Origin of the sequence: Shewanella psychromarinicola (assembly GCF_003855155.1) — a bacterium.
Lineage (GTDB): Bacteria > Pseudomonadota > Gammaproteobacteria > Enterobacterales > Shewanellaceae > Shewanella > Shewanella psychromarinicola.
Window position 1 is genome coordinate 519,043 of sequence record NZ_CP034073.1, and the last position, 57,671, is coordinate 576,713.

42 protein-coding genes and 5 tRNA genes (2 of these 47 only partly in view) are annotated in these 57,671 nt (G+C 43.0%); 18 read left to right on the plus strand and 29 right to left on the minus strand.

The annotated features are described in order from the left end of the window. From EGC80_RS02150 to EGC80_RS02180, 7 genes are all read left to right on the plus strand, one after another. Positions 1-5,610: the 3' portion of a retention module-containing protein gene (locus tag EGC80_RS02150; protein WP_124693451.1), read on the plus strand. It extends 4,071 nt beyond the left edge of the window; only the last 5,610 of its 9,681 coding nucleotides appear in the window; its start codon lies beyond the left edge, outside the window; the stop codon is at positions 5,608-5,610. 83 nt (positions 5,611-5,693) lie between these two features. Further along, positions 5,694-7,871, plus strand: coding sequence for a type I secretion system permease/ATPase (locus EGC80_RS02155; RefSeq protein ID WP_101033000.1), 2,178 nt, complete (start codon positions 5,694-5,696; stop codon positions 7,869-7,871). Then, complete coding sequence (locus EGC80_RS02160; RefSeq protein ID WP_101033001.1) at positions 7,868-9,250, plus strand: HlyD family type I secretion periplasmic adaptor subunit; 1,383 nt, start codon at positions 7,868-7,870, stop codon at positions 9,248-9,250. Before EGC80_RS02155 ends, EGC80_RS02160 begins: the two co-directional genes overlap by 4 nt. A 21-nt stretch (positions 9,251-9,271) precedes the next feature. Continuing rightward, positions 9,272-10,681, plus strand: a complete 1,410-nt coding sequence (locus EGC80_RS02165) for a TolC family outer membrane protein (RefSeq protein WP_101033002.1) — start codon at positions 9,272-9,274, stop codon at positions 10,679-10,681. Then, positions 10,681-11,289 carry an OmpA family protein gene (locus tag EGC80_RS02170; protein WP_124013239.1) on the plus strand — a complete coding sequence of 203 codons (609 nt, stop codon included), beginning with the start codon at positions 10,681-10,683 and terminating at the stop codon, positions 11,287-11,289. Before EGC80_RS02165 ends, EGC80_RS02170 begins: the two co-directional genes overlap by 1 nt. 82 nt (positions 11,290-11,371) lie before the next feature. Further along, positions 11,372-12,022 (plus strand): transglutaminase-like cysteine peptidase, encoded by a 651-nt coding sequence (locus tag EGC80_RS02175; RefSeq protein ID WP_101033004.1) that lies wholly within the window; start codon positions 11,372-11,374, stop codon positions 12,020-12,022. A 7-nt stretch (positions 12,023-12,029) separates the two neighbouring features. Beyond that, positions 12,030-13,952, plus strand: coding sequence for a bifunctional diguanylate cyclase/phosphodiesterase (locus EGC80_RS02180; protein WP_124013238.1), 1,923 nt, complete (start codon positions 12,030-12,032; stop codon positions 13,950-13,952). A 689-nt stretch (positions 13,953-14,641) separates the two neighbouring features. Here EGC80_RS02180 and EGC80_RS02185 read toward each other — a convergent pair. The 5 genes from EGC80_RS02185 to EGC80_RS02205 all read right to left on the minus strand — a co-directional run bounded on the left by EGC80_RS02185 (position 14,642) and on the right by EGC80_RS02205 (position 15,247). Next, positions 14,642-14,718: transfer RNA gene (locus tag EGC80_RS02185), tRNA-Pro, on the minus strand. Positions 14,719-14,791: 73 nt separating this feature from the next. After that, positions 14,792-14,868 (minus strand) — tRNA-Pro (locus EGC80_RS02190). A 73-nt stretch (positions 14,869-14,941) separates the two neighbouring features. Next, a tRNA-Pro gene (locus EGC80_RS02195) sits at positions 14,942-15,018 on the minus strand. Positions 15,019-15,044: 26 nt separating this feature from the next. Next, positions 15,045-15,120: transfer RNA gene (locus tag EGC80_RS02200), tRNA-His, on the minus strand. A gap of 50 nt (positions 15,121-15,170) precedes the next feature. Then, positions 15,171-15,247: transfer RNA gene (locus tag EGC80_RS02205), tRNA-Arg, on the minus strand. A gap of 238 nt (positions 15,248-15,485) precedes the next feature. On the opposite strand from EGC80_RS02205, the gene EGC80_RS02210 reads away from it, so the two are divergent. Next, positions 15,486-18,113, plus strand: a complete 2,628-nt coding sequence (locus tag EGC80_RS02210; protein ID WP_124013237.1) for a sensor domain-containing phosphodiesterase — start codon at positions 15,486-15,488, stop codon at positions 18,111-18,113. Between the two features lie 18 nt (positions 18,114-18,131). Here EGC80_RS02210 and rep read toward each other — a convergent pair whose 3' ends face one another. Next, positions 18,132-20,150 carry a DNA helicase Rep gene (gene rep, locus EGC80_RS02215; protein ID WP_101033007.1) on the minus strand — a complete coding sequence of 673 codons (2,019 nt, stop codon included), beginning with the start codon at positions 20,148-20,150 and terminating at the stop codon, positions 18,132-18,134. A 142-nt stretch (positions 20,151-20,292) separates the two neighbouring features. Between rep and ubiK the strand changes: the two genes are divergently transcribed. Continuing rightward, entirely contained in the window at positions 20,293-20,541 is a 249-nt protein-coding gene (gene ubiK, locus EGC80_RS02220; RefSeq protein WP_101033008.1) for a ubiquinone biosynthesis accessory factor UbiK, read from the plus strand. Positions 20,542-20,618: 77 nt separating this feature from the next. Here ubiK and EGC80_RS02225 read toward each other — a convergent pair whose 3' ends face one another. The 6 genes from EGC80_RS02225 to ilvC form a co-directional block, all read right to left on the minus strand. Beyond that, positions 20,619-21,755, minus strand: coding sequence for a pyridoxal-phosphate-dependent aminotransferase family protein (locus EGC80_RS02225; RefSeq protein WP_101033009.1), 1,137 nt, complete (start codon positions 21,753-21,755; stop codon positions 20,619-20,621). Between the two features lie 233 nt (positions 21,756-21,988). After that, a complete protein-coding gene (gene ilvA / locus EGC80_RS02230) occupies positions 21,989-23,563 on the minus strand; it encodes a threonine ammonia-lyase, biosynthetic (protein WP_101033010.1) in 1,575 nt (524 codons plus the stop codon). A 1-nt stretch (position 23,564) separates the two neighbouring features. Then, a complete protein-coding gene (gene ilvD, locus EGC80_RS02235; RefSeq protein ID WP_124013236.1) occupies positions 23,565-25,424 on the minus strand; it encodes a dihydroxy-acid dehydratase in 1,860 nt (619 codons plus the stop codon). Between the two features lie 111 nt (positions 25,425-25,535). Next, positions 25,536-25,793, minus strand: coding sequence for an acetolactate synthase 2 small subunit (gene ilvM, locus EGC80_RS02240; RefSeq protein ID WP_101033012.1), 258 nt, complete (start codon positions 25,791-25,793; stop codon positions 25,536-25,538). Beyond that, on the minus strand, positions 25,790-27,475 hold the full coding sequence (gene ilvG, locus EGC80_RS02245; protein WP_101033013.1) for an acetolactate synthase 2 catalytic subunit: 1,686 nt from the start codon (positions 27,473-27,475) through the stop codon (positions 25,790-25,792). Before ilvG ends, ilvM begins: the two co-directional genes overlap by 4 nt. 789 nt (positions 27,476-28,264) lie before the next feature. Continuing rightward, positions 28,265-29,746: a ketol-acid reductoisomerase gene (gene ilvC, locus EGC80_RS02250; RefSeq protein WP_101033014.1), complete on the minus strand. Its 1,482-nt coding sequence runs from the start codon at positions 29,744-29,746 to the stop codon at positions 28,265-28,267. A gap of 197 nt (positions 29,747-29,943) precedes the next feature. Between ilvC and ilvY the strand changes: the two genes are divergently transcribed. Next, on the plus strand, positions 29,944-30,816 hold the full coding sequence (gene ilvY, locus EGC80_RS02255; RefSeq protein ID WP_101033015.1) for an HTH-type transcriptional activator IlvY: 873 nt from the start codon (positions 29,944-29,946) through the stop codon (positions 30,814-30,816). Positions 30,817-30,835: 19 nt separating this feature from the next. Here ilvY and EGC80_RS02260 read toward each other — a convergent pair whose 3' ends face one another. Beyond that, positions 30,836-32,143, minus strand: a complete 1,308-nt coding sequence (locus EGC80_RS02260; RefSeq protein ID WP_101033016.1) for a hemolysin family protein — start codon at positions 32,141-32,143, stop codon at positions 30,836-30,838. A gap of 366 nt (positions 32,144-32,509) precedes the next feature. Between EGC80_RS02260 and EGC80_RS02265 the strand changes: the two genes are divergently transcribed. The 4 genes from EGC80_RS02265 (at position 32,510) to EGC80_RS02280 (ending at position 40,668) form a co-directional block, all read left to right on the plus strand. Further along, positions 32,510-34,033 (plus strand): YifB family Mg chelatase-like AAA ATPase, encoded by a 1,524-nt coding sequence (locus tag EGC80_RS02265; RefSeq protein ID WP_101033017.1) that lies wholly within the window; start codon positions 32,510-32,512, stop codon positions 34,031-34,033. A 79-nt stretch (positions 34,034-34,112) separates the two neighbouring features. Beyond that, positions 34,113-35,009, plus strand: a complete 897-nt coding sequence (locus EGC80_RS02270) for an acyltransferase (RefSeq protein ID WP_101033018.1) — start codon at positions 34,113-34,115, stop codon at positions 35,007-35,009. Positions 35,010-35,015: 6 nt separating this feature from the next. Then, entirely contained in the window at positions 35,016-35,939 is a 924-nt protein-coding gene (locus EGC80_RS02275; RefSeq protein ID WP_101033019.1) for an acyltransferase, read from the plus strand. Between the two features lie 220 nt (positions 35,940-36,159). Beyond that, the gene (locus EGC80_RS02280) at positions 36,160-40,668 is read left to right on the plus strand and encodes an EAL domain-containing protein (protein ID WP_124013245.1); all 4,509 of its coding nucleotides are present in this window, start codon (positions 36,160-36,162) and stop codon (positions 40,666-40,668) included. A 56-nt stretch (positions 40,669-40,724) separates the two neighbouring features. Here EGC80_RS02280 and EGC80_RS02285 read toward each other — a convergent pair whose 3' ends face one another. Next, positions 40,725-41,816, minus strand: coding sequence for a branched-chain amino acid aminotransferase (locus EGC80_RS02285; protein ID WP_124013235.1), 1,092 nt, complete (start codon positions 41,814-41,816; stop codon positions 40,725-40,727). Positions 41,817-42,148: 332 nt separating this feature from the next. On the opposite strand from EGC80_RS02285, the gene EGC80_RS02290 reads away from it, so the two are divergent. Continuing rightward, positions 42,149-42,370 carry a cell division protein ZapB gene (locus tag EGC80_RS02290; RefSeq protein WP_101033022.1) on the plus strand — a complete coding sequence of 74 codons (222 nt, stop codon included), beginning with the start codon at positions 42,149-42,151 and terminating at the stop codon, positions 42,368-42,370. Here EGC80_RS02290 and EGC80_RS02295 read toward each other — a convergent pair. From EGC80_RS02295 to EGC80_RS02325, 8 genes are all read right to left on the minus strand, one after another. Then, positions 42,367-42,579 (minus strand): DUF1107 domain-containing protein, encoded by a 213-nt coding sequence (locus EGC80_RS02295; protein WP_101033023.1) that lies wholly within the window; start codon positions 42,577-42,579, stop codon positions 42,367-42,369. The two genes, EGC80_RS02290 and EGC80_RS02295, sit on opposite strands and share 4 nt — an antisense overlap. Positions 42,580-42,848: 269 nt before the next feature. Next, positions 42,849-42,995: a hypothetical protein gene (locus tag EGC80_RS22345; RefSeq protein ID WP_164839410.1), complete on the minus strand. Its 147-nt coding sequence runs from the start codon at positions 42,993-42,995 to the stop codon at positions 42,849-42,851. Between the two features lie 242 nt (positions 42,996-43,237). After that, on the minus strand, positions 43,238-43,855 hold the full coding sequence (locus tag EGC80_RS02300) for a thiol:disulfide interchange protein DsbA/DsbL (RefSeq protein WP_124013234.1): 618 nt from the start codon (positions 43,853-43,855) through the stop codon (positions 43,238-43,240). Between the two features lie 131 nt (positions 43,856-43,986). Then, positions 43,987-44,988 carry a serine/threonine protein kinase gene (locus EGC80_RS02305; protein ID WP_101033025.1) on the minus strand — a complete coding sequence of 334 codons (1,002 nt, stop codon included), beginning with the start codon at positions 44,986-44,988 and terminating at the stop codon, positions 43,987-43,989. A 10-nt stretch (positions 44,989-44,998) separates the two neighbouring features. Next, complete coding sequence (locus tag EGC80_RS02310; RefSeq protein WP_101033026.1) at positions 44,999-45,301, minus strand: DUF3630 family protein; 303 nt, start codon at positions 45,299-45,301, stop codon at positions 44,999-45,001. A gap of 25 nt (positions 45,302-45,326) precedes the next feature. Next, on the minus strand, positions 45,327-46,835 hold the full coding sequence (locus EGC80_RS02315) for a protein adenylyltransferase SelO (RefSeq protein ID WP_124013244.1): 1,509 nt from the start codon (positions 46,833-46,835) through the stop codon (positions 45,327-45,329). Beyond that, positions 46,825-47,157 carry a hypothetical protein gene (locus EGC80_RS02320; RefSeq protein WP_124013233.1) on the minus strand — a complete coding sequence of 111 codons (333 nt, stop codon included), beginning with the start codon at positions 47,155-47,157 and terminating at the stop codon, positions 46,825-46,827. Before EGC80_RS02320 ends, EGC80_RS02315 begins: the two co-directional genes overlap by 11 nt. A 107-nt stretch (positions 47,158-47,264) precedes the next feature. Continuing rightward, entirely contained in the window at positions 47,265-48,146 is an 882-nt protein-coding gene (locus EGC80_RS02325) for a hypothetical protein (protein WP_124013232.1), read from the minus strand. 354 nt (positions 48,147-48,500) lie between these two features. Between EGC80_RS02325 and EGC80_RS02330 the strand changes: the two genes are divergently transcribed. The 3 genes from EGC80_RS02330 (at position 48,501) to EGC80_RS02340 (ending at position 50,642) form a co-directional block, all read left to right on the plus strand. Beyond that, positions 48,501-48,893, plus strand: coding sequence for a nitrous oxide-stimulated promoter family protein (locus EGC80_RS02330; protein ID WP_101033029.1), 393 nt, complete (start codon positions 48,501-48,503; stop codon positions 48,891-48,893). 64 nt (positions 48,894-48,957) lie between these two features. After that, positions 48,958-49,896, plus strand: a complete 939-nt coding sequence (locus tag EGC80_RS02335) for a hypothetical protein (protein ID WP_206191853.1) — start codon at positions 48,958-48,960, stop codon at positions 49,894-49,896. A 164-nt stretch (positions 49,897-50,060) separates the two neighbouring features. Continuing rightward, positions 50,061-50,642 carry a YSC84-related protein gene (locus EGC80_RS02340; RefSeq protein ID WP_101033030.1) on the plus strand — a complete coding sequence of 194 codons (582 nt, stop codon included), beginning with the start codon at positions 50,061-50,063 and terminating at the stop codon, positions 50,640-50,642. A gap of 738 nt (positions 50,643-51,380) precedes the next feature. On the opposite strand, the gene EGC80_RS02345 is transcribed toward EGC80_RS02340, so the two are convergent. The 7 genes from EGC80_RS02345 to EGC80_RS02375 form a co-directional block, all read right to left on the minus strand. After that, entirely contained in the window at positions 51,381-52,058 is a 678-nt protein-coding gene (locus tag EGC80_RS02345; RefSeq protein ID WP_124013231.1) for a Crp/Fnr family transcriptional regulator, read from the minus strand. Positions 52,059-52,286: 228 nt separating this feature from the next. After that, on the minus strand, positions 52,287-53,369 hold the full coding sequence (locus EGC80_RS02350) for a hydrogenase large subunit (protein WP_124013230.1): 1,083 nt from the start codon (positions 53,367-53,369) through the stop codon (positions 52,287-52,289). Continuing rightward, positions 53,356-53,895 (minus strand): NADH-quinone oxidoreductase subunit C, encoded by a 540-nt coding sequence (locus EGC80_RS02355; RefSeq protein WP_124013229.1) that lies wholly within the window; start codon positions 53,893-53,895, stop codon positions 53,356-53,358. Before EGC80_RS02355 ends, EGC80_RS02350 begins: the two co-directional genes overlap by 14 nt. Beyond that, positions 53,892-54,404: a 4Fe-4S dicluster domain-containing protein gene (locus tag EGC80_RS02360; protein WP_124013228.1), complete on the minus strand. Its 513-nt coding sequence runs from the start codon at positions 54,402-54,404 to the stop codon at positions 53,892-53,894. The genes EGC80_RS02355 and EGC80_RS02360 overlap by 4 nt, the downstream gene beginning before the upstream one ends. 9 nt (positions 54,405-54,413) lie before the next feature. Next, complete coding sequence (locus EGC80_RS02365; protein ID WP_124013227.1) at positions 54,414-54,842, minus strand: NADH-quinone oxidoreductase subunit B family protein; 429 nt, start codon at positions 54,840-54,842, stop codon at positions 54,414-54,416. Between the two features lie 12 nt (positions 54,843-54,854). Next, the gene (locus EGC80_RS02370; RefSeq protein WP_206191852.1) at positions 54,855-55,835 is read right to left on the minus strand and encodes a respiratory chain complex I subunit 1 family protein; all 981 of its coding nucleotides are present in this window, start codon (positions 55,833-55,835) and stop codon (positions 54,855-54,857) included. A gap of 7 nt (positions 55,836-55,842) precedes the next feature. Further along, positions 55,843-57,671, minus strand: the 3' portion of a protein-coding gene (locus EGC80_RS02375) for a proton-conducting transporter transmembrane domain-containing protein (protein WP_124013226.1). It continues 1,951 nt past the right edge of the window; the window shows 1,829 of its 3,780 coding nt (coding positions 1,952-3,780); the start codon falls outside the window, past its right edge — the gene reads right to left on this strand; the stop codon is at positions 55,843-55,845.

Genomic DNA, 57,671 nt, shown 5'->3' on the forward strand with positions numbered 1-57,671 from the left:
TTTACCCCAGTGGCTAATTACAACGGCCCCGTGCCGGTGATCACCTATGTGTTAACCGACGGCTCTGGCCCGACTGACACGTCTACCTTGACCATCACCGTGAGCCCAGTGAACGATAACTTCACTGACGCGAACGAAGTAATTTCAGTGGCAGAAGACAGCGGCGCAACCACCGGCACCGTATTAACGGGCACCAGCTCAGTTGATGGTCCTGTGACCGTACACAGCTTCAGCATCGACGGCGTGACTGGCCCATTGACCTTAGGTCAAGCGGTGATAATTGCCGGTGTCGGTAGCTTTACATTAAGCGCCAATGGCGCATACAGTTTTACTCCAGTGGCTAATTACAACGGTCCCGTGCCGGTGATCACCTATGTGTTAACCGACGGCTCTGGCCCGACCGACACCTCGACCTTGACCATCACCGTGAGCCCAGTGAACGATGATTTCACTGACGCGAACGAAGTGATTTCAGTGGCAGAAGACAGCGGCGCAACCACGGGCACTGTATTAACCGGCACCAGCTCAGTTGATGGTCCGGTGACCGTACACAGCTTCAGCATCGACGGCGTGACTGGCCCATTGACCTTAGGTCAAGCGGTGATAATTGCCGGTGTCGGTAGCTTCACATTAAGCGCCAATGGCGCATACAGCTTTACTCCAGTGGCTAATTACAACGGTCCCGTGCCGGTGATCACCTATGTGTTAACCGACGGCTCTGGCCCGACCGACACCTCGACCTTGACCATCACCGTGAGCCCAGTGAACGATGATTTCACTGACGCGAACGAAGTGATTTCAGTGGCAGAAGACAGCGGCGCAACCACGGGCACTGTATTAACCGGCACCAGCTCAGTTGATGGTCCGGTGACCGTACACAGCTTCAGCATTGACGGCGTGACGGGCCCATTGACCTTAGGTCAAGCGGTGATAATTGCCGGTGTCGGTAGCTTCACATTAAGCGCCAATGGCGCATACAGCTTTACCCCAGTGGCTAATTACAATGGTCCCGTGCCGGTGATCACCTATGTGTTAACCGACGGCTCTGGCCCGACTGACACGTCTACCTTGACCATCACCGTGAGCCCAGTGAACGATAATTTCACTGACGCGAACGAAGTGATTTCAGTGGCAGAAGACAGCGGCGCAACCACCGGCACCGTATTAACGGGCACCAGCTCAGTTGATGGTCCTGTGACCGTACACAGCTTCAGCATCGACGGCGTGACTGGCCCATTGACCTTAGGTCAAGCGGTGATAATTGCCGGTGTCGGTAGCTTTACATTAAGCGCCAATGGCGCATACAGCTTTACTCCAGTGGCTAATTACAACGGTCCCGTGCCGGTGATCACCTATGTGTTAACCGACGGCTCTGGCCCGACCGACACGTCTACCTTGACCATCACCGTGAGCCCAGTGAACGATGATTTCACTGACGCGAACGAAGTGATTTCAGTGGCAGAAGACAGCGGCGCAACCACGGGCACTGTATTAACCGGCACCAGCTCAGTTGATGGTCCGGTGACCGTACACAGCTTCAGCATTGACGGCGTGACTGGCCCATTGACCTTAGGTCAAGCGGTGATAATTGCCGGTGTCGGTAGCTTTACATTAAGCGCCAATGGCGCATACAGCTTTACTCCAGTGGCTAATTACAACGGTCCCGTGCCGGTGATCACCTATGTGTTAACCGACGGCTCTGGCCCGACCGACACCTCGACCTTGACCATCACCGTGAGCCCAGTGAACGATAACTTCACTGACGCGAACGAAGTGATTTCAGTGGCAGAAGACAGCGGCGCAACCACGGGCACTGTATTAACCGGCACCAGCTCAGTTGATGGTCCGGTGACCGTACACAGCTTCAGCATCGACGGCGTTACTGGCCCATTGACCTTAGGTCAAGCGGTGATAATTGCCGGTGTCGGTAGCTTTACATTAAGCGCCAATGGCGCATACAGCTTTACTCCAGTGGCTAATTACAACGGTCCCGTGCCGGTGATCACCTATGTGTTAACCGACGGCTCTGGCCCGACCGACACGTCGACCTTGACCATCACCGTGAGCCCAGTGAACGATAATTTCACTGACGCGAACGAAGTGATTTCAGTGGCAGAAGACAGCCGCGCAACCACGGGCACTGTATTAACCGGCACCAGCTCAGTTGATGGTCCGGTGACCGTACAAAGCTTCAGCATCGACGGCGTTACTGGCCCATTGACCTTAGGTCAAGCGGTGATAATTGCCGGTGTCGGTAGCTTTACATTAAGCGCCAATGGCGCATACAGCTTTACTCCAGTGGCTAATTACAACGGTCCCGTGCCAGTGATCACCTATGTGTTAACCGACGGCACTGGCCCGACTGACACGTCTACCTTGACCATCACCGTGAGCCCAGTGAACGATAATTTCACTGACGCGAACGAAGTGATTTCAGTGGCAGAAGACAGCGGCGCAACCACGGGCACTGTATTAACCGGCACCAGCTCAGTTGATGGTCCTGTGACCGTACAAAGCTTCAGCATCGATGGCGTGACGGGCCCATTGACCTTAGGTCAAGCGGTGATAATTGTCGGTGTCGGTAGCTTTACATTAAGCGCCAATGGCGCATACAGCTTTACTCCAGTGGCTAATTACAATGGTCCCGTGCCAGTGATCACCTATGTGTTAACCGACGGCACTGGCCCGACTGACACCTCGACCTTGACCATCACCGTGAGCCCAGTAAACGATGCACCTGTTATTGATGATTACAGCAGCACAATCAATGACTCTATTGCTAATGGCATTAACGTATATGACGTTAATGATGCCAATACTGGAAATGATACTGATATCGACGGTGACACATTGTCTTATTCTTTTGTGCTTGCTAATGGATCAAATAGTCTAATTAGCGCAGATGGTGCCTTCATCATTAATGCACAGACGGGGGTAATTTCTGTTAATGATACAACGCAAATTAACTACGACAATGGTAGCCAAATTAGCCTAACCGTTAAAACAAGTGATGGCAGCTTAACTGATACTGCAATTGTGACTTTTAATCTTAACAATGTTGATGCTATTGATGATCTTCCAGGATCATCGTATTCAGTAACCACAGGGTCAAGTACCGCTTGGGCAATCCCACAGTCTAACGGCCAAAGCCTAATGAGGATTTCAGCGCGCACAGCGGATTGTTCAATGGGCGCAGTAAACATTGAACCAGGCTCTAACAAGCTCGGTGTGGCGGGTTCGCCACGTACCTCTGATCAGGTAACAGGACAAATCGAGTATGATTCGGCTACAGGTACATCTGAAGCGATTGTTGTTGATTTTAATGGCCTAGTTAATCAGGCGACATTTAACGTCACTAACCTATTTTCAAATGAAAATAATGGTGAGCAAGGTGTTTGGAAGGCTTATTACAATGGACAATTAGTCGCAAGTGAAACGTTTAAGACAACTTCTGGTGATGCTGGTACCTTTAACATTAACATCGGTAATATTGTCTTTGACCAATTAGTGTTTGAAGCAACACAGACAATTAATGAAGCGACTAATGGTAGTGCCTTAACTGACTCATCAGATTACTTCTTAACGGGCATTACAGCGTCTGGACCAGCGATTATGGGCACTTATATGGTCTCTGAAGATGGCGTACTATCCATTACAGACACAAGCCTAGGCCTATTAAACAATGACTCTGATGCCCAAGATAATACATTTACGCTAACTGGGGTAAATGGAGCCGTCGTTACTGATGGCCAGATTGTTTTGTTAGATAGCGGCGCACAGCTAACTATTCACAGTAATGGCACTTATTCATATGACACCAACGATTCATTTGAAGTACTTACCGCTGGGCAACTTGCAACTGATACCTTTACTTATACGGTAACGGATCAATATGGCGCTACCGACACTGCGACAGTGACGATTAACATTGTTGGCGAAGCAGACGCTAGTTCCACTTATGTCAGCTATAACGGTAACCCTGGCAATGACATTATTGAGGGAACGCAAAGTAACGATATTATTATTAGTGATCAACAAGGCTTACAGATTGTTGCTGGTGAGAATTACAATATTGCATTTATTTTCGATACTTCCGGCAGCATGAGAGGGGTAATAGCAGAAGCGATAACTCAGCTGGAATCCGTCTTTGAATCACTCGCGAATAGTGCCACTGGCTCTCATAGTGGTATTGTTAACGTATTACTGACTAATTTTGCCACAGGTACAAATTATTCAGTGTCAGTTAACATGGACGATCCAAAAGCTGTTGAAACTTTAATGGCAAAACTTAACTCAGCTGGTGCATCAGGCTCCACAAATTATGAAGCTGGATTTGAGTCGGCAATAGACTGGTTTACTGGTTCAGCAATCCAACAAAATGTGGGAAATAATATTTCTTATTTCATTACTGATGGTTCACCAAATGTCCAGACCGTTGATAGAGATGTATCTAAAGTATTAATTGGCCATGACGCGACCACAAACAGTTATGTGAACTTGAGTGAACTAATAGGTACAAACTATAGTAAAGGCACAATAATTCGCTTTGATAACGAAATTGTTGTCAATTCTAACGGTGCTGTTTATTCACCTTATACAGGCGCTAAAATTGGCCAAATTAGTTTTGATGGTAATAATAAATTCACTGGCTATACCGATAGTGGAACAAATAGTACTAATCAAGCCGTACACACGTTCAACCTGCTCGCTGCAGTGTCTGAAGTTGAAGCGATAAGCTTAGCCAGTGCAAACGGTGGCACCACCGTTAATGAAGCAAACTTGAAAATATACGATACAGATGGAAGCGTAAGAGCGTCAATTGATGTCTCTGATCTATCTAGTGTTATTACTGGCTCTGAGACACTGCAATCACAAGGTGATGATGACACAAGTGGCAATGAAGGTAATGACATTATCTTTGGTGACTTAGTCAGATTTAGCGGTTCATCAGAGCAAGGATATGTCGCTTTACAAACTTATGTGGCCGACAAAACAGGCCAAAAAGTTGCAGATGTTGATGTTAGAGCAGTACATGATTATATTCGTGGTCATGTAAATGAGTTTAATATCAATAATCAAAATGACGGTAACGACATTCTAAATGGTGGTACTGGTAATGATATATTATTTGGTCAGGGCGGGAACGATGTTCTCAATGGGGGCGAAGGTAATGACTTACTTATCGGTGGCCTAGGTGATGACACGCTCATTGGTGGTCTGGGTAATGACACCTTTGTATGGTCTAAGGGCGATACTGGTACAGATACGATTAAAGACTTCGAAGTTAACAATGACTCTCTTCATATCAGTGATTTATTACAAAATGAACAGAACGGTGACTTAGAGTCCTACCTTGAATTCTCGTTCAGTAATGGCAGCACGACAATTTCTATCGATGCCGACCTTGATGGTAATGTTGACCAATTGATTGTACTTGATGGTGTAGATCTATCGCAGGAATACGCTAGCACCACTGAAGGAGTTATCATTAACGGTTTACTTAATGATGGCGCACTCATTGTTGATACTGCTACAGTCAATCCGGCCCCGTCGCCAGGAACTAACCATGCAGATCTATTTGATCAACATAATGGAAATATTATTCCTTAATAACAACAAATTGACTGCGTCACAGAGTATTATGTGACGCATATTTGCTTATTCTAACAATAAATATTAAGGATAATGATTAGGTGCCTAACCTTGCGTCTAACACAAGTGAGCAGTGGACCATTTCTGCTTCCCAACGGGTAACGGTCGATCCTTTACTCGACTGTTTAGTTTTATTAACTGAGCATTTTGGAAGCCCTTGCTCAATAGATTCCCTTGCGGCAGGTCTTCCGCTATCTGGTGCCGTCATCACACCCGACTTAATCCCTCAAGCAGCGGCTCGAGCTGGACTATCAGCTAAATTATCACGTAAAGATTTGAATCAGATTTCTGAAATATTATTACCTTGTATCTTGTTATTAAAAGATAAAAAGGCCTGTATTCTTCGACAAATCGATCTAGAGCAAGACAAAGTCATTATTCAATTACCCGAAACGGGCGGCGAACAAACCCTGACAATTGAAGGGTTAGAAACCTTATACGTCGGCTATTTATTTCTAGTTAAACAAGATTATCGCGGTGATAAAAGTTTTGATGTTCACCTGCATGACAGCAGTACACATTGGCTAATGCAAAGTATCAAAGACTCTGCCCCCATTTACCGAGATGCCCTTATAGCCTCAGTATTAGTTAATCTGTTTGCATTGGTTTCACCACTATTCATTATGAATGTCTATGACAAAGTAGTACCCAATCTTGCATTTGAATCACTTTGGGTTTTAGCTATAGGGGCAGGCATCGCCTATATATTTGACTTTATCATGCGTCAGTTACGCAGCTATTTAATCGATATTGCAGGCAAAAAAGTCGACATTATTGTTTCTTCAAAATTATTTGCCAAAGCTATTGGTATTCCGTTATCAAAACGTTCACCCAGTGTTGGTGGCATGGCCAGACAATTAGGTGAGTTTGACAGTATTCGAGAGTTTTTAACCTCAGCAACCATCACCACACTCGTTGACCTGCCATTTGCATTGCTATTCGTGTTCATCATTTATATTGTTGCTGGCGATTTAGCCATTATTCCAGTGATTGGCAGCCTAATTATTATTGCAGTAACCTTTTATATACAACCTAAACTAAAACTGGCAATTGAAGAAAGTAATCGCTTTTCAAGTTTAAAACATGGTCATTTGATTGAAAGTTTAACCGCATTAGAATCAATTAAAGCCAACGGTGCCGAAGGATTAGTACAAAAAAGCTGGCAACAAATGATCGGCCATACCGCCAATTGGCAACTAAAAACCAAAAAACTGTCTAATTATGTCAGTCATATTGCTAATTTTATGGTGCAATTAACTGTTGTGCTCGTCGTGGTATTGGGCGTATATCGATTAGCTGAAAACGAAATATCCATGGGTGGGATTATTGCCGCGGTCATGCTATCAAGCCGAGCCATCGCCCCCATGGCTCAATTAGCTGGGTTAATTACCCGTGGCAATCATACAATGAGTTCACTGCGCCAATTAGACGCGATTATGGAACAAGAAGATGAGTTTGAAGACAAAGGGAACCTAGCAAGCAAAGAACGATTTATGGGGAAAATAGAGGCTGATAATATCAGTTTTAGCTTTCCTGGTTCCGAAAAGCCCAGCTTACATCCTTTATCAATAAGTATTAATCCTGGTGAACGTATCGCCATTATTGGCCGTAATGGCTCAGGTAAAAGTACCTTAGCCAAATTACTACTAGGATTATACAAACCGACTCAAGGCAGCCTGCGCTATGACGGCCTAGATGCAGGACAAATTCACCCTAGTGATCTTAGACGTAACTTTGGCTATCTACCTCAAGACGTCACCTTGTTTCACGGTACGATCCGCGACAATATTTTATTCGGCTCTCGTCAAGTGACTGAACATCAATTAATAAGAGCTATCCAGCTTTCTGGTGTGAGTATGTTTACTAACCTAGAATCAGAAGGTTTAGATCAACAAGTTGGCGAGGGAGGCTTGTCATTGAGCCGAGGTCAACGACAAACGGTAGCCTTAGCCAGAGCAACATTAAATGACCCATCCATATTATTAATGGATGAACCTACAGCAAGCCTTGACGCCCGAGCAGAAAAACAGTTTATTCGCTCAATGCAACTTGTTAGTCGCGATAGAACATTATTACTCATTACCCATAAGATGCATTTATTAAATCTAGTCGATCGTATTATTGTGCTCGAACGGGGTCATGTGGTGGAAGATGGTCCTAAAGAAGAAGTTCTGGCTAAACTTAATTCTGGGACAATTTCTGGAGTCCAAAACTCATGAGTAAGAATCTTACTACTGCAGACTTAGAAATGGTTGATGACGTTTACGGTGCCATGATGACCGATGCCCCTTCAGGACATCGTCTTATCATTTGGTCACTGGCTGCAATGATGGTGTGCTTTGTTATTTGGGCTTATTTCTCGGAATTAGATCAGGTAACAACTGGGATCGGTAAAGTTATTCCATCTTCACAAATTCAAATTATTCAAAGTTTAGATGGCGGTATTTTACAAAACATCTACGTCCAAGAAGGAGGCATGGTCACCAAAGGACAGTCTTTAGCCCGTATTGATGACACTCGATTTCGCTCTGATTTCGACCAACAAGAACAAGAAGTCTTCGGATTACAAACCAACATTATTCGGATGCGCACTGAATTAGACAGCATTATTATCTCCGATATGTCTTCAGACTGGCGCGAACAAGTCAAAATCACTAAACAAAACTTGCTCTTTTCGCAGACCATTATTGACGAGGAGCCTGAACTGGTTAAGCGTCAACAAGAAGAATATTCTATTCGGCTTGATAATTTAAGTAACCAATTAGAAATTCTGGTGCGTCAAATCCAACAACGCCAACAGGAAATTGAAGAATTAGCGTCCAGAATTGGTACCCTTACAACAAGTTACCAATTAGTATCACGCGAGCTTGAATTGACTCGGCCGCTGGCCCGTAAAGGAATTGTCCCTGAAGTTGAACTGCTCAAACTTGAGCGCACAGTGAATGATATTCAAGGTGAATTACAATCTGTGAGGCTTTTGCGGCCCAAGGTCAAAGCCTCAATGGATGAAGCCATCTTAAAACGTCGAGAAGCGGTGTTTGTTTATGCCACAGATTTACGTGCACAACTCAATGAAATGCAAACCAAATTATCTCGGATGAATCAGGCACAAAAAGGCGCGTTTGATAAAGTCAGTAAAGCCGTCATTACCTCGCCAGTTATTGGAACAATTAAAAAGATTAATTTTAATACTTTGGGTGGTGTTGTGCAGCCAGGCGAAGAGATTATGGAAATTGTGCCATCAGAAGATAAACTACTGATAGAAACTAAAATCACCCCTAAAGATATTGCTTTTTTACATCCAGGATTGCCAGCCATAGTGAAAGTTACCGCTTATGACTTCACTCGTTATGGTGGACTAAAAGGCACCGTTGAACATATTAGCGCCGATACATCACAAGATGAAGAAGGTAACAGTTTCTATATTGTAAAGGTACGAACAGAAGAATCCCGTTTATTGAAAGACAATGGCACAGAGATGCCAATAATCCCAGGGATGCTGACATCGGTCGATGTCATCACGGGAAAAAAATCCATACTTGAGTACATATTAAATCCAATTTTAAGAGCGAAAGATACCGCTCTTAGAGAGCGCTAAGAAGACCGGGAGGGTTTTTTAATGATAACTATTATAAATCAGCAAAAAAAGCTGAGTATGATTGCATTGGCTTTATCAATATCGATAGCGCCAGCAGTCTCAAGCCAAACACTTGAGCAAGCAGTTGCACATACGCTAGACACAAACCCAGATTTACGTATCGCTTTTAATCGTTTTAAAGCGCGCGAAGAGCAAGTTAATCAGGCTGAAGCTGGCTACATGCCAACCTTAGATATTTCTGCTGGCTATGGCTGGGAGCAAACCGATAGCCCTTCGACTCGGCGTAAAGCAGGTCAAGGAGATGTAGATAATGACGGTATGATTGATTTAGAACGTGGCGAAGCCGGTTTTAGTATCAAACAAATGCTATTTGATGGTTTTTATACCAGTAGCGAAGTCGATCGTTATTCGTTTGAAGCCAGTGCTGATCAGTGGGCATTATTTTCCGCCGCTGAAGATATTGCATTGGATGTTGCAAAAGTCTACTTAAACTACATCCGCAGTGAACAAGTATTACTGCTATCAGAGAAAAACCTCGCCAGTCATAAAGAGATTTATGATCAAATAAAACAGCGCACAGATTCTGGATTAGGATCGATAGCAGATTTATCGCAAATCACTGGTCGCCTTGCCCGCGCAAACGCCAATGTGATTTCAGCTAAAAATAATTTAAAAGATACTCGTGCAACCTTTATCAGAATTGTTGAAGCACAGCCTGACGACTTAATCCTGCCAGTGCCTGATGCCGATATGCTCCCGGAAAGCTTAGAACAAGGGCTCATGTCAGCAAAATCGAAACACCCTGTGTTAAAGTCAGCAGCAAATGACATTAATGCCGCTAAAAAAGAGCGTAGCTCAGCCAAAGCCAACTATTTTCCACAATTAAGTCTAGAGCTTAATGGTAACTGGAATAATGATACTGACGGCGAAGACGGCTACAGCACATTTAATAACCAAAATGTTAACGGCTATAACAATGATTTAGTTGCTATGGTTCGGGTTAAATATAACCTTTTTTCTGGTGGCAAAGATGTCTCTAGAGATAGAGAAACGGCCTATAAAATTAACGAAGCTAAAGAGATCCAACAACGTGCTTATCGTCAAGTGGTTGAAGGTGTTTCTCTCGCTTGGAATGCCTATGAAATGCTCGCCCCACAAAAACAATTTATACGTGAACACGTTGTGGCGGCAAAACAGACTCAAGTGGCTTATGAGCAACAATTTAACTTAGGTCAACGTACCCTTCTGGATTTACTCGATACTGAGAATGAACTATTTGAAGCGCGCAAAGATTACTTGAAAACCGAGTATGACGAAATTGCGGCTCGCTATAGAGTACTCAATTCGACTGGCGATCTACTCGACTCACTTCGAGTAACACGTCCAGGAGAATGGCGTGGTGAGCAAGATTATGAGGGAGGTGTTAAGTAATGAAATATCTAATGATTTTACTCGCATTGATTACAACTGCAGGTTGTTCAGTCAACGATATTGTCGAGCCTACTGCGTCTACACCACAAAAATTTGATCTTGCTGACAATGATCGTGATGGTGTGATAATGGCTCGCGAACGTTGTGCGGATACTATTATTGATGCCGCTGCAGACAACTACGGTTGTGGTAGCATAAAAGACATCAATGAACGCCAAGAGTTAAAGATTCTATTTAGCAATAATTCTGCGGTTATCGATCATCAGTATTATGATCAAATTGAACTCGTCGCTAAAATAATGCAAACCGACCCTACCACTAAGGTGACAATTGAAGGTCATACCAGCAAAATTGGAAGCTATGAGCTTAATTTAGCCTTATCTCAGAAACGTGCTAAAGCTGTCATTGAAGTGTTAGAAAACACATTTGGTATCGATGCAAGTCGTTTAGACGCCATTGGTTATAGTTTTGATCGCCCTATCGATAACAGTGGTACGCCAGAAGCCGAACGACGTAATCGTCGCGTGATCGCTGAAGTCGCAACCGATGATACCATTCCAGCAATGAGATGGAATATCTACACTGTCGACGAGAAAATGGAAGAGTGATAAATAAGGCATTGATTCTTTGAGTCATGAAGACAGCAAAGTAATCACATCGCTGTATAAAAGGGTCTGTCATTTTTCTATTATGGCATCGGCCCTTTTAGTTTCATGTTTATATGCGGCACCGACTCAAGAATTAAACCAGCAAAAAACCGTTTCAGCATTGTCGGAACGTTATGGCGATAGAGCAGGATTACGAGCAAATGCTTGGTTTAAAATCGTTAATGATTCACAGAAACTTGCTGAAATAGAGAAATTAGAAAAAGTTAATCAGTTCTTTAACTTATTTCGATTCATTGATGATCAAACACTATGGGGCGATTCCAATTATTGGGCTTCGCCGATGGAGTTTATTGGGGCTAATGGGGGGGATTGTGAAGATTTTTCAATCGCGAAATACTTTACGCTTCTTCAACTTGGTATTCCTGAAGATAAACTCAGGATCACCATGGTAAAAGCAACATCGTTGAACCAGTATCATATGGTGTTAGCGTATTACGAAAAGCCTAATTCGATCCCGTTAGTGCTCGACAATTTAGATAAAACCATAAAGCTGGCAACGAAACGAAAAGATCTGCTGCCTGTTTATAGTTTTAATGGTCAACAATTATGGTTAAACAAAGAAAAAGGCCGAGGTGTGTTAGCTGGCTCATCATCACGCCTTGAAAAATGGACTGACCTTAAACTTAGATTAGGTGTAGACCGCTTACGCCAACCCAAACTCAACATGGAGTAGTGAATACATGACCCTGTTCAGGCAGATCTATGCGTTACTTTTCGGGCTTTTCTTGTTAACGATTGCAAGCGTAGCCTATGTACAATTTTCAGAGACTCAAAGTTTTTTAACACAACAGATGGAATCTGATCTCAATAATACCAGTAACTCATTAGGATTAATGTTAACGCCTGTTTTAGAAGCTGGTGATGATGCTGGAGCAGAAACATTAGTCAATGTTATTTTTGAGGGCGGCTATTATCAACAAATCAAATTAACTTGGTTAGTTGATGGCAAGCAGCAAGTGTGGAATAACGCTATTCGAGTAAATAATGTTCCTCAATGGTTTATCGATCTTAACTTGTTTAAAACCATTAACAAAAAAACCACTATTACCTCTGGTTGGTTACAACTTGCCACGCTGGAAATTACTGCCCACCCCGGTTTTGGTTATCATGAACTATGGCGGACCATTTCAAATATTCTGATCCTATTTTCAATTTTATTTCTCATTGCCATCATATGTGCAAGGGTGGGACTCAGTTGGATTTTAAAACCATTAAATACCCTTTCTGTACACGCAAAAAAAATTGCCGAGCGCCAATTTGGTCCCGATATGCCAGCGCCAAAAACAAAGGAACTGAAAGAGCTAGTCAATGCATTTAACAGTATGTCTGCTCAATTAAAACAAGTCTTTAACTCCCTTGACGAAGAAGTTTCCGCATTAAGAAAGAAAAATCTCGTCGATCAAGTCTCAGGACTGCCAAATAGGCAGTATATGGTCAGTCGAGTCAATGGCTGGTTAAGCGAGCCCAGTACTGGTGCGCTTTATTTAGTCAAAATGGATTGGCTAGAAGACGTTTATAGCAAATACGGTTTCCAAGTTCGCGATGAGACCATTCGTATTCTGGCTCAGAAATTACAGCATCACCAGGATGAAATATCCTCCTCTGTTATCGCTCGTATTGCTGCGTATGAATTCGCCTTCCTTGTTGAAGATTGTGAACATGATCAACTGACGAAGTATTTACAAAGCCTAATACGTACTGTTAATAAAGAAATATCTAAATCTGGCTGTAAACCAAACGAACAGTTTTATATTGGTGTAGCAGAGCGCCTAGGGCAAATGACAGTATCAGATATGTTGGCACAAGCAGATAACGCACTCCAACAGTCCATTAAAGACGGCAAAGTGTTTCATTGGTTTGAAAATACTCAACAGCAACTGTTTACCCGAGAGGAATGGCGCAGTAATTTAAATCACGCGATAAAGAACAAAAAATTCCAATTCCGTTGGCAGCCTATTCAGCTTTGTGCCAGAGATGAAATTTGTCAGCGTGAGCTTTTTTGCCAACTGCAAATAGGTGACAAGACCCTCCATGCAGGACAATTTGTACCCTACATAGAGTTACTATCATTAGGTACAATGTTTGATCGCTGTTTGATAGAAACCGTCAATGAACATCGTTTACTTGAACGTAATTATGAACGAGTCGCCATCAATCTGACTTATCAAAGTATTAGCGATGCTGATTTTCATCTTTGGCTAAAACAGTTCCTTCGAACCAATAAATACCCTGAGCGTATTTGCTTTGAAATCCCCGAAGCGAGTGTGTATAGCGATTTAGAATCCTGTGAAAGTCTGTGTAAAGTCATTCGAGACTCTGGCGCTCACTTTGGTATAGACCATTTTGGTCGCCAATTTGGTTCAATGGCCTACTTGCAAAGCTTGCGACCAAACTATGTCAAACTTGACCAGTCACTGGCTTATATTGAAGATAATCAACACAGCAGTGAATTATGCCGCGCTTTAGTCAATGTCGCTAAAGGGTTAGATATTCAAGTGATCGTGACAGGAATCCAAGAAGCAACCCAATTGACAAGATTTACTGATCTCAGAGTCGATGCTTATCAAGGCTTTATTGTACCGCCAGTCAATGTGAAGTTATAAGTGGTATAGATTGATTAACTCACTCGTATTAACCACTCTTCGGAGTGGTTTTTTTATGTCGCGGTTATTGACTCACAAGCCATTGACTCAAGGCTATGAACTCAGCCGTTAACTCACTGCGGTTATTGAGCAAAAAATAGTGAATGGCTTGCCCAGTCTCGATAACACGGCGCAACCCCCTCTGTGGAAGATTGGCGCAACTCATGCCATGATTATACGCTGCGGGACAACGACTACAGCGTCATGCCACCTAACGGCCAAGCTTATGCCACAGTATTGAGCCATACCATTATATGAGATCAAACATAGCCTAAATGTTAGGGTAAATAGGCAAGGTCTACTGGTAGACAAAGGCTAACTTAAGTTCGGGATAATAAACGGTTATCAAGCAGTTCTTTGTCCTGCTATCTGCCTTGCATTTACTTGCAATAGACTTGAAAGTAAATGCAATAGACTGGCTATTGGCGCAGTGGTAACGACGTGAGGCGCCTTGTTAACAAAATAAATAGCAAGTTTGATATAAATTTAGGTGAAATTTGCTTATTTTAGCTTACTCCCCCTCTATTAACTTAAGTTGAGGTTCGTTACGTTTAATCTTGGAATATTAGCTATCAAATATATGATTGTAATTAATGATCAATATCGCCAAAAACAAAAAAGCCACTCATTAGAGTGGCTTTTTGTTAAATTGGTCGGTGATAGAGGATTCGAACCTCTGACCCTCTCGTCCCAAACGAGATGCGCTACCGGGCTGCGCTAATCACCGAGATTTTTACTTGAAAACAAGTCTGATATTTATTTAACTTAGAGGCTAAATTCGCTATAAGAAAGCGGGAATGTGGTCGGTGATAGAGGATTCGAACCTCTGACCCTCTCGTCCCAAACGAGATGCGCTACCGGGCTGCGCTAATCACCGAGATTTTTACTTGAAAACAAGTCTGATATTTATTTAACTTAGAGGCTAAATTCGCTATAAGAAAGCGGGAATGTGGTCGGTGATAGAGGATTCGAACCTCTGACCCTCTCGTCCCAAACGAGATGCGCTACCGGGCTGCGCTAATCACCGAAATATACATAAAACAACAAATTGAATGGGGTGACTGATGGGGCTCGAACCCACGACAACCGGAATCACAATCCGGGACTCTACCAACTGAGCTACAATCACCACTGATATCAATTCTACTAACCAATACGAAAGAACCACTACATGCCGAATGGTGCGCCCAGAAGGATTCGAACCTTCGGCCTTACCCTCCGGAGGGGTACGCTCTATCCAGCTGAGCTATGGGCGCTCGCCTTGGTTAGCGAGGCATATAATATGGATAAAACACCGCCGCGTCTAGCCCTGATTTGCATTTTTTAACTGACTGATTAACTTTTGACTCATTTTGGGTGACTATTTACTCATTTGCGATAGTTATTAACATTGTGCTCACATTTATTTCGCTTGGATAACAATTGAATTTATGGTAATAATAATGCTGTTCAACAATATTTTTCCAAATATTTTAATAGGATAGAGCAAGGAATATGGATACGGATACGGATATAAGTCACACAAAAACATCCTCAAGTGTTGAGCACCTACAAAAAAGGATTGCTCGCTTGAGAGGTCTGGCTAAAAAATATAAACGTTCCGAAATTATCCAAAATGCCCTCCTTGGTATTTCCAATATTGCGACGCAAGTAGCATCACTTGATGATTTTTACCAACGGGTGCATTTAAATTTACAACAACTTATTCCTGCAGAAAACTTTTTTATTGCATCGCAAGATCCCAAAACGGGATTGACCAGTTTACCTTTTTTTGCCGACCAACAAGATTCTCACCCCACAGAGCTCTATCCAGACCAAGAAATATCAGCGTTGCTTAATAGTGGCCTAACGGGTTATGTGCTTCGTAATGGTGAACCTTTATTATGTGACGATAATAAGTTTAATCAATTAATCGCCAGTGGCGACATTAAAAGCCTTGGATCGCCGTGCCATCAATGGCTCGGCGTACCCATCAAAAACCAAGATGTTGTCAGTGGCGTACTCGTAGTACAAAGTTATAACGAAGCCAATACCTATGGTGAACTTGAATTAGAACTAATGGGTTTTATATGTCACCATATTTCCGGCGTCATGGAGCGACTTCAACATCATCAACAACTTGAACAAGCCATTGTTGAACGGACCAAGGAACTCAGCCAAGCTTATGAAAAGGTTAAAATCGAAGTTAAAGAAAGGGTAAAAGCAGAAAAACTTCAACGAACGCTATTTGAAATAGCCGACCTGTCTGCATCAAATGTGCTGCAACAAGATTTTTACCCTCGTCTTCATAATATTATTAGCCAGTTAATCCCTGCACATAATTGCTTTATCTCACTGATTAACGATAATAATACGTTGTCGTTCCCGTTTTACGTGTCACAAATGGCAGCCGAATATCCCGCATCTCGCCCAATGCAGGATGGATTGACCGAGTACATTCTTGATCATAAGTTACCTCAGTTGTTATCCGCCAAAGATATTGCCCAAATGGTCGATAGAGGTGAAATCTATGCAAAATCACCAGAATTAAACAAAACCAATAGAATGCATCAATGGATAGGTATTCCATTGATCATTAATGGTGATATCGCGGGCGCGTTAACCATTTATAGCTTAGATGACGACCATATTTATCAATTGAAAGATTTAGAGCTACTGACATTTGTTTCCCAACACATGGCCAATGCTATTGAGCGTAAATTGGCGACTGAGTCGCTGAAAAATAGCCATGAGCAGTTAGAGGATAAAGTGGTTAAACGCACTCAAGCACTCGCTGAACTCAACAATAATCTTCAACAAGAGATAAATCAGCGCCGCAAAATTGAAGATCAACTGCTGCACGACGCGCAACATGATGGGCTGACGGGTTTACCTAATCGCAGCTATTTAATAGAGCGATTGTCACAAGCATTAAAACACTTGCGCCGTCATGGCTTAGATCAGTTTGCATTGTTATTTATCGATCTTGATAGATTTAAAGTGATCAATGATTCTTTTGGTCACTTAGAAGGCGATCGATTTTTAATTGAAACTGCGCAACGCATAAAGTCATGTATTCGCGACAACGATACTCTGGCACGAATGGGGGGAGATGAATTTGTCATCTTGCTTGACTCAATTAATGCTACTGAAGACGCTGTCGAAGTCTGCGAGCGTATTTTACAGACATTATCAATGCCCTATCAGCTAGCCAAACAAGAATTTATTTCTGGTGCCAGTATCGGGGTTGCATTTAGCGGGCGTAATAAATTGGTTACCAGTGAATCGCTGCTGCGTGATGCTGACGCCGCTATGTATCAAGCTAAAGCCAATGGCAAAGGCTGTTTCGTCATTTTTGATGACAAGCTCAGCGCTCAATCTCAGCAACAACATGCATTAGAAATTGATTTTAAGAAGGCTCTCGACCAGCAAGAGTTTCAGATACGCTACGTTGAAGTGGTCGACTTTACCACAGGTGAAATTATTGCTATCGAACCACAAGTTGAGTGGCATCACCCAGAACAGGGCATCATTGAACACGTAAAAATGAAACACTTAGCGGTACAATATCAACTAACGCTTAATTTAGATGGTTATATGTTTGCCCATTTAAACGATCAGTTTCAGTCGCTCAAACAACAATATGGTGCCGATGTTCATTTTCATTTATCGATTTGCAGCCAACACATTAAAAATAAATTTGTATTACGCAACCTTAAAAACACTATCAAAAACAGCAATATCGATTTAAGTAAGTTAATGTTGTTTTTCAACGAAAAAGCCTTAGTTCAAGACACTGAAAATCATATTAACGGTTTTGAGATCATCTCACAGTTAGGCGTGCTAATTGGCATTGATGGCTATGGTACAGGTTACAGCTCTCTAAGTTGTCTCAGCTTTTTACCCATTCAAGCATTGAAATTGGATGAAGACATTAGTAAACACTTACTTAATGATAAACAATTACAGTTAGTCAGGGCTTACCAACTCACCGCTGCAACCCTTCAGTTTGATATGTATGCTACTACCGTAGACACCCAGCAACAGGTTAGACAATTTTTAGCCTTGGGTTATGTCCGCGGACAAGGTCGTGCATTAAGTAAGTTATTTTGTGAAAAAAAGCCCTATATATCTTGTGCATGATCAATAAGCCAAACGGGTTCATGACTCTTTTTTAAACATGTCGCGTAAATTGGCAATATGACTTTTGCCGGTTTCCACCCGTTGTTGTTCAGTTTGCACCGGTTTGCGGTTTTCCCAAATGAGGTCATCTTGCGGTAACTCAAGTAAAAAACGACTGGGTTCGCAACGAATCGTTTCACCAAATTGACGTCGCTCACGGCATATCACAAACCATAATTCACGTTGTGCACGGGTTATCCCCACATAAGCCAGTCGACGTTCTTCATCGACATTTTCCTCATCAATACTCGATTGATGTGGCAAGATCCTTTCTTCAACTCCCACCATAAATACAAAAGGATATTCCAGTCCTTTAGAGGCATGTAAGGTCATTAACTGAACTTGATCGCCACCTTCATCCTCACTGTTACGTTCCATCATATCGCGCAGCGTTAATCGAGTGACCACTTCGGGCAACGTCATCGGTTCATCTAACTCATCACCTTCGAGCATTTCGGTAACCCAACGATACAATTCAGAAATGTTCTTCATGCGCATTTCAGCCGCTTTGGCACTGGTACTGGTCTCGTATAGGTAATCTTCGTAATTTATTTTACGGATCAATTGTTTAATCGCCTCAACAGGCTCGCCACGTGTTGCAACCTCTCCAGTATCAACAATAAACGTTCCAAACTGATACAAAGAGTTAACCGCCGCAGGCGCTAGATGATGGTTGAGCTCAACATCAAAAATCGCTTCAAATAACGAGATATGTTTTTGATTGGCAAAATGACCTAAACGCTCCAGTGTCGCAGGACCGATACCACGCTTGGGTAAGTTAACCACCCGCAAAAAGGCATTATCATCATCAGGGTTCACCACTAAACGCAAATACCCCATAATATCTTTAATTTCTGCACGAGAAAAAAAGGATTTACCACCACTAATCTTATAAGGAATACGGTTGGTAATGAGTGCCCGTTCAAGTAAACGAGACTGATGATTACCTCGGTATAAAATGGCGTAATCACCAAACTTGGTCCGCCCAACAAACTTATGCCGAATAATCTCCGCCACCACTCGTTCAGCTTCTTGTTCTTCGTTAGCGGCAATTAATATTCTTATCGGTTCACCATAAGCTAACTCACTAAATAACGCCTTGTCGTACACATGAGGGTTATTGGCAATCAAAATATTGGCGGCACGTAAAATACGTTGGCTGGAACGATAGTTTTGCTCTAATTTAATCAGTTTAAGCCTTGGATAGTCGGTCCCTAACAACACTAAATTTTGTGGTTTCGCGCCGCGCCAAGAATAAATAGACTGATCATCATCGCCCACCACAGTAAAACGTGAGCGTTCACCCACCAAGAGTTTCACTAATTCATATTGGCTGGTATTGGTATCTTGATATTCATCCACCAGCAAATATTGAATTTTAGTCTGCCAACGAGTGCGCACTTCTTCATTCATACGCAACAATAACGTTGGAATTAAGATCAGATCATCAAAATCGAGCGCATTATAAGATTTCATATGCTGAGCATACCGTTGGTACAACATGGCAAATAACTGGCTTTGCTCATCTTTTGCCATATTTTTCGCTTGCTGAGGGATCACTAATCCCCCCTTCCAATTTGATATCGCTGATGCCAAAGATTTGATTAGGTCTTTATCTTCATCTAATTCATCTTCAGTCAGTTCTTTTAATAAGGCGAAGGTATCTTGGTCATCAAACAAAGAAAAACCGGCCTTAAGCCCAAGCACTTTATGCTCGCGCTTAATAATTTCGAGTCCTAAGGTGTGAAAGGTTGAGATCCATAATCCACGGGCATCTTTTCGACCCATAGACTGAGCCACACGCTCTTTCATTTCACGAGCGGCTTTATTGGTAAAGGTGACGGCGGCAATATTGCGGGCTTTATAGCCACATTTTTCGACTAAGTAAGCAATTTTATTAATGATCACCCGTGTTTTACCACTCCCCGCGCCCGCGAGCACTAAGCATGGACCCGATACATAATGTACGGCTTCATTTTGCCCTGGATTGAGTTTCATTAATCATTACACCTTACTTAACCTTAAACGAAGACGGATCATAGCAGAATCACCTCGCGACGGTTAACGAAAATCACAGTTAGGTTTTGGAAAATCGCCGACCTCGGTTACAATTGAATCAATATATCAGTAGGGAATAATTATGATTAATCCAAAGAAAATAGAAGAGCTCGCTAAACAGCTTAGTGACAATCTACCTAACGGCGTAAAGCAATTTGCTGGGGAATTTGAAGAACGCAGTAAACAAATACTTCAAAACCAACTGATGAAATTGGATGTGGTTTCCCGTGAAGAGTTTGAAGTGCAGCAGCACGTGTTACTTAAAACCCGTGAAAAGCTTGAAGCATTACAAGCACAAGTGAATGAGTTAGAAAAAAAGTTAGCTGACTAGCGACTAATTTCTTTTCTAACAGGCATAAAAAATGACGCTCTAAAGCGTCATTTTTATGATTACGCAAAACTGATGTTTTATTTTAGCGACTCTTCTAATGCACGTAAGCAAAGGGCGACGTTTTCACGACGAGCACTAAAGCCCATCAAGCCGATACGCCATGCTTTACCCGCTAATGCCCCTAAACCTGCGCCAATTTCTAAATTATATTCTTCCAATAAATGCTTACGCACTGCAGCGTCATCAACACCCTCTGGAATATACACAGTATTGAGTTGGGGTAAACGTGACGACTCTTCAACCACAAATTTAAAACCAAGTTGGGTTAGTCCATCACGTAATAATAGGTGCATTTTACGGTGTCTTGCCCACGCATTTTCAAGCCCTTCATTGGCGAGCAAACGTAAAGACTCATGGAGCGCGTATAAGGCATTCACTGGCGCTGTGTGATGATAACTGCGCTTAGCACCAGCACTATTACCCCAATAACCCATGACTAAAGTTTGATCTAAGAACCAACTTTGCACTTGGGTAGTACGGGCTTTTAGTTTCGCCACCGCTTTAGGAGAAAATGACACTGGTGATAAACCGGGTACACAAGATAAGCATTTTTGGCTGCCAGAATAAATCGCATCAATGCCCCACTCATCCACTAGCAATTCAACACCGCCAAGTGACGTCACCGCATCGACAATGCTGATACAGTCATGCAATTGCGCCAAAGTACACAAGGTTTTGGCATCCGATAATGCCCCGGTTGATGTTTCAGCATGCACAAAGGCTAAAAATTTGGCATCGGGATGCGCCACAAGTGCGGTTTCAACTTTATCTGGGCATACTGGTTCACCCCATTCATTGTCGACCACAACGGCTATACCGCCAACGCGCTCAACGTTTTGGCGCATACGTTCACCAAACACCCCATTGCGACACACAATCACCTTTTCGCCAGGCTCAACTAAGTTAACAAAGCAGGTTTCCATACCAGCACTGCCTGGCGCCGATACCGCTAAGGTCATTTCGTTTTTGGTTTGAAAAGCATATTGAATTAAGCTTTTTAATTCATCCATCATGCCGACAAAAAGTGGGTCAAGGTGACCGATAGTCGGTCGTGATTGGGCCGCAAGCACTTCGGGATACACATCAGATGGGCCAGGGCCCATTAGAATTCGGCGCGGTGGCATAAAAGCTGGAATTGTTGGCACGGGTAACATCAATGTCTCCTTAAAATGAGGTCGAATACGCTAAATACTAATTACATTAATACGATTAGTATTACTAGCATATGGAAAAATTTACCCTACATATAAAGCAACCCCAATGACATGATGCCGCGACGGCATCGTATATTGGCGATTTGGAACACAGCCACGAATATTTTTTCGTTTTAGGCGCACTGACAATACCACATTGAGGCACTAAATCACCTCCGGAGGGTATTTTAACATCAATTACCGCTTCGCTTAGCGCTATTCAAAAATAACTGATATGCCGGACTGTGGGTTTCTTCTTGATAAACGAAACCTAAGTCTGTTAAAAACTGGGCAAACGCCACACCGTCTTTCTCCGGTACTTCAAAGCCGGCTAACACTCGGCCAAAGGCTGCGCCATGGTTACGATAATGAAATAAACTGATATTCCACTTGCTCTGTAAGGTGGTTAAAAACTTCAACAACGCCCCGGGATGTTCAGGAAACTCAAAGCTAAACAAGCGCTCTTCTAGCGGTTCAAGCGGATGACCACCGACCATATAACGCACATGCAATTTAGCGGTTTCATCTTGGGATAAATCTTGAACTTCAAATCCTTCCAATTCAAGTTTAGCGATAATCTCGCTTAGCTCTGCTTGGCCACCCGTAAGACGAATACCGGCAAACACCACTGCAATGTCGCGGCTACTAAAGCGATAGTTAAACTCGGTCATCACCCGTTTATCGAGTAACTGACAAAAGCGTAAAAAACTGCCTGGCTTTTCAGGGATTTTCACCGCTAACACCGCTTCTTTTTGCTCAGCTAATTCGCAGCGTTCAGACACATAACGTAAGCTATGAAAATTGACGTTTGCGCCACTCAAGATAGCCGCCACTTTTTTCGGTGCATCAACCGCATCGCCTTGTTGCGCCATGTATTTTTTAAGCCCCGCAATCGACAAGGCTCCGGCGGGTTCAGCTATTGCACGAGTATCTTCAAAAATATCTTTTACCGCCGCGCAAATTTCATCGGAAGTAACGGTAACCACCTCATCAACGTATTCACGCGCTAAGCGAAATGGCTCAGTACCAATCCGTTTAACCGCAACGCCATCAGCAAATAACCCCACTTGAGCCAATGTTACCGGTTCATCGGCTTCTAATGCCGCCTTTAAGCACGCCGCATCTTCTGGTTCAACCCCAATGATCCTCACTTGTGGCATCACCGCTTTATAATAGGCCGCAATACCGGCGATTAATCCACCACCGCCAACAGGCACAAACACGATTTCAATATCCCGTTGTTGTTGTACCATTTCTTGGGCAATGGTGCCTTGACCAGCAATCACCGCTTCATCATCAAACGGGGCGATATAAACACGCCCTTCTGTTGCCGACAGATTTTTAGCATACTCATTGGCTTGATCAAACGCTTGCCCATGTAGCACTACATTGCCACCTAAGCGTTTCACTGCATCAATTTTAATATCAGGCGTAGTACTTGGCATCACAATAACGGCGTTAATACCGCGGCAGGCGGCAGACATCGCCACACCTTGAGCGTGGTTACCCGCAGACGCACACACCACGCCTTTATCACATTCATCTTGAGTTAACGCTGCGATACGATTGTAGGCACCGCGGATCTTAAACGAATGCACGGGTTGCATATCTTCACGCTTTAAATACACCTGACAACCAAAGCGAGCAGACAATTTATTCATGCTCGACAGTGGCGTCACTTTAGCGACATCATAAACAGACGACAGTAAAATTTTCTGCAAATAATAATGGGCTAAATCTAATTGAGTTTGAGACGCTAAAGCCAACATATTACCCCTCCAGCTTAGAACGATCACGAACAGCACCTTTATCAGCACTGGTCGCCAGTAATGCATAGGCTTTAAGTGCTAATGAAACATAACGCTCGCGAGAAACCGGTTTCCAACCTAACGGACCTTTGGCATCCATAGCATTGCGGCGACGAGTAATCTCTTCATCACGGACATTAAGTTGAATACTACGCTGAGGAATATCGATGGCAATTTGATCGCCATTTTCAATTAACGCAATAGTGCCACCTGACGCCGCTTCTGGTGATACATGGCCAATTGATAAACCTGAGGTGCCACCGGAAAAACGACCATCGGTGATTAATGCACATTTAGCGCCTAAACCACGCGATTTCAAATAAGTTGTTGGATAGAGCATTTCCTGCATACCTGGGCCGCCTTTTGGGCCTTCGTAGCGGATCACCACCACATCACCTTCAATCACTTCGCCGCCTAAAATGCCGGCTACTGCATCATCTTGGCTTTCATACACACGGGCATTGCCAACAAAGGTTAAATTAGACTCATCCACCCCTGCTGTTTTCACAATACAACCATCAACGGCAACGTTACCTGACAATACGGCTAGGCCACCTTCTTGACTAAACGCAAACTCACGCGAACGAATACAGCCATGTTCGCGATCATCATCGACACTGTCCCAGCGACAATTTTGACTAAATGCTTTAGTGGTTGGAATACCTGCCGGGCCAGCACTAAAAAAGCGAATAATGTCAGGGTCACTAGTCTGTTTAATGTCGTACTTGGCTAACACTGATTTTAAATCGCCGCCATCATCAGCGGCCACATGCGGCACATCGTTATGCAATAAACCCGCGCGGTCTAACTCACCTAAAATACCCATCACCCCACCAGCACGGTGGACATCTTCCATATGATATTGAGGCGTTGATGGCGCAACCTTACATAAATGAGGCACTAAGCGCGATATGCGGTCAATATCCGCCATGGTAAAGTCAATTTCGGCTTCTTGCGCCGCGGCCACTAAATGCAACACAGTATTAGATGACCCGCCCATAGCAACGTCTAATACCATGGCATTTTCAAACGATTTAAATGAGGCTATATTGCGCGGCAATGCTGTTTCATCGTCATGCTTGTAATAACGCTCAGCCAACTTCATTACACGGCGACCGGCTTCTAAAAATAATTCACGACGATCTTCATGAGTTGCCAGCATAGAGCCGTTACCTGGTAACGACAATCCCAGAGCTTCAGTCAAACAGTTCATTGAATTGGCGGTAAACATTCCCGAGCACGAACCACAAGTAGGGCATGCACTGCGCTCAATTTGCTTACTGTCTTCATCGCTGACATTGGTATCGGCTCCCGCTACCATCGCATCAACTAAATCAAGCTTAATAATTTGATCAGATAACTTAGTTTTACCCGCTTCCATTGGACCGCCCGACACAAAGACTACCGGGATGTTTAACCGCAACGCCGCCATTAACATGCCAGGAGTAATTTTATCGCAGTTAGAAATACACACTAATGCATCAGCACAATGGGCATTGACCATGTATTCGACGCTATCGGCAATTAACTCACGTGACGGTAGACTGTACAACATGCCACCGTGACCCATAGCGATACCATCATCTACGGCAATGGTGTTGAACTCTTTGGCAATACCGCCCGCTTCTTCAATGGCGCCGGCAACTAATGACCCCATGTTCTTTAAATGCACATGGCCAGGCACAAACTGAGTGAACGAATTGGCAATCGCGATAATGGGCTTACCAAAATCATTTTCTTTCACTCCAGTGGCACGCCATAGTGCGCGGGCGCCTGCCATGTTGCGGCCTTCGGTACTGGTTGCTGAACGTAATTTGGGCATTACAAATATCCTTGTTTACTACAGTGCTCGTTAGCGGTTTTTCCAATAACGACTAAATAATCTCTAACTAAATAGTATCTAACTAAATCGTGCTTGGCTCAATCGTAAGCGCTAGCCGTTGGCGACCTTGTTTAACGGTATCGCAGATAACACCTTACAATGAGTCACGTCGATTAATTTGTCTAACTGGGTACTCAGCAGTTCAATGGCACGTTCGGCCTCAACCCATAAGTCTACTGCCATGCTGGCATCGTCATTGATACGCACTTGCATTTGGGTGACTGTAAACCCACGATGGCGAGTAACACGTAGTAGGCGTTCAAGCACTTCAGGGCAATGTTGAACGGTTATTTCTAATGCATGCATCATGTTTGCTTCTCCATTTGATCCATCATTTCACTATTACTCGCACCCGGTGGTACTAAAGGCCACACGTTAAAGGCATCATCAATCGACACATGCAGCATGTAAGGACCACTACTGTTTAACATATCTTCTAATCCTTGCTCGACTTGATCGGCACGCGTTATCGTTCGACCTGGTATATCAAATGCTGATGCCATAAGGACAAAATTAGGATTATCAGATAAGTCTGTTTCACTGTAGCGCTCTTCAAAAAACAGTTGTTGCCACTGTTTAACCATACCGAGTTTTTGATTATCCATCAGTAGGATTTTTACCGGCAACTTACGGCGTTTGATTGTGGTTAATTCTTGAACGTTCATCATAAACGAGCCGTCACCAGAGACCGTGACCACAGTCGCATCGGGTCGCGCAACTTGAGCGCCAATCGCGGCGGGTAAGCCAAAACCCATGGTGCCTAAGCCTGCACTTGATAAGTGATCTTCAGGGCGACGAAACCACATGTGCTGCGCCACCCACATTTGATGTTGACCCACATCGCAGGCGACCACACTGTCTTCAGGTAATTTATTGGCTAAACGACGTAACATCGCTGGGGCATAAATTAAATCACCCGGATGTTGGTAATCCCATTGGTGCTTAAGAGATAACGCCTCAACATCTGCTTGCCACTGACCAATATCAAGCTGGCCAGTCACTGCGGCCGTTAATGCGGGTAACACCAAGCTCAACTCGGCTGCAATCGCTACGTCAGCTTGGCGTAACTTGCCGATTTCGGCAGCATCGATGTCTAAATGCAATACTTTGGCATTACTGGCAAAACTGGCAAGGCGACCGGTAACACGGTCATCAAAGCGTGCACCTACTACCATTAATAAATCGCATTCTTGCACTGCAAGGTTTGCGCCTTTGCCACCATGCATGCCCAACATGCCTAAATAACCTTTAGTACCATGTGCAATGCTGCCCAAGCCTTTTAAGGTCGCCACCGAGGGGACGCCTGTGGCGGCGATAAACTGACGTAAATGCGCAACCGCGCCAGCCATTCCAACACCACCACCGACATACAGCATAGGTTTTTTAGCCTGCTTAATTAACGCTGCTGCAGCGTCTAATTCACTGACTTGGGGTTGTAATTCATCGGTAACGCTTTGAAGCGGTGTTTTGTATTCTAATGAAGCCAGTTGGATGTCTTTTGGAATATCAACTAACACCGGACCAGGACGTCCTGCTGCGGCGATTTCAAATGCGCGATATAAGGTAGGAATAAGCTCATTGATGTCGGTGACCATAAAACTGTGTTTAGTGCACGACAACGACATGCCTAATACATCAATTTCTTGGAATGCGTCAGTACCAATCACACTGCTAGAGACTTGACCGGTTATGGCCACTAGCGGAACAGAGTCAAGCAGAGCATCGGCGAGTGAGGTGACTAAGTTAGTGGCGCCAGGACCGGATGTAGCAAAGCACACTCCTGTTTTACCACTCGCACGAGCATACCCCACCGCAGCAAACGCGGCGCCTTGTTCATGACGGCTAAGCAAGTGCTCTACCGGACCGCCATAAAGGGCATCGTAGATTGGCATAATCGCCCCACCAGGATAACCAAATACGGTTGTCACACCATGTGCTGCTAGTACTTTAATTACTGCATCAGCGCCGCGCATTTTCTGTACTGCTTCCATATGTTGCTCTCTACTTCGTCAATGTATCTGCTGCTCTACTGTGGAATGTTTAGGTCTTTTATTTTTACTTAGGGCTAAAACTAAAAAACCCCCGGTCCTTTCGGAGCGGGGGTTTTTGCAATCTGTGTGACTCTTAGGTCAGTCTAGTTGTCAAAACGCCACCCCCGCGGTGATTTAATAATCACTACGGTAATAATTTCGAGAATGAGTATGGTTGCGTGGTTTAACATATTATCGACTGTATCCTAGGTATCTTTGTTGATTTATTTAGTGGTATTTAACCACAACCTTTATGGCGTACTTAAATAAGTACCATAAAAGAATTACCCAATACAACTAAAAAATCTACTTTGTAAAAAAATTCAGCTTCCCTGCCGAGACAATGCAAACAACCACAAAAACTATAAGCGTGTTATTAAGTGACTAATCACTTGTTAATAATCAATTAACAATCAACTAACAACAATCAACTAACAACAATCAACTAACAACAATCAACAATCAACAATCAACAATCAATTAACAACAATCAATTAACAACAATCAATTAACAACAATCAATTAACAACAATCAATTGACAACAATCAATTAACAACAATCAATTAACAACAATCAATTAACAACAATCAATTAACAACAATCAATTAACAACAATCACTTAACAACAATCTAACGATTTGTTTTCCCAACAGCCCAATTGACAAGATGAACCGTACGATTGATGCCTGTCCGACAACATAAACATGCTGCAAACAACTAAGCGGGTACTTCACCAATCACTTTATACGTTAGCTCGCTTCAACAATACTCTTCATATCAGTCATGTAACCACGTAATTCAGCGCCGATAAACTCAACTTCTGTATTACGAATTTTTTCATTTACGTCGATTAAGCGAAGGTTATCAACACCAGTTGCTTGTTCCTTAAGACCGGCACCTAAGTACTCAGATGGCATAGCGTTAACATAATCACGTAGCATAGGCACTGCGGCATGGTTAAATAAGTAACAACCGTATTCAGCTGTATCTGAAATCACCACATTCATTTCATATAAACGTTTACGCGCAATGGTGTTGGCAATCAAAGGGGTTTCATGCAGCGACTCATAATAAGCCGATTCTTCAACAATGCCTGCGGCAACCATGGTATCAAACGCCAATTCAACACCGGCTTTGATCATCGCCACTAAGAAAATACCTTTATCGAAATAGGTTTGCTCGTCGATATACTCAGATGATACTGGGGCATTTTCAAACGCGGTTTCGTTAGTATCCGCTCTCCAACGCAATAAATTAGCATCATCATTGGCCCAATCTTCCATCATAGTGCGAGAAAACTCACCACTGATAATGTCGTCCATGTGTTTTTCAAACAATGGCTTAAGGATAACCTTTAACTCTTCAGCCATATCAAATGCTGTGATTTTAGCGGGGTTTGATAAGCGATCCATCATGTTGGTAATACCGCCGTGCTTAAGCGCTTCGGTTACCGTTTCCCAACCTTGTTGAATTAACTTGCCGGCATAACCCGGTTCGACACCGTCAGCCACCATTTTCTCGTAACCTAAAATGGCACCGGTTTGTAACATGCCACACAAAATGGTCTGTTCGCCCATAAGGTCAGACTTCACTTCAGCAATAAACGATGACATTAATACGCCTGCACGATCGCCACCAGTAGCACTGGCATAAGCCTTAGCAATCGCTAAACCGTCACTGTTTGGGTCGTTTTCTGGGTGCACGGCAATCAATGTCGGTACCCCAAAACCACGCTTATATTCTTCACGTACTTCTGTAGCAGGGCACTTTGGCGCAACCATGATGACAGTAATATCAGCACGAACTTGCATGCCTTCTTCAACAATATTGAAACCATGTGAATAAGATAAGGTAGAACCTTGCTTCATTAATGGCATAACCGCATTAACAACATTAGTATGTTGCTTGTCTGGCGTTAGGTTTAACACTAAATCAGCTGCAGGAATAAGCTCTTCAAAGGTGCCAACGGTAAAACCGTTATCGGTCGCTTTTTGCCATGATGCACGCTTTTCTGCTATTGCTTGCGGACGTAAGGCAAAAGAAATGTTCAGGCCTGAGTCACGCATGTTTAAACCTTGGTTAAGGCCTTGAGCACCACAACCTAAAATCACAATATTCCAATCTTTAATATAGTTGCAACCATCACTGAATTCAGTACGGTTCATAAACCGGCATTGTGCTAGTTGAGCTAATTGTTGACGTAAATTCAGAGAGTTAAAATAGTTAGCCATCTGATACCACCTATAAAATTTAGTAATTGGGGACACAACATCTTATAAGTCAGCGACCTTAAACGTTGTGATTAACGTCACTATAGCGCATGCATATGATTGCTTAAAATGATATATTCGGGACATCACGTTGCAATTAATGCAACATAGAATACATAACCTAATACTTAACCTAATGCGTGCTATAAGGTGCTGTGATGGATATTCGATCTCTTAAATTATATTTACACTTATGCGATAGCCTGCATTTTGCCAAAACAGCGGAGCAATCTCATGTCAGCCCATCGACATTAAGCCGCGCTTTACAGCGTTTAGAAGAGGAACTGGGCAGCAAATTGTTTGAACGAGACAATCGCAGTGTCACCATTACCCACGCAGGCATAGAATTTAAGCGTTTTGCTGAGCAGACATTATCGGAATGGACCCAACTGCGTAACCGTATCGACCCAAGTCAGCAGTTTTTACGCGGCAATCTTAATTTGTATTGTTCGGTTACCGCAGCTTATAGCCATTTACCGGCGCTGCTAGACCGATTTAGACGTGAGCATCCCCATGTCGATATCAATCTCAACACTGGGGATCCGGCTAATGCGGTCAATCAAATTCAAAAGAATCGCGCCGATATTGCCATTATTGCATTGCCTGATGCGTTCCCCGCCAGCTTGCATTTTACCCCGATTGATAAGGTGCCAATATCAGTTATTGCCCCCACAATGCCATGCCAAGTACAGCAATGGGTAAACCAAGCAAAAATTGATTGGGGAAAACTACCCTATATCGTGCCTGACCATGGTCCAGGCAGAAAAAGGATCGATTTGTGGTTTAAGCAAATGGGCATCAAACCCAACATATATGCTCAAGTTTCTGGCCAAGAAGCCATTGTCTCTATGGTCGCCTTAGGCTGTGGCGTTGGTATTAGCCCAGAGGCGGTGATCCACAATAGTCCGGTGCGAGAGCGTATTCAAATCTTATCGTCGCCAATCCCAATCCCCCCTTTTGAATTAGGCTGTTGCTGCAAAGAAAAACGCACCAATGATCCGATCATTAGTGCGTTCTTAGAGATTATTTAATGGGGCGAATATGAATTACTCAAGGTAATGGCGGTGCATCAATGTCTAAACGGGTAACCAATAGTTGGTCGACTTTGTAAGAATCAATATCAACCACCTCAAATTTATAACCCGCGTAATTGACAAAGTCAGTACGCTTGGGAATTTTACGCAGCATATACATCATAAAACCGGCAATGGTTTCGTAATTCTGATTATGTGGAAACACTTCAATATTAAATGCGCGCATCACATCGGTAATGGGCGTCACGCCATCCACTAACCAAGAATTACCATCACGGGCAACAATTTGCTCTTCACTTTCATGCAATGACCACGCGCCCATAACGGCACTTTGTAGATCGTTGGTGGTCACAATACCGACAACCAAAGCATACTCGTTCATCACCACCGCAAAGTCAGATCGATTATTCTTAAAATACTCCATCGACTCAGATAAGGTTAAGGTATCAGGAATAATTAAACAGTTATGTACAAGCGTGCTGCCTTTTAAGGTTATATCTTGCCCATTAATCACTCGGATAAGCAGCTCTTTTGCATCAACAAATCCTTTGATCATGTCCAGTTGACCATCACAAACGATAAACTTGTTATGCGGATTTTTAGCAATTTTTTGCTTGATGTCTTCTTCGGTATCTTGCAGTAAAAAATACACTAAACTTTCACGCGCCGTCATGGCCGAGGTCACCGACACAGACTGCATTTCAAACACGTTCTCCATCATTTGCTGCTCGCCTTTATCCATCACACCGGCTTCAGTGCCAGCGGTCATCATGGCGTAGATATCATCATGGGTCACTTGGTCATTACGCGCGGTAGGCACTTGTAATAATTTAAAAATAGCATTAGCCAAGCCATTAAAAATCCACACAAACGGTTTTAATACTTTAATGCATAGAATAATGGGCATCACAAAAGTAACGGCCACTTGCTCAGGGATCACCATTGCAATCCGTTTCGGCATCAAATCAGCGAATAGAATAAACAACGAGGTGACGGTAACAAATGAACACACAAAACTCAGCTGCAAGCCCCACTCATTGCCTAATAAAGGCAACAGTAGTTGTTCAAAATGCGGTCTAAAGGCCGATTCACCGACGATACCGCCCATGATAGCCACTGCATTAAGTCCAATTTGCACTACGGTAAAAAAACTGCCTGGATGCGCCTGCAGTTTCAGCACTTTAGCGGCACGTAAATCACCTTCATCAGCCATTAATTGCAAGCGCATCTTTCGTGATGCCGCGAGTGCAATTTCAGACATAGAAAAAAAACAACTTATGCCTATTAGGCACAAGATGATCAATAAATTATCAGAGAGGCTCATAGTTTACCTTTACCTGAGTACTAGCCAAAATATCAGGAATGTATGTACATATCTTTGTTGCAAAATGGACAAATGCAAGACCTCAGCCATTTATTAACATTAAAATTAATCTGGCTAACGGTGCAATACAGATAGAAATAACCAGTGGTGAAATATCATTATTGCGTTTCACGACAACAGACCAATTTATAATCAGTCCCCGCGAACGATAAAGCGACGGTATTCTACTCAACATCAGTGATTTAAACTAGCTTACAAAGCTAACTTTATCTGACTTATTTAGCCTTTATCACGCAAAAAAACACATCGCTGCTAGACTGTAGCAACCCATTCATTTGTATATTATTCAAACAAAAGGAATTGTTAATGGCGATAGCCTGTGTATTTACCCGAGCAAGCTGCGGTGTAGAAGCGCCGAGAGTGACTGTTGAAGTACATTTAAGCAATGGTTTACCGGCGTTTAATCTAGTGGGGTTACCAGAAACCTCAGTCAAAGAAGCCAAAGAGCGCGTCAGAAGTGCATTGATTAATGCAGGATTTGAATTTCCACAAAGACGCATTACCGTCAACCTCGCCCCAGCCGATTTACCTAAACAAGGTGGCCGCTATGATTTACCCATTGCGGTTGGTATTCTCGCGGCGTCAAATCAAATCCCAGCCAAAGCATTACACCAATGTGAGTTTGTCGGTGAATTGGCTCTTTCAGGTCAAATTCGCCCTTGCTGTGGATTGCTGCCTGCCATTATTGCGGCACGTAATGATCAGCACCATTTTTTTATGCCCATCGAAAACCGTCATGAAGCAGAACTCGTTGGTTATCATCACAGTTATTTTGTCGCCCACTTACAAAACTTGGCAGCCTTTTTACACGGCCAGGCACAATTACCGTTACTCGATACCTTACCCGAGTGGATTGAAGAGCAGCCTCTAGTATCATCATCACTTTGTATGAGTGATGTCATTGGCCAGTATCAAGCCAAGCAAGGGCTTGAAATCGCGGCAGCCGGAGGACATAACATGTTATTTATAGGCCCCCCAGGGACAGGGAAAAGCATGTTAGCCAATCGAATTATTCCGTTATTACCCCCGCTCACCTACGACGAAGCGATTGAAGTGGCGGCGATCCATTCTGTCGCCGGATTACATGTCAAACCACAAAACTTCCTTAACCGCCCTTTTCGATCGCCGCATCATACCTCCTCATCGATTGCACTTATTGGCGGCGGTAGCCACCCCAAACCAGGGGAAATATCCTTAGCGCACCGCGGGGTTTTATTTCTTGATGAAATAGCGGAGTTTCCTCGTAAGGTACTAGATTGTCTGCGAGAGCCGTTGGAAACCGGCCAAGTTGAAATTTCACGCGCTGCAGCAAAATTGACCTTTTTGAGTCGGTTTCAACTCATCGCCGCCATGAACCCAAGCCCCTGTGGCGATACTGAACGCGCGCGTTCGACGCCCGATCAAATTCAGCGATATTTATCACGTTTATCGGGGCCTTTTTTAGACCGCTTCGATTTAACCGTAGACGTACCCAAGCTTCCTGCCGGCACCTTAACCCAACAACACCAACCCAGTGAGTCTAGTGTTGAAATAGCCAAGCGCGTTAAACAAGCGCGCGATCAACAACTCAGCCGTTCTGGGGTATTAAACAGTGAATTAACCCCAAAGCAACTCAAGCAAGATGGGGGGATTACTCAAGCAGATCTGGCTTTTTTGGAACAAAGTGTCGTGAGCTTAGGATTATCTGTTCGCAGTTTTCATCGTATTCAACGCGTATCACGCACCATTGCCGACTTGCAGCAATCTCCTACCACTGAGCGCAATCACATTGCTCAAGCCCTTGGTTATCGGGCAATGGACCGATTACTAGCAAAATTGAATCAACAATAAACGTAATTTAACCTATCGTATTGATTGAGCAAATCAGCGACTCCTAGTAACATAGCCATCCGTTTAATAGGAGAGAAAAATGTCGCCGCTTTCGAAAATCAAAGGTTCAATTGCATTCTTATGCTATTTATTTAATACCATTTTTTGGACAATCCCCATCTTGATGTTCAGTATTGTAAAGTTGATCCCGATTGGCATTTTTCAAAAAGTCTGTAGTTATATTCTCGATAATTGCGCGACAGCATGGATAAGCACTAATACTATCATTGAAGACATTTTTCATCCGATGCGTATTCATGTCACTGGCGATCAATCGTTTTCTGAAAAAGAATGGTATATGGTCATTGCTAACCATCAATCATGGGTCGACATCCTCATTTTGCAACGAGTATTTAATCGCAACATTCCATTTTTAAAGTTTTTCCTCAAACAAGAACTGATCTTTGTGCCGGTACTCGGCCTAGCATGGTGGGCATTAGACTTTCCGTTTATGCGCCGTTACAGCACTGCACAATTGCGAAAAAACCCTAAATTGAAAGGCAAAGACATTGAAATTACTCGCAAAGCCTGTGAGAAATTTAAAACCAAGCCAGTCAGTATAATGAACTTTGTTGAAGGCACACGATTTAGTGTGGCTAAACATGATAAACAAAACTCTGCCTTTCAACACCTGCTAAAGCCTAAAGCTGGCGGGATGGCTTTTGCATTATCGGCTATGGGGGAGCACATAAATAAGCTCGTTAATGTGACCATCTATTATCCAGACATCGTTCCTACGTATTGGCAATATATTTGTGGCGAACTATCTGACGTTAGAGTGGATATCAAAATCACTGACATCCCAAAGAATATGCGGGGTGATTACCTAAAAGACCGCGAATTTAAAATCGAATTCCAAGAACAGTTAAATCAGCTATGGGTTGAAAAAGATCAACAGTTACAACAATTCATTACTGACGCAAAGCCAAAGGTATAACAACATATGCTGACTTTTTTACCTGGGCCGGTACTCTTTATAATCAGTTTGTCGCTATTGATCATCAATACCCTAGTATGGAGCTCATTGTTAACCATTGGCGGCGTGGCAAAATTATTACTGCCGTTCTTGCTTGCACGCAGACTATTAACCCGAATAATGAATCGTTTAATGTGGTCATGGGCCACATGTAACGGCGGCATTTTATATTTAATCTCAAATATTGAATGGGATGTAAAAGGGCTCGATAAACTTGACCCTAACGGCTGGTATTTACTGATCAGTAATCATGTCAGTGGCTTTGATATTGCCGCCCAAACGTACGTATTGCGTAACCACATTCCAATGTTGAAATTCTTTTTAAAAAAAGAACTGCTCTATGTGCCAATAATGGGCCTAGGTTGCTGGGCGCTGGACATGCCGTTTATGAACCGAACGAGTGCGGCTAAGCTGAAAAAGAATCCAAAATTGAAAGGTAAAGATCTTCAAACGACCCGCAAAGCCTGCGAACGTTTCAAACACATGCCAACATCGATTATTAATTATGTTGAAGGCAGTCGCTTTACCGAAGAGAAGCGTCTGCGTCAGAATTCACCGTATCGCCATTTATTACGCCCTAAAGCCAGCGGCATTGCCTTCACGCTATCTGCGATGGGCGAACAGTTTACCAGCCTGTTAAATATCACTTTGGTTTATCCAGAAACATCGGAAAAAGTACTGGCTAATGTCATGCATGGACGTACCAAAAAAGTGATTATGCGTGTTGAAGTACTCCCGGTGCCGCGAGTTGACCCACAGATCTATTTTTCAAGCCCGGAAACCCGTGTCGAATTTCAGCGCTGGTTAAATAGACTTTGGCTAGATAAAGATCAGCAAATTGATGACATAAAAAAAGCTTACCTACAGCAACAACGTAATCAAAGTGATTAAATCGTCAAAAAACCGACAAATGACGATTTTCTGTTGCGTTAAACGTGTAAAACTGTCAGTTTTAGAAGGAAAAAGAGTTTATCTATAACTCAATTCTTAAAATTAATTAACAACTGAATACGTAAGGTTTAATTTAGCGTTTTTTTGTTAATATAATTAGAATTTATCGCAGCCTTATCAATGAAGTTTTTATAGGTGAAATTTGAATTTTCGTGTATTCATGCTGTTAGCACACAGGCTAATATTGGTCATAATATTGATTTTTTCGGTGTCTGTTGCAGCACAAAAAAATGATCCTTATAACGGTCTAACCGAAGTAAAGTTTGACCACTTCGATACAGAAGGAGGCCTTAATCAAAACACGATTACTCGCCTGTTTATGGACAGTTCGGGGATGTTATGGATAGGAACTCAAGACGGTCTGCACGGCTATAATGGCGTTGAGTTTACCTTATACTTAAAACAACAAAAAAGCAGTAATTCTATATCGGGAGACTTGATCACCGACATCTTGCAATCGCCCGATGGGGATTTATGGGTAGGCACCTTCAATAATGGCCTCAATAGACTCAATCTCACTAGCGGAAAGTTCACTCAGTTCAAACAAAATCAAGGTTTAACAGAACTTCAGGTGACCCACCTTGCTGTCATTGGCGATACCTTATGGGTAGGAACACGTTCAGGTCTGTACATACTCTCCCTAAAAACAGAAAAAATTATTCCCGTCAGTTTAGCGAATAACATCACCCCTAATATTACCAGTATTGCCAATGTTGATGATAAGTACATTGTCGTCGGCACTGAATCTCATGGCACATTTTCCATTGATAGTAACACCATTATTCGGCTTGATATTCCCGTTAACAAGACAGTAAATCAAATCAAGTCAAGTTCAATTTATTCTGTTTGGCTGGCCATTGATAATCAAATTTGGCGCTACAATTTAGATACTCAACAAAAAGAACTGATATGGTCTAGTGATAATAATTATGGCAACAGCCGTAGGATTACGGACTTAGTGGTGATAAATGCCAATCAGATTTTTGCCATTGGAACTAATACAGGCCTGTTCCAACTCGACTTTATTGATGGTCAGTGGCACAGCAGAGTTTATAAGCATAATCCACAAAAACTCAATAGCATCAGTGCCAATACCCTACAAAGCTTAATGCTAGACCAAAACGGTACCCTATGGATTGGCACGGGGTATTCGGGCATCGATAAGCTTAATCTCAGCCATCAATACTTTAGCCACGTTTACGATGACCAAACCGATTCGTCAGGTATGGCAAACATGATCCGCACTATTTTTCGGGATACGCAGCAACGCCTGTGGATAGGCACCGATGGTGCTGGGCTCAAATATTTGGCCCCTCATGATAACCAATATCACTACATCAATGAGTTATTTGCACAGTCACTCGCGATACCAGTAGAACAATTATCGTTAACAGTGCATGACATTGTCCAAGATAAACAAGGTTTACTGTGGTTTGCCACCAATGTGGGACTATTTACCCTAGACAAGAATAACACCCTGCAGCAAATCAAACCTGCAAACGAACAGTTTCATGCCGATACTCAGATACGCAGTTTAGCCTTTGATGACAAAGATCGTTTATGGATAGCAAGCTCGCAAGGTTTGTATTTTATCTCTGAGTATACTAACCGCATGATGGCCTATAACTTCGGTTTTCAAGCTGACTTTTCGCCGTTCAAATACCAAATCATTAAGCTCTATTTTAGCCAAGGTTATTTATGGCTAGGAACAATGGGCGGAGTGGTAAGGCTCTCGGCTGAAGAACAAAAGCTCGACTTTCTAAATCATGATCCCGACAATCCACATAGCCTCAGTGACAACCGCGTTAGAGACTTTTTACTGGCCGAAAATGGCGACTTTTGGGTGGCCACTCACGGTGGTATAGACAAACTAACCCTAGAATACGGTACGTTTAAATTTCAACGAATGGACGTCAACGCTGATGGCAGTAGTAATACGGTTTACGCTATTTTAGAAGACGACAAACACGATTTGTGGCTAAGTACTAACTCGGGCGTTTCACGTTTTACCCCTAGTAATCAAAGCTTTATTTCCTATAACAAATTCGAAGGCCTGCAAGCTAATGAGTTTAATGGTGCGGCCAAGTTTAAAGAAGCAAACGGCACCTTATGGTTTGGCGGTATTCGAGGCCTTAACCATTTTAACCCTACCACTATTCCAATTCAGAGAGCCGAGAACAAACTGGCGCTGACAAAATACACTATTGGAGACACCCAGCACCCTATTCACGACTTAAGCCATGCTCCCCACATTACCATGCCTTATGAAAAGCAACTCATCAGCTTTGAAGTCGGATCGCTTAATTTTAGTTACCCTGAATTAAGCCGTTTTAGCTACTTTTTAGACGGTTATGATATCGATTGGCGTGAACTATCCCATGGGAACGAAATCACCTATACCAACTTACCACCAGGTGAGTACCGATTAATGGTTCGCCATGCATTAGGGACTAATAAATACAGTCAATACACCCTCAATGTGGATGTGTCAGTGGTGCCACCGATTTATATGACTCACGCGGCTTATGCACTGTATGTGACCGCTGGGTTATTATTTATTATTTGGTTTTTTGCTGCAAAACAGAAAAAGTTGGCTAAACAACGTGAGTTTGACAGCAGTATTCGCGCCTCTGAAGAGCGCCTAAAACTGGCGCTTTGGGCTTCGGGCGATGGCATGTGGGACTGGAATATCAAAGAGGGCAACGTTTACCGAACCAACATAATTGAGCCGATGAATTTATCGTTAGAAGATCAATTATTGATTAAAAATATTGATCCAGAAGACAGGCCTCGAGTGCAAAAACTGCTTAACGATCATCTAAATGGTGACAGTGAGTTTTTTGAAGCCGAGTACCGCGTAGAAACCAAACCTGGAGAGTGGGCCTGGGTACTAGACCGAGGTCAAATTGTTGAACGAGATAAAAATAATATCCCAGTGCGAATGGCGGGCACTCATAAAGATATTACTAGCCGTAAGCTGACCGAAAACGAGTTAAAACTATCGTCACAAGTCTTGTTTAGCATGAATGAAGCGGTTGTCGTCGGCGAACTTGACTACCAAATACGTTCCGTTAATCCAGCTTTTAGCCGCATTACCGGCTTTAAACACCGTGATGTAGTCGGCAAGCATTTCTTATTTTTAACCATGGGTAAGCAGTCTCGCGAGTTTTATAACTCAGTTGAAGCCCAGCTCTTAAGACACAAGCATTGGGCCGGCGAAATACACATTCGAACTCGCGACCGTCGCGGTATCCTTGCATGGTTGGAAATAAACCAAGTTATTAATAACAAAGGTGAGACAAGTCATTTTGTGGCCGTATTCACCGATATTACCGCACGTAAAAAAGCGGAAGAAGATTTACGGGTACTGGCTAACTTCGATCCACTGACTGGATTGCCTAATCGTACGCTATTCCAAGACAGGCTCAATCAAGCGGTCACTAAAGCACATCGTTCAAATAGTATTGTGGCATTGTTATTTTTAGATCTTGACCGATTTAAACATATCAATGACTCAATGGGACACCACATTGGTGATTTACTGCTTAAAGCCGTCGCCCATCGCCTACAAAATGCGGTACGAGATGGCGATACCGTTGCACGTTTAGGCGGTGATGAATTTACCATTATTTTAGAAGGGGTAGCAAAAACGAAAGCCGCTACTATTATTGCTGAAAAAGTGTTAAATGCATTCCAAAGCCCTTATTTGCTTGACGATAAAATTCTGACTATCTCACCGTCAATTGGTATCAGTTTGTATCCTGAAGATGCAGAAGATACGACCTCGTTGATAAAATACGCTGATACCGCCATGTATCACGCTAAATCACTGGGCAGAAATAACTTCCAATTCTATACCAAACAATTAAACCAATATGCGACACGCTACGTCGAACTAGAAGCTGGCCTTAAAAATGCCATGCAAAACAATGAGCTATATTTAGTTTATCAACCTAAATACGATATAAAAACCGAAAAAATTATCGGCCTTGAAGCCTTAATGCGTTGGGAAAGCCCAGAACTTGGCTTGATTTCACCGGTTGAGTTTATCCCACTTGCGGAAGAAACCGGCATCATTAATCAGATTGGTCACTGGGCGATTAACCAAGCCTGTAGTCAGCTGGCACTATGGCACCAACAAGGCTTTGAGCATATCTCTGTTGCCGTTAACCTTTCTGCCAGACAGTTAAAAGTCGATATTATCTCGATGATAGAGGTCGCATTAGCAGTATCTGGGCTACCGGCAAGTGCCCTAGAGCTAGAATTAACTGAATCAATGATTATGGGTAACCCACAAGAATCAGTCACTGTGCTGTCACAACTCAAAGCCTTGGGGTTAACCATCGCAGTAGATGACTTTGGCACTGGATACTCAAGCTTAAGCTATTTGAAACGCTTCCCAATTGATACCTTGAAAATTGATCAAGAATTTGTGCGAGATATAACTGAAGATCCTGACGATGCAGCAATCACTAGCGCCATTATTACCTTGGCTCATAGTTTAGAACTTAAGGTTGTGGCTGAAGGGGTTGAAACCCAAGCACAATTAAATTTCTTACGTGAAGGAGGCTGTGATCAAGTGCAAGGCTTCTTGCTCAGCAAGCCATTGAACGCTGTTGATTGCCTGGTATTATTAACCAAAGACAAAGCTGCCATTAGTCATTTTTAAGACAAAATAAAAGCTCCATTTAGGAGCTTTTATTAAAGTGCTACCGATAGAATGAACTAGGGTGCAACACGCTCAATACGCTTTACCCAACCCGCTGGAGCTGGCATGTGGCCTTTTTGTAGCTCAGTGAAGACTTTATAGATACGTCGGATGTTGGGTCCAACGTTGCCATCACCGACAGTGATAATGCGTCCATCTTCAAAAATATATGAACTCACAGGGGACACCACCGCGGCAGTACCAAAACCGCCGGCTTCAATAATTTCGCCAGACTCAATATCAGCAATAAACTTATCTAACATCACCGTTTCTTGTCTTACTTCACAACCCAGCATATCCCCAAGTTCCATAATGGATTGAGAGGTAATGGATTTTAAAATGGTATCAGTGAATGTCGGAATAATCACAGTGCCATCTTTTAAAATGTGGAAGTGATTCATCGCGCCAGCTTCTTCAATTTGAGTATTGGTTGAATCCAAATACAATACCTGCGATGCACCATATTCTACAGCCGCTTTACCAGCACGCAGTGAGGCAGCATAGTTACCCGCCGCTTTTGAAGCACCAGTACCACCAGATACTGCACGGTGGTACTTAGTACTGATTAACAAGCGAATACCATTATTTACCCCTGAGGCATAATAAGCCCCAGATGGGCTTAACATGACACAGAATGTGTATTGCTGACTTGGACTAACGGATAAACGATCTTCGGTTGCAAAGATAAACGGCCGAATGTATAAACATGCGCCATCTTGCTGCGGAAACCACAAACGATCAACATCAATAAGGGCATTGATTGCCTTCACTTGCATACTTTCATCGATATTCGGAATACACACGATATCGGCAGAACGGTTCATCCGCTCTGCATTTTTGTTTAAACGAAAAGTGTAAATCTCGCCGTCTTCGTGCATAAAGGCTTTTGCGCCTTCAAAAATTGATTGACCATAGTGCAGTGACATTGCACCTGGTGCCATTTCAAACGGGCCGTAAGGGACTATACGCGGATCACACCATTGACCATCACGATAATCCATTAAAAACATGTGGTCAGTACGAAGCCTGCCAAAACCCACATCGCCTTCTGGCTTAAATGGTTCTGTGCGGCGCTCTGACGCAGATTTTAAATTATATTTTATGTCCATTACATACCACCTTAAAAACTGAGCTTGCAGACTATGGAGGCTAGAGATTAATGTCAAGTCGAAGCCCTAGATCCTCAATCAAAATACGTCAATTGAGCGTAACAAGCATCAATATTTTTATTCATATAGTGACAGACATCGTGCCTAGAAATTATTATAACAAAGTCTTTTATTGTCATGGTTGACAGCTAAAAATACCTCGAACAAAGATAAAGTACAATATAGTACGATTTATTGAATATATTTTAGCCACTTAGTTTTAAAGGCTATTCCTATAGGCCTTGACACTGCTAGAATCGGGATTCCATCCCGAAACGTATAGGACTCCCCCCATGAGCCTTGAATTATTGACCCAACTGGAAACCAAAATCCAGGCGACTCTCGAAAATATTGAGCTACTAAAAATGGAGCTTGATGAAGAGAAGCAAAAGAACCAAGCGTTGACGTTACAGCAACAAGAATTGACACAAAAAAACCAACAATTGCAGCAAGACCTAAACTCTTGGAGTGATAAGGTCAACGGCCTTGTTGGTTTATTGAATAACGAGATCTAAATGGATTGATGCTGCTGTGATTGGATTTCAATCAAGGCATTTAGTTCACGGATAGCCTGCTTAACTTTTGGCAGGTTTTTTTTTGTGTGTAGAAAGCGACCCTTATCAAATTCAAGTAGCCCTAAGTCTTTTACCCAAATCACTCCACTTAAAAAGATCCTAGCATGCTTAACGATTAGTTTCGGTGCATAAACAGGGAACATTCTCATACGACTTCCTCCAAGAAGATACATGCGCAAGGTGCGATGAAATAACAACGATAAGCCATGTATAAGTCAGAAATGGAACTATCCAAAGCGCATATAAAAACACGATTCACTTTCTTGTTAAACACAACTTGAATGTCATCAAATTGGACAACTTGATGTCGAAAGAGTTTCATTAACTTGCCATTTTTTGTTCTAACAAATCACATAAGCAACTACGGCATTTTAATGACACTTGTCAATATTTTGACATCATGTTATTATCTTCGATGTTACTCAGGGTAAAAAAGAGTTATTTGACTCATTTCCGTATTGTCTTTTATAGACATGCGGTTTTTTTTGCCTGTTGTAGTCTCAAACTCATACCATTTAGCAACACAATCGGCGATCTTACCGAACCACATGGCTGAAAACGCCATACTCATAAGCCTTGCTAGTCACCGATAACGACATCTTAATTACCCCTCCACCCAAACGTATCTCAAACAGCTCCTCTTTATGCTAAAGGCATTGCATTACGTTCAATAAACAGATGATTAACACGTCAATTCACTTGGCTAATGGCTCTACGGGCAGTTTGAGAACCGGTTATTATCTTGAGCTGAGGTTAAATAAAAAAAGGAGCCGAAGCTCCTTATTTAAATAACCCATTTAGCTTAGATTACTTTTTGTTCATTGTCGCTAAGTAGAATGCGATATCAATTAACTCGTCATAAGATTTAATTGAGCTGGTTTCTACTCGGTATTTACCATTAACAACTAATGAAGGAACACCCGAAATTTTAGCGTTTTCAGTATCGCGCTTCATTTTCGACATCTGTGCGTTAACCATAAATGAATTCGCCGCAGCATCGTAAGCTTTAGCCTCTACGCCATTGGCAATAAATACTGCTCTGATATCGTCTGGGCGGGTAAACTGCTGACGCTTATCGTGGATAGCACTAAATAATGCCGTGTCAATTTTCTCATCAACATTAAGCTGCTGCGCAACCGCAAAAGCACGTGACATTTCTACGCCCATTTGGCGACCAATAAACTCAACGTGAGCTTGATTAAAGCTGACACCTTCGGGTAAATTCGCTTCAATTTTAGGCACTACGGTTTTAGCAAAGTTAAAACAATGGGGGCAAAAGAATGAGAAAAACTCTGTGATTTCTGGTTTGGCTGTTTCAGGGCCTTCATTAATCACAGTGTAATGCACACCTTCTTTATAATCGGCAGCCATCGCAACCATCGGCGCGAGCAGGAGTGCTGCGGCCATCAATAATGCTTTTTTCATTTTACTTCCTTCTAAGTAGGCAAAAATATCAATACGCTGGCTCTATCATAGTCTAGCGTTAGTCTTTAACTCAATCGTTAGCTAATTGTATTTGTAACTAAATACTATTAGGTAGTGATTATGAAATATTGTTAATTAAAACTGGGTAAACTCAATGGTGGCTCGTTCAGTGCCGATAACTGCTCTTTAAATGCCAGCGTTTGTTGTTCCCAGTATTTAATATCGGCAAACCATGGAAAATTCATTGGAAAGGCAGGGTCCTGCCAACGCTTGGTTAACCACGCGTTATAGTGCACCATCCTGAATGCCCTTAACGGCTCAATCAGTGCCAATTGCTTAGCATCAAAATCACAAAATTCTTGATATCCCTCTAATAGAAGATCAATTTGCAATAACTGTTGCTGGCGATCTCCGGTTAACATCATCCACAAGTCTTGTACTGCTGGGCCTTGCCTGGCATCGTCTAAGTCGACAAACCCAGGTCCAGTTGGTGTCCATAAAATATTACTCGGATGTAAGTCGCCGTGCAGGCGTATCGAGGTAAACTGGTGTTGCTGCCAAATCTGCTTGGCTTTATCTAATACCTGCTCAACTACCGTAAAAAAAGCCGTTTGCATCGAGCTGGAAACAATCCCACTTTCACGTAAATAGCGATAAGACTCATCGCCCAAAATGGCTGGCGTGAGCGGTTCACGATACACAAAGGGCTGCCTTGCGCCATATTGATGAATACGGCCAATAAAGCGGCCAACCGATTCAAGTTGCTCAAGATTGTCGACTTCAAACGCGCGCCCGCCAATAGAGGGGAAGAGTCCAAAACGATAACCTTGATACTCAAATAAGGTTTTGCCCTCAATGACGACTGGAACGGCTATGGGGATGTCTTCAGCGGCTAATTCTAATGCATAATCATGTTCTTCTTGAATTTGTTCATTGCTCCAACGATGTGGGCGATAAAACTTCACCACATAACGAAGGCCTTGATCACAGCGGAACTGATACACCCTATTTTCATAACTGTTTAACGCTAATAACCCCGTCTCAGGGTAGATGCCTATGCTTTCAATCGCATCAAGAATGAGATCGGGTTTCAGTGCCTGAAAATGAAATTCTGCGCCGGTACAGTTGTCCATGTATGCCTTCTTAAGTCGTTTGAATATGTGGAGCAAGTAGCGTTAACAAAAACGCTAATACGTCTAATTCTTTCGCATTATCGGTAGAAATCCAACAAATATCACCATAAAACTCGTAATGTAACCATAAAGGACTTCCTTCAAAATTGAGCAACCATTGATGACGATCCGCTCCCCATTGGCGATCACGGATGTCGCAATCAAGTACAGCCGCTAGCGGTTCGGCAAATCGTTCAAATTGCTCAAAATCCACTTCAGCTTGAATAACAATACTTAATGCTTGCGGATCTAATTGGGCTGAAAGTAATTTCATAATCGACTCAGGTAAAATACATTAATTAACTGCTACAAGACATAATTAAGCCTTGTCCCCAGTCGGGTGGGCGTTTGGCAAAGTCTTCCATCTCGGGCTGTTCGTCATAAGGACGGCGTAAAAGTTGCTGGAGTTGTAATAATTTGCTGTTATCACCGTTCTCTTCTATATCGATAATGGCTTCTTGGGCTAGGTAATTACGCAAGATGTATTTCGGATTGACACTGTTGCGCTCGCATTGCCACCCGTGAATATCTGCCACCTCACCCACTCGGTCTTGGTAAGCTTTATACCAGGTATCAAAGCCAGCAACATCGACCATATCGTCCCGTAAAGTAGAATGTGAGTGACTCGGGTCCAGCTGACCAAAACGGCGTAAACTATTGGTGTAATCAAGCTGGTTAGTTTCCAGTAAGACGGTAAATAGCCCCAACAACTGCAAATCATGTTTATCGAGCTCAGCTTGAGCCTCTTGACTGAGAGGTTTTGCGCTAAGATCTTGTGAATTAAGTGCATGTAAACTCGCGGCTTGATGCAATCCCAACTTGCCACGCATAAGGCGTAAATACTGCTTAACCAGTTCAGATTGATAAGTATTTAGCGCTGCAATTAAATCGTCAGACTCAATAATGGGCGTTAATGCTTGGGCCAAACGTTTGAGGTTCCACAACCCTACTGCGGGTTGCTGGCCAAAGGCATAACGGCCTTCGTGATCAGAATGATTACAAATAAAGCCTTCTTTAAAGGTGTCTAAGAAAGCAAAGGGCCCAAAATCAAAGGTATCACCGAGTATCGACATATTGTCGGTATTCATCACGCCGTGAGCAAACCCGACAGACTGCCAGTGTGCAATCATTTTAGCGGTAGATTGCACTATCTCATAAAACCATTGTTTGTAACCTGCGGCATCTGTTGATAAATGCGCAAAATGCTGCTTAATCGTAAAATTAACCAATTGAGAAAGCTTGCCAGTATCACCTTGTTCGCCATGACAAAAATATTCAAAATGGCCAAACCGAATGTGGCTTTTAGCCAAGCGCACCGTTATGGCGGCCGTTTCTTGGCTTTCACGCCAAACGGGTAAATCGGAGCCAATAACCGCTAACGCACGGCTGGTAGGTACATTTAGCGCAGCAAGCGCTTCGGATACTAAAAACTCGCGCACCGCAGAGCGCATTACCGCACGACCATCACCTTGGCGAGAATACGGCGTAGGGCCACCGCCTTTTAAGGCGACATCCCAAGCGCCATTTGGGCCAATGGCTTCGCCTAATATAATTGAGCGACCATCGCCCAATCTGGGGGTATAGCCACCAAATTGATGACCACTGTAGACTTGAGCATAATAGCTCGCACCAGGCGCGGCATAGTTAGCCGATAACTGCATTAACAATTCAGCATTAGGCTTTTCTAAACCAATCAGTTGAGCAGCATCATCACTCCAACCAAGCCAATGAGGATTACTGATTGGCAAAGGATAAACTTGTGAATAAAAGCCTTCTAATTGTTCAAAAAAATCTTGCTTAAATTGCATCATCCACAACTCCTGCAACTTGGCTTTTACACTGCAATTGCTGCTGTTCATCTACCTGACACAGCTCTGCACACACAAAAGCTTGCTCTGCGGGCACTGAAGACGCTTGTAAACGTAACATTCCTGTACCTTTGGCCTGGCATTGCTCCAATGAATCGTAATAACCGGCAATATGGTCTTGCTGTACTATTTTCGTAGGAACAGGTGCTTGGTCTGCAACATAAAATAAGGTCCATTGTGGAGTACGAAAACAACCGGCAAGTAAGACCACGGTGGCAGTAATTAGCAATATTTTAGTCAATGTACGAGTCATTAATGTCATTTTTAACCTTGAAATCATTGGATCTGAAGCAACAAAAAAGCGAACCAAGGTCCGCTTTCCTTTTGAATATCATACCTGATATCCATCCAACAGTATTGATTAGCCTGTTAGCTCACTTTAGTTTTAGCCTTTTCGATACGTTTTATTCGCCCTTCAAACCCAGTGACAGTGCCATCGGTTAACTGGTATTCAAGCGCTTGTTGACAGACCTTAACTGCCTCATCAAACTGACCCACGTCGTTCAACAAGGTCGATAATTGCATAAACGCCGGAGATTTGATTTCATCAGTATTTTGTTGGGTGATGTTTTGCTGATGTAATAAGCGATATAATGCTAAATAGGTCGACTGTAAGGCCGCACCATATTGACAATAATCAGCTTGCTTGCGCATCTTATAGCAATGGTTTATCACACTGACTAATTCACTATGCTGATGTTGAAGATCGGTGGCAATGTTGGCAGCATCAACCTGTTGTACAAAGCTCTCGCTTGCCCAATCGCCTTCAACACTGACTAGATCCAATAACGACCCTTTATGGTTTGACACTTCAACCGCGGGGGTATCAGGCACTTTGGCCTCAACATGACTCTTGCTCACTTCAGCCACAGCGACAGTATCCTTTGATGCTGCTTTTGGCTCGCAAACAACATCAGTTTGCTGGGTGTCTGCTGCTGATATGTTGGGTTCAGTAAGAGCAGCCTCGACAGGCTCATCAATAGACACGGCTGAATTAAGTTTATCGTTATCTACAGCTCGGTCTGATAATGCATCATCTTCAACCGATTTATCACTGGCTGCATGCTCAGGCTCGGTTATCGTAGTCTCGTCTGTCGCGGCTAACGTTTCAGATTGAGCTACCTCACTGGATGATGAATGCGGTGTAACATTACGATCGGTTTTATCAAGTTCTTGTTTTGCCACCGCTTGAGTGCGTCTGTATAGATACAGAGCAATTGCAATCAATATGACAATTAAAATTACCTTCATTAGGCTTCCACCTTGCTGATTATATGCCGTAGCACATGATTTTATCTCACTCACAATATTCATTGTGAGGCAATGTACGGTTTTAATGATACCGCGCTGTTTTTTTAAGCACCATTCATTATTGTTTCAATGTACACTATAAAATCAAGTATTTATGTATTTTAATCTATAACAAGTCATAGACAACCTATCATTTAGCATCAGTTTCAATCATTTTTGCGATCCAAACCTCAAAAAATGACATTTTGCGCATAAGCTCAAAATTAAATAAGCTAAGTTTGCTAGGTTCAATTGCCAAGCTTACACTATTAATATCCGACTATTTTACTAAGGTATTTAATAAGAGATAATATTATGAGTGATAAAGAATTATTAAGTGGTAAATTACTCTACGAATTCCGAACAATACAAGCTATGGTCGAAATATACTGTAAAGCGCACCACCCGCTCAAGCCGTCCCAAGGTGTATGCCAGCAGTGTAGTGAGTTTTTAAGCTATGCCAATACTCGCCTAGATCGTTGCCCATACGGCCAAGATAAACCCACTTGTAATAAATGCCCTGTCCATTGTTACAAACCTCACATGAAGCAAAGAGCGCGTGAAATCATGATGTTTTCTGGGCCCAAAATGCTATTACCTCATCCTATTTTGGCAATTAAGCATTTACTTGCTGAACGTAAACCGGCACCCGGTTTACCACCAGAAAGAGTCTCAAACAGGCATTTACGAAAATCTGAGCAAAGTTAACCACCGGAAACTACTCGGTTTGCAGAAAGTAGGTTAGTATTCACTATCGTCAAAGAGAGTGAAAATGAACCAATTTAACGATTTCTTCATTCAAACATACTGGTGGCTTTCCTTACTCGGAGGCATTCATTGCCTTGGAGTAGGCCTGTATGTTCATTATATTTACCAAAGCACGACTCGCAGCAATAGCCTGCTAGCCGGGATGTTTTTACTCATAGGTTGTTATTTTTTAACCGGGTTGCTAACCCAAGAAACAACACCGATCCCAATCCATTTAGCGCTTACTCTCTTTATTCCTGTCTATTTTTTACTCATGCCCATGCTGTACTTATATTGTAAAAGCAGCTTAACGGAAGAAGACTATCAACCGCTATTAATCAAGCATTTTGCTTGTGCGATTATCGTTGCATTAGTGACCAGTTCAGCCATATTATTTCATATCAGTATTGACCCACAAACCTCAAATAACACCATTGGTTCTCTGGCTGAGTTAAACAGTATTAGTCTATTGGCTTTGACCTTACCCATATTATTAATGCTACAAACTATTATCTATTTTTGGCTGATTTACCGCTTATTGTCTCACTATCGCCCACAGTATTTGGCCAATAGGCAACCCAATTTGCAAGTGATACGTTTTCGCTGGTTAAGTGTATTAACCATTGGTATTCTGATTAATTGGGTGTTGCGCATTGTATTGGTGTATTTACCATTTTACTTGGGTGATTCAGTCTCTTTGTTAATCCAAGCGGTAACACGTTTAAGCCTATTACTGACTGTATATGTGTTTGCTTTATATGGTATCCAGCAAGTCACGCGAGCAGCCTATTTGCGCGGCACACTCAACGCCACCAAAAAAGCAGCGACACCAACCACAGAGCAGCTTCTGGACCAGGAAGAAATAACCTATTTACATGATTTAATGCTGGATGAGGATGAGAACGACGCTACCGATTTTTCAGCAGATCAATCAGCAGCAGATCAGGGCGACAAAAAAGACTAGTGCTACAGAAAAAACAGCTGATTCTCCTGAACACATCACGTTGAACATAATGATCAACGTCTGCTGGCGCCCGCCGACATAAATGTTTATTAACACCCGTCATTTTAGGGTTATGCTATTCTATGGTGAGTTTTACCATGACAATTTAGTCACTGAGGTTATTTATGAAACGTTCAATTAGCTTAGTTGTTTCCAGTTTACTCGTGTTATTAAGCTTCGCGTTTTCAGCTCCTAGTTTTGCAAACGAAGATGCTTATAACGATGCTATTACTAATTTTAAAAAAGCCAATGAAAGCCGCCATTTATTTGATACTGCTTATGGTTATGCCATCTTCCCCACCGTAGCCAAAGGCGGTATCGGGATTGGTGCCGCATATGGAAATGGTCGTGTATACCAAAGCGATGCTTATATGGGGGATTCCACGTTAACCCAGCTATCCATTGGTTTTCAATTAGGCGGACAAGCCTATAGCGAAATTATCTTTTTTAAAGATGCTAAAGCTTATAATGATTTCACCAGCGGTAGCTTTGAATTTAGTGCCCAAGCATCTGCCGTAGCGATTAACGTTGGTGCCAATGCTCAAGTCGGTACTACGGGCAATTCAGCTGGTGCAGGGCAAGCAGGCAGTAACCACACTGCAACAGCCGCTTATATCAATGGCATGGCAATATTTACCGCCGCAAAAGGAGGCTTAATGTTTGAAGCCGCCCTAGCAGGTCAGTCATTTACCTTTGATGGCAAGTAACCGCTGCTAGTCTTAACACTCGTTAAGTACATAACATTCAGGCTGCCATTGGCAGCCTGAATTATTTGGAAAGAGTGGTTTATTAACGCAGAATCCAAACAATGACATTTGCATATACAGAGTAGCCTAGCTAACTCGTTTGTGGACAAAAGTGTGTTTAAGATATGGCCTGCGGCCACTAACGTCGTGGCGCGTCGCCCACACCAGACCAAAAGGAAACCAACGGCAGTTCCCTCTTAACTCTTTATAAAAGAATTAGCCCTGCCGCCCCGCAACATTTTCCCTATTTACTTAAACAACAGATGCGAAAAGGTCGCCATGGGGATTGATCCAGCTTTTAAATTCATTTGTATGCTGCTTCGGCCCATCTTGTAATAAAGAGTGAAAATGCTAACGCTTCCGATGGTACATCCTGTACCGCGAAAGCTAGCTTGACGCCCTGTCAGGCTCACGCATTCTTTTATAAAGAGTCTTCAACGGCCTCAAGTTCAGAGTTGAATTTATAAATTTCTAAGCAAAGCTAACTGATTTTTGTACATTTTAGAGTTAGAGTGATTATTAAATGGATAACCCAATAATTAATGAATCTAGGGTAACTCCCACATTTTAGGCTGGTTTGGAAGCTGAAAAAAAACAGTCCTACAACATGTGAAAGCTTTTAATCACACCCCCACAGTCATTAGCATTAAATACAATGCTCATGACTGTGGATGGTTATAGAAAACACATCTCAATTCACTAAGTAACGTTAGTACTACTATCTAGCAAATGTTTCATGTCATTTAATCTACTGATAATCAGATTTTTTCTTCCATCTCTACATAAGTATCCATTGCGAATGAGATTATTCATCAATGAAGAGGTTGTTTGACGCGTAGTCCCTATTAGCAGTGAAATATCTTCCATACTTAAATCACATTCGAATCTCAGTCCGTCGGCAGTTTGCTCACCCGACGCTTGTCCCCATGACAGCACAAACTCGATTAATCGATGTCTAGCATCATGAAATATTAGACCCTCGATGATATCCAAAGTACTGCCTAATACTTCCCCTAAAATCCCAGTCATCACCATAGAGAACTCTGGAAATTTTGTGATCTTATTACGAAATATATCAGCCCCCACAAGCATCAATCTCGAATCCTTGCATGTTTCCAAAAATGCTCGAGTATGTGTGCTGAATATATCACCGGGTTCAAGAAAACAGAGGGTAAACTCCCGGCCTTCGTAAGACAGATATACGCGTATCCGACCAGAAGACACAATAAATACCTCATTGCTTCCCATACTCGGTATACTAAATAGCTGTCCTTTTGGAAAGTTTTTACATCTGAACTCATCCAGAAACCCTTCATATTTAGGCTCTTTAAGCTTCTCAATCGTATTCATTCGTGACATTCTCATTTTTGATTGCATGTCATGATCTCCTTATTATTTGAAAAGAATATTCTATTAAAGCCCTATCAGCCCGTTTATTTTACTCATCAATAATTTGTCTAATTGTTGATATCTAAATCGAAGGGTCCAGCACAGCAAATACCTTATAGTTCATATCAACGCTTATATACTCAACTTTAATTGTGTCCAATCTGATACATTTTACTATATTCATTAGAACAGCAGGACAGGCTTTAACAGGCAACCCTACCTTTCGGTACAGGAAATGCAAGGATCGATACTGTTTACGATCAAAGATACGTCAGACACTTTTTCTCCCTTCATCATCACATGTAATGCATCCCAATTAGGATAACTTGGTACCCGCCACTTCATACGCTCAGGTTTGTCACTGCCATCGGTCTTCAGATAATAAAGAAGTTCTCCTCTGGGCGCCTCGCTTTTGGCAATAGCTTCCCCGGCAGGAATCACTGGTAATCCGGTTATGCTAATCAACCCCTTTGGTAATGACCTCAGACACTGCTCAATCAATGACAGAGCAACCACAACCTCATCAAAACGAACCATAGCACGGGACCACACATCACCATCTGGACGACTCTGAACCTCAAAATCCAATTTATCATAAGCGGCATAGGGTGCGTCTTTTCTAACATCGAGAACGATGCCTGATGCCCTAGCGACAGGACCAACTAAACCAAAATCCAATGCTTCGGCCTTGGATATTACCCCTATTCCTTTGGTACGCATTAAAATGAATTTATTGGTGGTGTAGATCTCCTTAATCTCTTCTATCGGCTTCTTAATTCGTTCAATTTGCTTTAGTAAGTAAGCTATTTTATCTTCGTCGAGGTCATATTTTACTCCGCCAATACAAATTGCCCCCAAGTCCATCCGATTACCATACACAGTCTCTTTGACATCCTGCATTATTTCTCGAGTCTCAAGCACATGCATAAACAGCGAGTCATACCCGATAATATGTGCCATGATGCCGATATTAAACAGATTCGATGCCACTCGCTTTATTTCATCAGCAATAACTCTGAGATACTGGCCGCGTTCGGGTACTTTTATGCCAGCAATTTCCTCCAAAGCCATGCAATACGTCGTCGGATGACTGTTGGAGCACAGCGAGCATAATCGCTCTGTCAGAGTGATGTTCTGATAGAAGTTTCTCTTCATAGCAAGGTATTCGAGCCCACGATGTACGTGTCCAGCAGTAATCTCAAGTCCGATTATAGTTTCACCTTCAACTTCTACCTTGAAATACATGGGTTCTTCCAATGCAACATGTATTGGACCTACAGGTAATTTATAACTTGTCATTTGGCTGTCCTCTCTTGTCCATTATATTTTCCCACAATGTTTTGGTACTGGCGGCATTAACCATCGCTGAATAAGGAATGAAGCGTTGGAGCACCGCCGGATCGATAGACTCATCGATGAACAGGCGTCTGGGATCTGGATGCCCTTCAACTTCTATGTCATACAATTCCATAAATTCGCGTTCATTCCAGTCAGCATTGCGAAAAATAGGTGTCAAGGAGGAAATAGTCTTGTTGTCACCGATCAGCTTTACCGTTGCCGTCAGCGTAGATCCGTGTATATCAAAATGATAGGCAATTTCATGGTCCTCAGACGGCAAATTCGCCTTCAGCTGATAGGCTGTAATTGTACTTAGGCGGCCACCAAGATCTTTAACAATTTGGGCCATTAACTGTATATCTTTTACTTTGTCTACCTTACACCATAAAGTGTGCACTCCTTTGTCGTTGATGCGAATCGTCAGACTATGATCCCCCTGAATCGAGGTGTGCAACATAGTTTGGAAACGGCTAATATCATCATTCATACTGACTCTCCTTTTATCAATAGTTTTGTCGACAGCTCACGACGGCAATCAGGGCACATCCGTCCCAATCGCTTAATCATTTCATTTGAGCTCTTATAGGCAACAGCATTGAGTTGTTGACTGGTAGGAATTATTTTTTTCCTGCACTGCACGCATTGAATCAAGGCAACTGTTCCGGTTTCTGTCATGGTGTACTTATCTTCTTGTTTATGTGCTAGGTGCCAATCCTCAGTAAGCTTTATCGCTTTAGGCACACAATAGTGCTCACACAGGCCGCAGAAAGTGCAGGTGTTGTGCCAGAGAGTAAATTCCAGACCATTAGGTGAATCATGAAAGCGAATGGCACCTCCTGCACACACGTGTTCACACATACGACAACCAGTACAAGCTGTTTCATCGAAACGGATGCGGGCTCGGAGCCCCTTTGGAGTGAAGGTTTCACCAAAAGGAAACGGATCCGTCGATGGGCCCTTAATTAAATTCTGTAATAATACTTTTAGCATTTTCATCTCAGCCTCCTACAAACGTTGCTTCCAGATCTCTATGGCCATTGCAATACCTTCAAGAATGGCTTGGGGGCGTGGGGGACAACCGGGAATATTAACATCGACATCAATATATTTATCTATTGGACCTTCAATGGCATAGCTGTCACGAAACACCCCACCAGAAATAGGACATATACCCACTGCAATCGTAACTTTAGGATCAGGAATTTCCTGATATACCTGCAGTACTTTATCTTTAATTCTGGCCGTCAGTGGCCCAGTGATCAGAACGATATCTGCATGTTTCGGAGTGCCGCAATACTGGCATCCGAGACGCTCCACGTCATAACGTGGAATAAGTGCAGTTGTTGCCAATTCCACATCACATCCATTACAGGAGCCTGCATTGATCCGGTAAAGCCATGGAGAACGCACGGACACTTTCGATAAAAAACTCATTTGCAATCACCCTTATCCTTTAAATACGACCAATAATAATCCCACGATGCCGAGCAACTCAGGCCATTTGAAATAAAACAGAAAAGCCTGATCTATACGCATACGCCCTACCGAGGCTCGCAGTAGACTTTTAGTCAATAAAAACAAAATTAAACATTTGAATACAAATCCGATCAGCGCCATCATCCCGGTCGCATTACCCGGTATGAACATCACGATTCCCAGTGCCAATACCACCATGGTTTTCATCGTCGACATGATCTTAAACAATGCCAGAGCGGGCCCAGAATATTCACATAGGGGGCCCTCAAGTACTTCAGACTCAGCTTCAGGTATATCAAATGGGGGAATCCCAAGATTCGCCGGAATAATACTCAGATAAGCCAACACCGCGGGCCACATCCATGGATCAAACAGAAATGAACCATTGTCTTGCTGGTAGTGCACTATATCCATCAAGGAGAAGGTAATCAGATCGCCCTGAGCCAGACCCGTCTTCATGGCCACTGATATCAGCACCAATAACAAAGGACCTTCATAGGCGAGCATCAATGACATCTCCCTAGAAAAACCTATTGCTCCGAAGGTTGATCCGGATGCCGAACCGGCCAGCATGAGTACAATTGCCGGCACCGTGAGTAAATAGAGCAACACGATCAGATCGCCAAACTGGCCATTGGGTTCATACACCCCCACAATTGGCACCAGTGCTATCGCTAGACACATGCTACAGGCACCTATCATAGGCAGAGCCAAAAATAGAGTCCGTGGTGCGCCAATCGGCACCATTGATTGTTTGGACATGAGTTTTAAAATGTCGAAAAAGGGCTGTAATAACGGCGGTCCCACTCGCCGTTGCAGCCTAGCAACGACTATTCGGTCAACTCCCTTGAGCAGTAGACCAAATACCAAAACGGCAGCGGCCACAGGAAACAACACCAAAGGTGCCAATACTGCTTTGAGTATTAACGTATTCATTACTTCTAACATCATCGTCTCCTTATGCCTGTTTCTTGCTAAACAGCAAGGTACGGATCAGTTTTTTCGGGGCTTCATAGAGGCTAGAAGCATTGACATGGGCATCTGCTGAATCGATATCAGTCACACCACAGCTGTGCAAGTGGATATCGACTATTTGTTGGTTACTCAAACGATAGAAGAGCCAGCCAAATACACTTAGCAGGACTAACATCAATGTCAGAGTTATTGGGTGCCAACTTCCGGGACCAGGTAATGCTCCAAACCAAGTAACATCAATACTGCCAAGCCCCATGGAAGACATTATTTCTGAGATAGGTACCAGTAAAATCCCAGGAAATATACCCACCAACAGACTCATTCCGGCCAGGATAAACATCGGGAAAAGCATACTGAAGGGCGCTTCCTTCACCTTCTGCGCAGCATCAGATGCTTGACCTAGGAACGCAACATGAGTGAATTTCAAAACGGCGGCTAAGGTAAACATGCTCGACATCAGTGCGCTAAGCCCAAGTAAAAAGTGCCCAGATTGGAATGCGGCCTGGTAAATGAGCCACTTGGAAGCGAAGCCATTAAGTGGTGGCACGCCAGATAATGACAAGCCTGCAAACAAGAACAGTCCAAAGGTATAGGGCATCTTTCGCCCTAAACCACCGAGCTTATCTAGGCTGTCAACATGAAGCTGGACCAAGATACAACCCGCCGCCAGAAAGAGGATGTTTTTCAAAAACATATGATTGACTAAGTGCATCAGACCTCCGGCGATGCCTAGGGGAGATGATAATGCCAATCCAAGCATGACATAACCTAATTGACTTACCGTACTATAAATAAGCAATCGTTTGATCCCTGTCTGGATCATTGCCATTGCACCGGCATACAGCAAAGTGATCGAGGCTATGACTGCAACTGCATACATCAAATTTGACAGTTCACCACTGGTTCCTAGCTTGCCAAAAACAGCCGCACCACCCATCAATGCGAAGAATTTGAGTACACCATAGGGCCCGCTTTTCAGCAAAACAGCTGAGATATAGCCGCTGACCGGAGTGGGCGCTGTTGGTGGGTGCATCTGGAAATCAATACGCAAAGGTAGTTGGGCAGCTTTCATTAGCAAACCTGCCAAAATCAACACTAATGCCGTGCCTAACCAAGGTAAAGGCATGAGCTGCGCAGCCTCAGCAATCTGACTAAAATCAAATGAACCGCTGCGGACCGACAACATCACAACTCCGAGGAACATGCAGCTGGCACCGATAAAATTAAAAATAAAGTACTTAAAGCCTTCGTTCAGAGAATCCTGGGTTTCTTCATGGATAATCACAAAATACAGCGTCCAGCTGCTCATAATTTCCCAGAAGGCAAAGAAGTTGAATAAGTCGTTACTTGCGGTTACCCCCAACAGGCCACCAATCATAAAGACAAAGAAAAAGAAAAACCTATTCTGAGCGTGTCCATGTTGCATATAACCGATGGAATACAATAGGTTCAAGATGCCGACACCTGAAATAAGCAGGGCAAACCAAAATGAAAGCAAATCGTAACGCTCGGCTTCAAACAGTACAGCGCCTAATGCCAATGCCATTACAATCATCGAAGTGATCCCTGCACGAGTTGAACCAGACTTACCGACAAAGTAAACCAATATTGACCCGCCACAGGCAATGAGAGCACTGAGAGACCAATTCAGGGTTAAATCGGGTATGGAGATCTGTTCAATGGTTCCCCGGCTTGCAAAAAGCTCCACTACCGGTTGCACTAATAACATACCTAGCTGCGGAAATAATCCACCTAATACGACCAATGAGGCAAGTATGGCGGTCGCAAGACGCATAGAAACCGGCGCCTCCG

Bases quoted from the DNA above. Each gene is read 5' to 3' on its own strand.
- EGC80_RS02210 (WP_124013237.1), top strand. From the start codon at position 15,486: ATGGATACGGATACGGATATAAGTCACACAAAAACATCCTCAAGTGTT.
- EGC80_RS02260 (WP_101033016.1), bottom strand. From the start codon at position 32,143: ATGAGCCTCTCTGATAATTTATTGATCATCTTGTGCCTAATAGGCATA.
- EGC80_RS02280 (WP_124013245.1), top strand. From the start codon at position 36,160: ATGCTGTTAGCACACAGGCTAATATTGGTCATAATATTGATTTTTTCG.
- EGC80_RS02300 (WP_124013234.1), bottom strand. From the start codon at position 43,855: ATGAAAAAAGCATTATTGATGGCCGCAGCACTCCTGCTCGCGCCGATG.
- EGC80_RS02275 (WP_101033019.1), top strand. From the start codon at position 35,016: ATGCTGACTTTTTTACCTGGGCCGGTACTCTTTATAATCAGTTTGTCG.
- EGC80_RS02370 (WP_206191852.1), bottom strand. From the start codon at position 55,835: ATGATGTTAGAAGTAATGAATACGTTAATACTCAAAGCAGTATTGGCA.
- EGC80_RS02160 (WP_101033001.1), top strand. From the start codon at position 7,868: ATGAGTAAGAATCTTACTACTGCAGACTTAGAAATGGTTGATGACGTT.
- EGC80_RS02365 (WP_124013227.1), bottom strand. From the start codon at position 54,842: ATGAGTTTTTTATCGAAAGTGTCCGTGCGTTCTCCATGGCTTTACCGG.
- EGC80_RS02290 (WP_101033022.1), top strand. From the start codon at position 42,149: ATGAGCCTTGAATTATTGACCCAACTGGAAACCAAAATCCAGGCGACT.
- rep (WP_101033007.1), bottom strand. From the start codon at position 20,150: ATGAAACTCAATCCAGGGCAAAATGAAGCCGTACATTATGTATCGGGT.
- EGC80_RS02325 (WP_124013232.1), bottom strand. From the start codon at position 48,146: ATGAAGGTAATTTTAATTGTCATATTGATTGCAATTGCTCTGTATCTA.
- ilvY (WP_101033015.1), top strand. From the start codon at position 29,944: ATGGATATTCGATCTCTTAAATTATATTTACACTTATGCGATAGCCTG.
- EGC80_RS02310 (WP_101033026.1), bottom strand. From the start codon at position 45,301: ATGAAATTACTTTCAGCCCAATTAGATCCGCAAGCATTAAGTATTGTT.
- ilvD (WP_124013236.1), bottom strand. From the start codon at position 25,424: ATGCCCAAATTACGTTCAGCAACCAGTACCGAAGGCCGCAACATGGCA.
- EGC80_RS02175 (WP_101033004.1), top strand. From the start codon at position 11,372: ATGGCATCGGCCCTTTTAGTTTCATGTTTATATGCGGCACCGACTCAA.
- EGC80_RS02305 (WP_101033025.1), bottom strand. From the start codon at position 44,988: ATGGACAACTGTACCGGCGCAGAATTTCATTTTCAGGCACTGAAACCC.
- EGC80_RS02225 (WP_101033009.1), bottom strand. From the start codon at position 21,755: ATGTTACCCGTGCCAACAATTCCAGCTTTTATGCCACCGCGCCGAATT.
- EGC80_RS02330 (WP_101033029.1), top strand. From the start codon at position 48,501: ATGAGTGATAAAGAATTATTAAGTGGTAAATTACTCTACGAATTCCGA.
- EGC80_RS02345 (WP_124013231.1), bottom strand. From the start codon at position 52,058: ATGCAATCAAAAATGAGAATGTCACGAATGAATACGATTGAGAAGCTT.
- EGC80_RS02285 (WP_124013235.1), bottom strand. From the start codon at position 41,816: ATGGACATAAAATATAATTTAAAATCTGCGTCAGAGCGCCGCACAGAA.
- EGC80_RS02360 (WP_124013228.1), bottom strand. From the start codon at position 54,404: ATGAAAATGCTAAAAGTATTATTACAGAATTTAATTAAGGGCCCATCG.
- EGC80_RS02355 (WP_124013229.1), bottom strand. From the start codon at position 53,895: ATGAATGATGATATTAGCCGTTTCCAAACTATGTTGCACACCTCGATT.
- ilvM (WP_101033012.1), bottom strand. From the start codon at position 25,793: ATGATGCATGCATTAGAAATAACCGTTCAACATTGCCCTGAAGTGCTT.
- EGC80_RS02165 (WP_101033002.1), top strand. From the start codon at position 9,272: ATGATAACTATTATAAATCAGCAAAAAAAGCTGAGTATGATTGCATTG.
- EGC80_RS02335 (WP_206191853.1), top strand. From the start codon at position 48,958: ATGAACCAATTTAACGATTTCTTCATTCAAACATACTGGTGGCTTTCC.
- EGC80_RS22345 (WP_164839410.1), bottom strand. From the start codon at position 42,995: ATGGCGTTTTCAGCCATGTGGTTCGGTAAGATCGCCGATTGTGTTGCT.
- EGC80_RS02315 (WP_124013244.1), bottom strand. From the start codon at position 46,835: ATGCAATTTAAGCAAGATTTTTTTGAACAATTAGAAGGCTTTTATTCA.
- ilvC (WP_101033014.1), bottom strand. From the start codon at position 29,746: ATGGCTAACTATTTTAACTCTCTGAATTTACGTCAACAATTAGCTCAA.
- EGC80_RS02320 (WP_124013233.1), bottom strand. From the start codon at position 47,157: ATGACATTAATGACTCGTACATTGACTAAAATATTGCTAATTACTGCC.
- EGC80_RS02265 (WP_101033017.1), top strand. From the start codon at position 32,510: ATGGCGATAGCCTGTGTATTTACCCGAGCAAGCTGCGGTGTAGAAGCG.
- EGC80_RS02295 (WP_101033023.1), bottom strand. From the start codon at position 42,579: ATGAGAATGTTCCCTGTTTATGCACCGAAACTAATCGTTAAGCATGCT.
- ilvG (WP_101033013.1), bottom strand. From the start codon at position 27,475: ATGGAAGCAGTACAGAAAATGCGCGGCGCTGATGCAGTAATTAAAGTA.
- ilvA (WP_101033010.1), bottom strand. From the start codon at position 23,563: ATGTTGGCTTTAGCGTCTCAAACTCAATTAGATTTAGCCCATTATTAT.
- ubiK (WP_101033008.1), top strand. From the start codon at position 20,293: ATGATTAATCCAAAGAAAATAGAAGAGCTCGCTAAACAGCTTAGTGAC.
- EGC80_RS02180 (WP_124013238.1), top strand. From the start codon at position 12,030: ATGACCCTGTTCAGGCAGATCTATGCGTTACTTTTCGGGCTTTTCTTG.
- EGC80_RS02350 (WP_124013230.1), bottom strand. From the start codon at position 53,369: ATGACAAGTTATAAATTACCTGTAGGTCCAATACATGTTGCATTGGAA.
- EGC80_RS02340 (WP_101033030.1), top strand. From the start codon at position 50,061: ATGAAACGTTCAATTAGCTTAGTTGTTTCCAGTTTACTCGTGTTATTA.
- EGC80_RS02270 (WP_101033018.1), top strand. From the start codon at position 34,113: ATGTCGCCGCTTTCGAAAATCAAAGGTTCAATTGCATTCTTATGCTAT.
- EGC80_RS02170 (WP_124013239.1), top strand. From the start codon at position 10,681: ATGAAATATCTAATGATTTTACTCGCATTGATTACAACTGCAGGTTGT.